The following is a 44,839-nucleotide window of genomic DNA, read 5'->3' as shown; positions in this document are numbered from 1 at the left end:
ATATTATAGATTTAAATATACGAGGTATGACTTGTGCATCGTGTGTTGGACGTGTAGAGAAGGCTTTGCTAAAAGTTGAAGGGGTAGATGATGTATCTGTTAACCTTGCTACTGAATCTGCACAAGTTCATCTGCAGAAAAATATTTCTCCTGAAATACTTATTCAGACTGTAGAAAAAGCAGGATATCAGGCAGAAATTAAAAATAATCAAAGTGAGGATGAAGAAGAGTCATTAACACAAAGAAGAGAAAAAGAAGCCAAAGTACTCCGGCGTGATTTAATAATTGCCCTAATTTGTACACTTCCTATTTTTGTTTTAGAGATGGGAACACATATTTCCACGTCTTTTCATCATTTGGTTCTTAGTTATTTAGGCCAGTCGCTGAGCTGGTATATTCAGTTTGCATTAACAACTTGTGTACTTATATTCCCAGGCCGTAGATTTTACCAAAAGGGATTACCTGCTCTATTTCGTTTAGCGCCAGATATGAACTCTTTAGTAGCTTTGGGTACGCTAGCAGCATATGGTTTCTCATGTATCGCGACATTTTTACCATGGTTACTTCCTGAAAATACAGTAAATGTTTATTTTGAAGCTGCTGCTGTGATTGTGACATTAATTTTATTAGGGCGCTATTTAGAAGCAAAAGCAAAAGGAAAAACCTCCCAAGCGATTGAACGTTTAATAGGTATACAACCTAAAACAGCACGTATTTTACAAGCAGATGAGTTACTTGAAGTAGATATTAAACAAGTGATGGCTGGAATGACAGTTGTTGTTCAGCCTGGTGAAAAAATAGCTGTAGATGGTACGGTCTTAAAGGGTCATAGTTTTGTTGATGAATCCATGATTACAGGAGAGCCTATTGCTGTCAAAAAAGATAAAGACAGTCACGTTGTTGCTGGTACAGTCAATCAACAAGGCATTTTATATATTCAGGTAAGTGCGACTGGAAATGATACGGTATTGGCACAAATTATTCGTTTGGTTGAAGAAGCTCAAGGCTCAAAGCTCCCAATTCAAACGATGGTTAATCAAGTGACCATGTGGTTTGTTCCCGTTGTTATTGTTTTGGCAGTGATTACTTTCATTGCTTGGTTGGTGTTTGGACCAAGTCCCGCTTTTTCATTCGCACTTGTAAATGCTGTAGCAGTATTAATTATTGCATGTCCATGTGCCATGGGTTTGGCAACGCCTACATCTATTATGGTAAGTACAGGGCGTGGTGCAGAAATGGGTATTTTGTTTAGAAAAGGCGAAGCATTACAAACGTTAAAAGAAGCAGAAGTTATTGCCTTTGATAAGACAGGTACGTTGACCGAGGGTAAACCCAAATTAACTGATTTAATGACCATAGATAATCAAAATAAAGCAGATATCTTGCGGTATATGGCATCGGTAGAGCAGTATTCTGAGCACCCTGTTGCACAGGCAATTGTCAATTATGCCAAAGAGCAACAAATTACCTTGCTTGAAGCAAATGAAATACAAGTTGTTGCAGGTTATGGTATTCAAGCCTTTGTGAATCAGAAACGTATTTGTATTGGTGCAGATCGTTTTATGAAAAAATTAGGTTTAGAGGTCAAAACATTTGCTGTCAAATCAGAACAACTTGCACAAGATGGGAAAACGCCTTTTTATATTGCAGTTGAGAATACGGTAGCTGCAATTGTAGCAGTAGCAGATGATATTAAACCATCTACTTATAAAGCGATTCAGTCACTTCATGAACTTGGTCTAAAGGTTGTTATGATTAGTGGTGACAATTATAAAACTGCGCGTGCAATTGCGAAAAAATTAAAAATTGATGATGTGATTGCAGAAGTATTACCAGAAGGTAAGGTAAATGCGATTCAGAAACTACAAAAAGAGTATGGCAAAGTTGCCTATGTAGGAGATGGTATAAATGATGCACCTGCCTTAGCATCAGCCGATATTGGTTTAGCTGTAGGAACAGGTACAGATGTTGCGATTGAGTCTGCAGATGTTGTATTGATGTCTGGGAACTTACAAACAGTCACACATGCAATTGCATTAAGTAAAGCAACTATTCGTAATATAAAGCAAAATTTATTTTGGGCATTTATTTATAATATTGCACTTATTCCTATCGCAGCAGGGGTTTTATATCCTTTTTATCATATTTTATTGTCACCAATGATCTCGGCTTTGGCGATGGGTTTATCTTCAGTTTTTGTTTTAACCAATGCACTGCGTCTAAAACGTTTTCATTATTCGGAGTCTAAAGGCGGAGCGTAATAATTATATGAATATAGGACAAGTTTCAAAACAAACAGGATTGTCTAATAAGATGATTCGTTACTATGAGTCGATTGGGCTTTTACCTAAAGTACAACGTACAGAGGCGGGTTATCGTATTTACAATACTGTTCATATTCAAACATTGCATTTTATTTTACATGCCAAAGCATTAAACTTTTCTACCGACCAAACCAAGGCACTTTTGCAATTATGGCATAATAAAGATCGCCATAGTGGAGAAGTAAAGCATCTAGCGCTTGAACATATTGAACAGCTTAAAAATCAGATTGTGCAATTAGAGCATATGGTTGAAGTATTGCAAGAAACAGCAGCCTATTGTTCAGGAAATGAAAAATCAGATTGTCCAATTTTAAACAAAATTGAGCAAGGAGAAAAAAGTATTTGGTTTACAAAGTAGTCCAAGTTTTTTATAAAAACAATAAGACTATAGTTGAGCATATTTTTTTGTGTTTGTGTGAAATCTATGCACACCTGAGTATAAATCTATGTATATAATGATGAAACCATAGAGTGGACAGAGTGAATTATGTTTCAGCATGTTGAGCCGTATGCGGGCGACCCAATCTTAAGTTTAATGGAAAAATTCCAAAAAGATGAGCGTGATAATAAAGTTAATTTAAGTATTGGCTTATACTACAACGAAGACAGCATTGTTCCGCAATTTAATGCAGTAAAAACAGCCGCTTTAGAAATAGGTAAGAATGTAGATAAAGCAAAGCTTTACTTACCAATGTCTGGCTTAAAAAGTTATTGCGATGCCACACAATTATTGTTGTTGGGTGAAGAAAGTACGGCAAGAGCTGAAAAACGTGCTGTGACAATTCAAACATTGGGTGGGTCAGGCGCATTAAAAATTGGTGTAGATTTCCTTAAAAAATACTTTCCAAAGTCGAAAGTATGGGTAAGTCAACCGACTTGGGAAAATCATATTGCTATTTTCCAAGGCTCAGGGTTTGAAACAGCAGAGTATCCATATTTTGATGCACAGACAAATGGTGTTGCATTTGAGGAAATGTTGAATTGTTTAAAACAACTTCCTGAAAACGATATCGTACTGTTACACCCTTGTTGCCATAACCCAACAGGTGCAGACTTAGTTCCTGAGCAATGGGATCAAGTGATTGAAGTATTACTTGAACGTAAACTTATTCCTTTCTTAGACATTGCATACCAAGGCTTTGCTGAAGGTCTAGATAAAGATGCTTATCTGATTCGTGCATTAGATAAGGCAGGCGCAAAATTTATTTTAAGCAACTCTTTTTCTAAAATATTCTCTCTTTATGGCGAGCGTGTTGGTGGCTTAACAGTTGTTTCAGAAAATGCTGAAAGTGCTGAAAATGTATTTGGTCAGTTAAAAGCAACAGTACGCCGTGTTTACTCAAACCCACCAACAACTGGTGCGTTACTGGTAAATGCTGTATTAGAAAATGATACATTACGTGCTGATTGGGAAGAAGAATTAGAAGGTATGTGTGAGCGTATTGCTAAAATGCGTACCATTTTACGTGATGAGCTTGTTCAACGCCTCCCAGGTAAAAACTTTGACTACCTTGTAAAACAACGCGGTATGTTCAGTTATACGGGACTAACGGCAGAGCAAGTAGATGCATTACGTGATGATTATGCGATTTATTTACTTCGCAGTGGCCGTATGTGTGTAGCTGGTTTGAATCAGAAAAATGTTTATTATGTTGCTGAATCTATTGCAAAAGTTCTAGCTGATTAAATATACAGATAATAAAAAGGACTGCCTGTGCAGTCCTTTCTTATTTGATGATAGTGATGAAAACTACTACATCATCTCTTCGTTAAATTCACGCTTTGGTGCTTGGCGTACAGGCTTATCATCTGCTTTATAATATGGCGCAGTTGAACGTGGTAATTTTTGTCCACGTATGGCATCTGCAATTTTTTCACCAATCATAATGGTAGTTGCATTTAGATTACCTGTAATAATAATAGGCATAATGGATGCATCGACGACTCTTAAGCCTTCTAAGCCATGTACACGACCCTCGTGGTCTACAACGGCCATATCATCTGTACCCATTTTACAACTACCACATGGATGGTACGCCGTTTCAGCATGGTTACGAACAAATTCATCAAGTTGCTCATCTGTAACGACATCTTTACCCGGACTAATTTCACGACCACGGTATTCGTCTAAAGCAGGTTGATGCATAATTTCACGTGTTAGACGAATACAGTCGCGGAATTCTTGCCAATCTTGCTCTGTAGACATGTAGTTAAATAATAGGCTTGGATGATCATGTGGATTTAATGATTTGATCCGTACATGTCCACGCGATGGTGAACGCATAGAACCTACATGGGCTTGGAAGCCGTGTTCTTGTACGCCATTGCTACCATTGTAGTTAATGGCAACAGGCAAGAAGTGGTACTGAATATTTGGCCATTCGAATTCAGGGCGACTACGTATAAAACCACCGGCTTCAAACTGATTGGAAGCCCCAATACCTTCACCTAGAAATAACCATTTTGCACCAATTGCAGGTTGGTTATGCATTTGCAAAGCAGGGTAAAGGGATACGGGTTTTTTTGCTGCGTACTGTAAGTAGAGTTCTAGATGATCTTGTAAGTTTTCACCTACACCCGGTAAGTCATGTACTACAGGAATGCCAAGTTCCTCTAAGAAAGCTTTCGCTGCAACGCCTGAACGTTGTAAGATTTGTGGTGATGCAATTGTACCTGAACAAATGAGTACTTCACGACGTGCTTTTACAACGGTCGGTGTGGTGCTTTCACCTCGAAGATATTGGACACCCGTTGCGCGTTTACCTGAAAATAAAACTTTATCTGTAACCGCGTGAGTAACAATCGTAATATTCGAGCGTTTCTTTGCAGTATCTAAATATCCACGTGCTGTACTGGCACGACGGCCTTGTTTTGTTACAGTGCGATCCATTGGGCCGAAGCCTTCTTGCTGGTAGCCATTGAGGTCATCTGTACGTGGATAACCAGCTTCTACACCAGCTTCTACCATGGCATGAAATAAAACATTATTTCCAGCTTTTGGTGTAGTTACGCTAACAGGACCTTCACCACCATGGTAATCATTTGGCCCAATATCACGTGTCTCAGCTTTACGATAATAAGGTAAGCAATCTGCGTATGACCAATCTTCTAAGCCGGGAAGTTTTGCCCAGCCATCTAGATCCATGGCGTTACCACGAATGTAACACATACCATTAATTAAAGATGAACCACCTAAGCCTTTACCGCGTCCGCATTCCATACGACGGTTGTTCATATGTGGCTCAGGGTCAGTTTCATATGCCCAATTGTAGCGTCGACCTTGCAATGGGTAAGCTAATGCGGCTGGCATTTGTGTACGAAAGTCTGCACGGTAATCTGGTCCACCAGCTTCTAAAAGCAAAACAGTGGTATCTTTATCTTCTGTGAGGCGTGTTGCAAGTACATTACCTGCAGAACCGGCACCAACAATAATGTAGTCATATTCTTGATTTGCCATCATTCTATCCTTATTGTTTAGCGGTAATCGGGAAGTGGCATACATAATGAATGTATGCCTTTATGGGAGAGGAGTGTTTTAGAAAATAGAGGCGTATTCACCCATCTCAACTTGCACAGATTTAATGCGCGTATAGTTCTCCAAAGTAGAAATACCGTTTTCTCGACCAACACCAGATTGTTTATAGCCACCTACTGGCATTTCCGCAGGGGATTCTCCCCAAGTGTTAATCCAACAAATACCTGCTTCAAGTTGATGAATAATACGGTGCGCACGCGCTATATTTTCACTGACTACACCTGCTGCTAGACCAAAGTGTGTGTTATTTGCACGTGTAATAGCTTCTTCTTCTGTCTCATAAGTGAGGACACTCATCACAGGACCGAAAATTTCGTCTTTTACAATATCCATTTCATCTGAACAATCAGTGAAAATTGTTGGTTCTACAAAAGCACCCTGAGCAAGTTCGCCTGTTGTTGCACGTTGTCCACCACATAGGAGGGTAGCTCCTTGTGTCTTACCTTTTTCTAAGTAAGACAGTACTTTTTCCATGTGTGGGAAACTGACGAGAGGTCCCATATTGGTTTGTTCGTCCATAGGTTGCCCAAGACGAATATTTTTAACGCGTTTTAGAAGAGCTTGTTCAAAATCATTTTTGAGTGATTTAGGAATAAAGACACGTGTACCATTTGTACATACTTGGCCTGTACTAAAGAAGTTTGCCATCATAGCGACATCGGCTGCACGATCAAGATTTGCATCTTCACAAATAATTAGTGGTGATTTGCCACCAAGTTCCATAGTCACTTCTTTTAAAGAAGAACTTGCAGCAGTTGCCATGACTTTTTTACCTGTAGGGACAGAGCCTGTAAATGAGATTTTTTCAATGACAGGATGTTCGGCAAGCATAGCACCGACTTCCCCAAAACCTTGAACAACATTAAATACACCTGCAGGTAGGCCTGCTTCGGTATAAATTTCTGCAAGTTTAAAAGCGGTCAGTGGTGTGACTTCACTTGGTTTGAAAATCATGGCATTACCAGCTGCAAGGGCAGGTGCAGATTTCCAAAGTGCGATTTGAATAGGGTAGTTCCAAGCACCAATACCTGCGACAACACCTAAAGGCTCACGGCGTGTATAGAAAAAGCTAGAGTCACGTAGAGGAACTTGTTCACCTTGAATAGCAGTTGCTAGACCAGCGTAATACTCGAGTACATCTGTACCCGTAACAATATCTACAGTCGATGTTTCGCTATAAGCTTTACCTGTATCTAACGTTTCTAGTTTAGCAAGCTCGTCATTACGTTCACGAAGCAGATCGACAGCACGACGTAAGATACGTGAACGTTCTACTGCAGTCATTGCTGCCCAAATTTTTTGCCCTTTTTGTGCGCTCTGAACAGCTTTTTCAATGTCTTCTTGAGATGCGCTGTGAATATGTGCAATTACTTCGCCAGTTGCAGGGTTTATTGTCTCAAAGGTTTTCTCTTGTGTTGAGTTGACATATTCGCCGTGAATATAAAGTGGATGAACGGGTGCATGACTCATGATTCAATCTCCTGCAACTTAATATGTGTATTTAAATAGTTATAAGCAATATGGCGTGCTTGTTCTGCATCGAAAGTGTCTTGATAACTCATTAGACTGCCACGTAACCAAAGACCATCAATGAGTGCAGCCATACCACGTGCTGCAATATCTGCTTTTTGTTTTGGTAGTAATTTAAGAAAATAATATCTTAAATTTGAATATAGCCGTTGATCGTTTACTCTTTGTAAACGCTGTAATTCAGGGGTATGTAAACTGGCTACCCAAAACTCTAACCATAAACGCATAGCCTTCGCACTGGTCTGACTTGCATCGAAGTTTGAGTCAATAATTGCTTTAATAATTTCGGCAGGAGCTTTATCTGAATTTTCTCGGTACTGCTCTGTTTGAATTCTTAATTCATTTAGCATTGCACGCATACATGCATTAATCAGACCCTGTTTATCACCAAAGTAATGACTGACGATTCCTGTAGATAAGCCTGCTTTTGCTGCAATTTTGGCAATTGTTGTATTGGTTAGACCAAGTTCATAAATGACATCGAAAGAGGCATTGATAATCTGCTCTCGGCGCACGTGTTCAGGTTTTACTCGACTTGTATTCATATGACCCTAATGCCATTTTCATATTCAGAATATCGCTTAATTTGCATAATAATATATCATTGATTGAACGTTCAATCAATTGGTGTATAATCGACCATGAAAATGTCGTTGTCATTTTATTCACTGTATATTTTCGTTTCTATTGGGCTAAGTGATTTAAAAAACTTAGGTGGAACATTTAAGGTTGTGAGGGTTTTTCAATACAGTAGGATGTACTGTGTGCCATAATTTGTCCTTTATGCAATTGAGGCATAAAGTCGGTATAAGCCGAGTAGAGTCAGAGGAATGTTATTGTACTTAACAATCTTTTTTTAAATGATTCTATATTCTCTCATATCGTTGTTATATAGTTTTAGCTCAGCGAGCTAATGCCATTATAAATATGAAAGATTCATTCATTTCTCGCTTTTAGATGAACCATCAGGTTGATATACCTGTCCTAGATGTGTGACATCTTCGAAAAATAAAGTGCAATAACTGCATCGAATGTATAAGTACATGCTTCATGATGATGAAATATGTATTTAAAAATGAGACACAGATTTGTGCATTTAAAACTTTTTACGCGAAGTAGAAAGTTATTTTTATGAATAAAAAAGAGGATTGTATGAATCAAGATAACTCCTCCAGTACGCAGCACAAGATTGTGCCCACTGAAGATAAACTCAACCATGTTGTATTTTATGTTTCTGCGGGTCTTGTGGTGGTGTTTTCCCTGTTTACGATTTTGTTTAATGCTGAAGCGTCTAAAGCTTTAGACGTCGTATTAGATTGGGTAACATCTACGTTTGGCTGGTATTACTTTGCAATTGCTTCTTTATATATTGCTTTTGTTCTTTTTCTTGCTTGTTCCCGCTATGGTGATATTAAGTTAGGGCCTAAACATTCTAAACCTGAGTTTAGTATGGTGAGTTGGGCATCTATGCTTTTTGCTGCTGGTATCGGGATTGATTTGATGTTTTTCTCTGTTGCAGAACCGATTACACAGTATATGCAACCTCCTGTTGGACAGGGTCAAACCATTGAAGCTGCGCGTCAAGCCATTACATTTACAATTTTCCATTATGGACTAACGGGTTGGTGTATGTATGCCTTAATTGGTATTGCACTGGGCTATTTTGCTTACCGTTATAACTTACCTTTAACCGTACGCTCTGCACTTTATCCAATTTTTGGAGATAGGGTGAATGGTATGATCGGTCACCTTGTCGATATTGCTGCAATTTTAGGTGCAATTTTTGGACTTGCAACAACCTGTGGGATCGGGGTTGTACAGTTAAACTATGGTTTATCACTCATCTTTGGTGTGCATGAAGGTTTAACTGTACAATCGTGGTTGGTTGTTTTTGCGGTTTGTATTAGTATTATTTCTGCAACAACAGGTGTCGATAAAGGCGTAAAATTCCTTGCAGAATTGAATATTTACTTTGCAATCGGGTTGTTACTATTCATTTTGTTTTTGGGCGATACCAAGTTTTTATTAAATGGTATGGTATTAAACATTGGAGATTACATTAGTAAATTTCCTTCAATGACATTCGATACTTTTGCATATAACCAAGATCAAAATAAACATACTACAGAGTGGGTGCGTGATTGGACACTTTTCTTCTGGGCATGGTGGATCGCTTGGGCACCATTTGTAGGACTGTTTTTGGCACGAATTTCAAAAGGTCGTACAATTCGTGAGTTTGTTGTTGGTACGCTAATTATTCCTATCTTATTTACTATTGCATGGTTATCAGTTATGGGTAACAGTGCATTGTACCAAATCATTCATGGGAACCTTCAGTTCGCACAAGAAATTCTGGCAAAGCCTGAGCTCGGTTTTTATAAGCTATTATCTTTTTATCCATGGTTCTCATTTACTGCAGTACTTGCATTTATTACTGGATTACTTTTCTATGTAACATCAGCAGACTCTGGTGCAATTGTACTTGGAAGTTTCTGCTATCGTTTAAAAGATGTGAACAGTGATGCACCGAATTGGATTCGTATTTTTTGGTCAGTTGTGATTGGTGTGTTAACCATTGCAATGCTTATGTCAAATGGGATTAGCACATTACAAAAAGCAACGGTAATTATGGGGCTACCTTTTAGTTTTGTCATGATCTTTGTGATGATCGGTATTTTAAAATCGTTGCGGTTAGAAGATCATCGTTCTCAAAGTGCTTTGTTAAATGCTGCACCTGTGGTGGGTAATGTTGATATTCTAAACTGGAAACAACGTTTATCTCGAGTGATGCATCATCCTGGGAAAAAAGCAACATTACAGATGTTGAATGATGTATGTGATCCTGCTTTAGAAGAGGTGATGAAAGAACTAAAAGAGAAGGGTGTTCAAGTCACTTTATCTAAAACTCAAATGGAAGAAGATCTAGATAGTGAGTTATATCATATCGATCTGACGGTAGACTTACATGCCGAGCAAAACTTTGTTTACCAAATTTGGCCACAGCGTTATCATGCACCTGAATTTAGTAAACGTAGCAAATTAGGAAATACCTATTACTACCGCTTAGAAACATTCTTGTTCGAAGGTAGTCAAGGGAATGACCTTATGGGCTACGGTAAAGAGCAAGTGATTAATGATGTTCTAGATAAATATGAACGCCATTTAACATTCTTGCATTTGAATCGTGAAACGACGGTAGGTAAAACGCTCAGTTTCCCAGATCCTAAAGACCAATAATTTGAGTAGCGCCATAAGATGTTAACCTCTTATATTCACTCGTTTGCGTTATTATTTTCGCTTCTAAATCCTTTCCTCATGAGTATCTACATGGTTGGAATGATTAGAAATACAGATGCGAAAATATTTAATAAAGCATTAATACAAGGAAGCTTTATTGCTTATGCTGTTTTTGTATTTTTTGCATGGGGTGGTGAAGCGATTTTTAATAAGTACTTAAATGTACGTTTTGAATCATTTCAAATTTTTGGAGGTATCATCTTTTTGGTGATTGGTTATCGCTATGTGTTTCAGGGTGCAGATACGATTGGAGAAATTCGTGGTGCGCCTGAACACTTGGCAGGAACTGTAGCCATGCCATTTATGATAGGACCAGGTACGATTAGTGCCGCGGTTGTAATGGGAATGGATATTAAACTTTGGGGTGCGATCGCAGTTATAGCAGTAACATTGGCACTTACATCGTCTATTTTAATACTCATGAAATTTCTACATGATAATTTACGTTATAAGCATGCTAAATATGTCGATTATTACTTTGATATTGTCGGGCGTTTGTCTGCCTTACTTATAGGTACAATTGCAATTGATATGATTGTGACAGGAATTACTCGTCTCGTACAAATGGGTGGCGTACATTAATGCTAGATAAGCACTAAAAATGATTATATTGTTCTAAAAATAGAACATAAAAAACTTTTTATAATATTTTATTTAAAATAAAGAAAAAATAAAATTAATTTATCAGACATTATGGATTAAATAATAGGAATATTAAAATGAATACATTACGTTATTTTGATTTTGGATCATCAAAATCTTTTGTATTACTGGTTGCACGCATTCTTTTAATCGTTTTATTTTTGCTTTTTGGTTTGCCAAAAATAACAGGATTTAGTGGAACCGTGGCGTATATGGCATCAATGCATACACCTTTACCTACCGTTGCTGCAGCAGTTGCTGTTTTAATGGAAGTTGTAGGGTCGATTCTTATTCTCATTGGTTTTTATACGCGTCCACTTGCTGTTATTTTTGCTTTATATACTTTAGGGACAGCAATAATTGGTCATGCATATTGGTCAATGACAGGGGATGCTGTACAAATGAACATGATCAATTTTTATAAAAATGTAAGTATTATGGGTGGATTCTTATTATTGGCAATTACAGGGCCTGGTCATCTATCTTTAGATCGCCGTTAATTAAGAAAATAGAAAAAAAAGGATGGTAAATACCATCCTTTTTTATGTAGTTATACTTTGGTCTATTTGGAGTTATTCTTTAGTCTGAAATTAAGATTACTTTAAGGTTTGGTTAAAAAATAAGAATACGCTTAACTGAAGTGAACCCAGTATAAAGGCTAAGGAGAGTCGAGATGCAAGCAGGAAGTCAGCAATCTCGCATACGTGATATTTTTAATGTTACAAGCGGAAATTTTTTAGAACAATACGATTTCTTCCTTTTTGGATTATATGCAAAGTTTATTGGAGAAACCTTCTTTCATTCTGACAGTACATATGCAGCACTGATTAAGACATTTCTAGTTTTTGCAGTAAGTTTTTTTATGAGACCGATTGGTGCGTTGGTATTAGGTCCATATGTAGACCGAATTGGGCGTAGAAAAGGACTTATGGTAACGCTCACCATTATGGCATTTGGTTCTTTAATTATTGCATTTACACCAGGGTACGAGACACTTGGTATCGCAGCTTCGTTACTTATTTTAGTAGGGAGACTAGCACAAGGTTTTTCTGCTGGGGTCGAGTTAGGTGGTGTGTCTGTCTATCTTTCTGAAATCGCTGATGATCACAATAAAGGTTTTATTACCAGTTGGCAGTCTGCTAGTCAGCAAATCGCCGTCATTTTTGCAGCACTTCTTGGTTTTGGTGTGAATCAAATTTTTACCGTAGAACAAGTGTCTGCATGGGCATGGCGAATCCCGTTTATTATTGGATGCGTTATTATTCCTGCAATTTTTTATTTACGTGGAAATTTAAAAGAAACAGAAGCATTTGAAAATCGTAAAGAAAGTCCAACGACTAAGCAAATTTTTGCAACCCTACTTAGTAACTGGAAAGTTGTTATTGCAGGTATGCTTATGGTGGCAACGACAACAACTATGTTTTATTTCATTACGGTATACACGCCAACATACGGTAAAGAAGTACTACATCTGAGCACTAAACAAAGTTTAATTGCAACGATTGCAGTTGGTGTTAGTAATTTTGTGCTTTTACCTATTGGAGGCATACTGGCCGATAAGTTTGGGCGTAAAATCATGTTAATGACTATGACCATCCTTATTTTATTTTGTGCCTATCCATTGTTAAATTGGTTAACAACTGAAATTAGTTTGACACGTATGCTCATTGTTTTAGGTTGTTTTTCTCTAATGTATAGTTTTTATAATGGTGCGATGGTAGTTACATTGACTGAGATTATGCCTGCATCTGTACGTACGGCAGGTTTTTCTATTGCTTACAGTTTAGCGACCTCAGTTTTTGGTGGTTTAACGCCTGTAATTTCAACATATATCGTGCAACAGACGGGAAGTCAGAGTACACCAGCTTTTTGGCTTATGAGTTCTGCAGTACTTAGTCTAATTTCTTGTTTATACATATTTTCTGTTGCAAAGTTGCACCATAGTTCGAAATTGCTCCCAAGACAGCATTAAGATGTTTGGTTTTTAGTCAGCTGTCTTTGATTTGATGAAACAATATCCAGTTAAGTGTGTTTTTTTGGAAAAGCACTTGCTTGGTGGAAAAAATATTTATAATATACGCCACATGGAAGCGTGGCAGAGCGGTTTAATGCACCGGTCTTGAAAACCGACGAGGGTTTACGCCCTCCGTGAGTTCGAATCTCACCGCTTCCGCCAAATTCTAAAAAGCCACTGATTTTCAGTGGCTTTTTTTATTTACAATGAAAAATACTTTAATTCTAAAAAAATATCCTTAAATAACGAAAAAAACAGAGAAGTCCGTGATTTTCTATTGTATTTCTAGGTTAAGCTTTTTATCATGGCACGCCTTATTTTCGCGATTCGCTTGGGATTAAAATTTGACTGATTTTTTAACCAAACATCTGATTCATCGTGACGAAGACTTCATGGTCATTCATAAGCCAACAGGTATACTTAGCGTACCCGGTCGTGGGGATGCTCTGTATGACAGTGTACTGACTCGCTTAAAAACTCTTGAGCCCAACACGTTACTAATTCACCGTCTAGATCGAGATACATCAGGCATACTGGTATTCGCATTAACACGATTAGGTCAAAATAAAATTTCTAGACAGTTTCAAGAGCGCCAAACAGAAAAAACATATCAAGCATTGGTCGCTGGTGAACTGTATGGGCAGGGAGAGATTAATATTCCTGTCATTTACGATGAAACACGACCGCCACTGCATATTGTAGATCAATCGCATCATAAAGCAGCAATTACACACTGGAAAGTTCTAGAGCAACTTGAATTAAATGGACATCGAGTGACGCGTGTTGAATTGACACCGATTACTGGTCGTGCCCATCAATTACGTGTTCATATGCAATATTTAGGGCATCCAATTGTTGGTGATACCTTATATGCATCACTTGAGCAACAACAATGGTCTGATCGATTGTGCTTACATGCATATCAATTAGGGTTTTACCATCCGCAAACAAATGAGCAGTTACATTTTGAATGTGCTGTACCGTTTTAACATATTTTAAAAAATTGATCGTATTTCAAACTCACTTTTTTGTGGTTTTTATGCGAAAATATTTGTATTAAAACTAAAAGCAAATGTATTGTTTTTAGTATGAATTTAAAAAAGGTGAGAAAATTGCAACAGTTCGCTATTGGTCAGCGTTGGTTATCCGATACAGAAACAGAACTTGGATTGGGTGTTGTTATTGATGTAGATGAGCGTTCTGTAAGCATTTTGTTTCCTAAAAGTGATGAAACACGTGTTTATGCAAAAACAAATGCGCCATTATCTCGTATTATTTTTAATGTAAAAGATGAGTTACATGATCAAGAAGGTCTGACATGGACGGTGGAATCTGCTGAAGAGCGCTTTGGTGTAATTCGTTATCATGCTGTACGTACTCTTGAAAATGGCGAGATTGAAAAAAAGACGTTAAACGAAACGCGCTTAGGTGCACATATTCAGCTTTCAAAACCTTTAGATCGACTACTCGCAAGTCAGGTTGATGCAAAGTCTTGGTACGACTTACGTATAGAAGCTTTGCAGATGGAAGCCAACATGAAAACCAACCCATTGCGTGGTTTGATTGGTGCACGTGTTGGATTAATTCCACATCAACTTTATATTGCGCATGAAGTAGGTAAGCGTTTTGCTCCACGTGTTTTGTTAGCCGATGAAGTGGGTTTAGGCAAAACCATTGAAGCGGGTTTAATTATTCACCAGCAACTTAAAACAGCACGTGCTGAACGTATACTTATTCTTGTCCCTGATTCATTACAATATCAGTGGATGATTGAAATGCGTCGTCGTTTCAACTTGAATTTCTCTATTTTTGATTTGACACGTACTGCTGCTATTCGTGAGCATGATCCTGAGCTTAATCCATTCCAAACTGAGCAATGTATCATTGCAAGTGTTGATTTAATGGTAGATCACGAAGATTTACGTGAACAGGCATTAGAAGCAGGATTCGACCTACTTGTAGTCGATGAAGCACACCACTTAATGTGGAATGAAGAAGAAGGTGGTAACGATCGTTACGATCTGGTAGATGAATTTGCTGAACAAACTGCTGGTGTGCTTTTACTGACTGCAACACCTGAACAATTGGGTGTTGAAAGCCATTTTGCACGCTTACGCTTATTAGATCCTCAGCGTTTTAGTAGTTTAGATCGCTTTTTGGATGAAGAAGAGAAGTATCAACATACTGCGAAAATTGCAGAAGTATTAATGTCTGATACACCTCTGACTGAAGATCATTTACAAATTTTAGAAAAACTTTTGGGTCATCGCATACAAGATCAAGAAGATCAGCGTTATCAAGCCATTCAAGAGTTACTTGATCGTCATGGTACAGGGCGTATTTTATTTAGAAATACACGTGAAGCAATTCAAGGCTTTCCTGGTCGAGATTGTCAGCCTGCACCGTTGCCTGCACCACAAAACTGGTCGAAAGATGGTAAATTACGTGAGCAAATGTGGCCAGAAGAGGCACAGATAGACGGTGCTTGGATGCAACATGATCCACGTGTTGAATGGCTTATGGATATTTTGCGTAAAGACCTTAAACAGAAAAAGGTGCTTTTAATTGCAAGAAGTGGCCCTGTCGTAGAGGCTTTAGAAAACGCATTGCGTTTACATGCAGGCATTCGCACGGCAATGTTCCATGAAAGCATGAGTCTGTTAGAGCGAGATCAGGCTGCGGCATATTTTGCTGAAGAGGGCGGAGCACAAATTTTATTGTGTTCAGAAATTGGTTCTGAAGGACGTAATTTTCAATTTGCAAGCGACCTAATTTTATTCGATTTACCTGCAAATCCAGATGTACTTGAACAACGAATTGGGCGATTAGACCGTATTGGTCAAGAAAACCGTATTCAAATTCATGTGCCTTATTTGCTAGGTACTGCACAAGAAAGAATGTTCCGTTGGTATAACGAAGCATTAAATATTTTTAACCATATTTCACCAACGGCACAAACTCTACAAGAAAACTTTATTGTAGAGTTAAAAGATTGCCTACTTGAAGATAAAGGTGAAGTATTCGAGGATCTTCTATCGCGTGTTACGGTTCAGCGTCAGGCACTAGAGCAAGAGTTACAAGAAGGTCGAGATCGATTACTCGAATATAACTCATGCCGTCCTGTGGTTGCACAAAATATTGTGCAGGCTTTAGATGATTATGATGATAATTCAACTTTACCTATGTTTGTAAAAAGATTTATGTCATCAACAAATATCGATTTTGATGAACAAAGCAATGGTACAGTAATTATTAAGCCGACAGATCAAATGCAAGTTCAAGGTTTAACTCTTGAAGAAGATGGTATGACGGCAACTTTTTATCGTGATCAAGCACAAATTCGTGAAGATGCACAGTATTTGACATTAGAGCATCCATTTATTGAAAGTATGATGGAAATGATTCGTACACAATCGTTTGGAAGTACGAATGTCGCGCTACTTAAATCAAATGCGATTAAACCAGGTGCTGTATTGGTTGAGGTGTGGTTTAAAGTTGATGTGATTGCACCAAAAGCATTGAATTTACCTGCAAGTTTGCCAACACAGTTAATTCGTGTATTGCTTAGTGAGAATGGACAAGATTTATCAGGGAAAATAGCACCTGAAATATTACGTCCACATCTTAAGCATTTAGATGGTAATAGTTGCCGTCAAATTGTTAAAGCGCGTCGTGATACAGTTGAAGAGCGTTATGAACAAGCGTTAGGCCTAGCTAAAGAGAAATTGCCTGCATTTAAAATACAGGCAAAGGAAAATTATTCAAAGCAGTGGCAGTATGAGATTGATCGTTTAACTTATTTAAAAGCTTTTAATCCAAGTATTCGTCAAGATGAAATTGAACGTTTACAGAAATTACAAGCAGAAGGCTTGAGTTTACTTGATCATCTTTCTGTAGTTCCAGAAGCAATTCAAATTTTAGTAACTGTAAAAGCATAATTTTGAACAATAAAAAAAGCCCTCATATTTGAGGGCTTTTTTATTAAATCATTTTTGCTTCTTTCAACTCTAATTTCAAATATGCATAAAAGATTGGTGCTGCAATAAGGCCACCCATACCAAAAATTGCTTCGAAAATAAGCATTGCTAAGAGAACTTCCCAAGCTTTAGCATTAATTTTTGTACCAATAATTTGTGCATTAATAAAATATTCTAGTTTATGGATAAGAACTAAATATACTAAACATGCAGTTGCAACAGGTAAGGAAATGGTTAATCCTGCAATCACAATCAGTGAATTGGAAATCAGATTACCAGCAATAGGAATTAACCCAAAAATGAATGTAAGAATAGTTAATGTTTTAATAAATGGTAGGCTAACACCAAAAATAGGTAAAATAACAAAAGCAAAAATAATAAATAAAACGGTATTAATAAGAGAAATCTTAATTTGTGCAAAAACTACATTACGAAAAGATGTAGCCAAGTAACTAATACGATCGAACATGGCTGCTTTGAAAGCAGGTTCATCTTCTTTGTTACGTGTTTGCAAAGAAACCAAGATACCTATAATAAGACCAATTAACCCTGTTGCGATATTATGTAAAAGATCAGTACCTGCATGACGTAATGTTTCAATATTGTCTTTTAAAAAGTCTACAATATTATCTTTGGTATCAGAAACATCTTCAGGAATGTAACTTGGTAAATAATGTGCAATTTCTTGTTGAATACTGGCCAGTGTTTTATCGATTTGGTTGCTAAAAGCTGTAAGGCCAGAGCCTTGTAAATCATGTAATACAAAGCTGACTAGACTCGTTAGCCCTAAAATAAGAATAGAAACAATGATAACGCTAAGCACAATACTTGAAATAATTTTAGTTTTATTGCTTTTGGTGTATCGATCAATAATTGCACTCATTGAGCGAATGATTTCATAAATTAGAAATCCTGCAAAAAAACTCGAAAGTAAATGCAGGGGAATAATACAAATTAATGCAACAAGTATAAGAATGTAACTTGCAATAACACACTGGCGGTCACTGAATAGATTCATCATTTATCGGCTTTTAATTTAAAAATAATAAAAAACAATCGTTGGTTTTATATGCTTGCAAAGTTACTTATGTTGTTGTTCAAGCATACGTGCACCTTCTAAGATCATACGTATCATAAGCATGGTTTGTTCAGCTGTTCTACGACGCTCCTTTGACGATAGGTCGAGGACTTTTGCACCCATATTAAAGACCAGTTGAGTAATACCAATGGCAACAATCTCTGGATGAGCCATTTTACTGTTATGCAAGTCTTCTAAGCGGATGAGATCTTCTTGTAATTCTTGTTGAAAAAAATTCAGTTGTAGTTCCACTGCTTGTTTATAAGAGATGGAGCCTGTGTAACCTTCACGTAAAAGTAAACTTAGATAGCCTTCATCTGTATCGAGTTGCTGTAAAAAAATTTCGACAGACGAGCGAATAATACTGTCTTGCTGAGTTGCTTGTAATCTGGCTTCACGAATAATCTGTCGTAATACAAGACCTGCACGATTAATAAGTTCAATGGCCAGTTCATCAATATCTTTAAAGTGTCGATAGAAACTATTGGGTGCAATTCCTGCTTCACGCGCAATTTCGCGTAAGCTGAGAGATGCAATACTTTTTTGCGGCCCAATTAGGTTAAGTGTTGCTTGGAATAATTCTTCTTTTGTAATAGTCGCTTTTCGACCCACTGTACGTGCCGAAGTTTTTATGGGTGTAACCGATACATCAATTGGATGTGAAGTTGTTGTTGATGAGGAGGCCATACTATCCATGGTAAATGATCTTTACTTGGATTATAGCCTTATATGGATGGAATAAGGAATAGAGTAACGAAATGTTTTGATGCTCATTAAATACTATACATATATATATACATGTGTATAATAATTAAAAAGTCATAAATTAGAGATGACCTAGATGCATGTAGTACAGCGAAAAAATACAGCCTTAAATTTTTTATCTGGCAGTGTTTGTGACAGTAATTTATTAAATTTTTGGATGCAAAAATTAAATCCATTATGGTCAACACACCAGGTGTTAGGACAAATTTGCCAAAAAGAATATATTACTGCCGATACGGTTTCTTTGAAAATTCGTTGCAGCAAACGTATGAAGTTTGGTTTAGCTGGTCAGCATCATCCTGTTATTGTTGAAATTGATGGTCGTCGTTTAGAAAGAACATATAGCTTGACACAGCTAGATGATGAACATGTGAAGCTGACATTAAAAAAAGTGCCGAATGGTATTGTCAGTACATGGCTTTGTGATACCTCCAAAATTGGTGATGTTATCGAATTTGGTATGCCATATGGGGATATGTTGCCGCAGAATTATGATGATAAACAGTTAATTTTACTGGCAGCAGGTAGTGGTATTACCCCGATGTATAGCATGTTATATGCATTGGCAAAATCGGGAGAGTTAGCTAATTATCAAGTTCATTTATTGTATTGGGTTAAATATGAAGATCAGGCTGCTTTTGTAGATATCTTTGATGAGTGGTCACAGAAATATCCTCACTTTAAATATGATGTGTTTTATACACAGTCCGAAACATCAACGGCTTCACGCTTAAATGAAGAGCATGCTCAGGAGATTGAAAACCTCGATCATAAAGTTGTTTTTGCTTGTGGACCATCTGGTTTTGTTCAATTGGCAAAAGAGGTATTTCAAGATGCAAAACTCTTTGATAGTGAAGCTTTTAGTTTATCTCCTATAGAAAATACTGAAGAAGGTACGGTTCAAGTCACTTTAGCGCGTTCTAATAAAGTGTTAGAAATTCCTAAAGGGCAGTCAATTTTAGATGCACTTGAAAATGCAAATGAGAAACCAATTTCAGGCTGTCGTATGGGTATTTGTAATAAATGTGCATGCCATAAAGTTACAGGTACGACTAAAAATGTAGCAACACAAGCAGAAAATTCAGAGCCGGGAAGTTTATTGCGAATTTGTGTAAATTCAGCAAAGTCTGACCTTGTTTTAGATTTATAAAGAGAGCCATATCATGAATATGCAGGTAAAGACACAATTTTTTAAAAATCCTAAAAATCGTGAGTTAACACAAGCAGAACTAGATGCTTTGGCTCAAGAATTAGATCAGATTAAGCAAGAAGTTTTAGATGACTTAGGCGAGAAAGACGCAAAGTATATTCGAAAAGTTTATTCGGCAGTACGCTATACAGGCATCGCAGGACGTGCTCTATTATTTGCTGGATGGTTTCCGCCAGCATTTGTTTTAGGAGCAGGGTTACTGGGAGTGTCCAAGATTATTGAGAATATGGAAGTTGGTCATAATGTCATGCATGGACAATATGACTGGATGAATGATCCAAAATTTATGGGTCAAAATTACGAGTGGGACATTGTAGGTACGGCAGATAACTGGCGTCAAACACATAATTATACACATCACACCTATACCAATATTAAAGGTATGGATGACGATATTGGTTATGGGTTACTTCGTCTTTTCCCTGAGCAAAGATGGAAAAAAGGCCATTTATTGCAACCACTATACAGCCTTCCATTTTGTATGTTATTCCAATGGGGTGTAGCAATACAAAATCTTGAGTTAGGAAAGTTCTTTGTAGGACGTAAAACAAAAAAAGAGCTGTGGGATGAGTGGAAGCCTGTTCAGGATAAAGTTGCTAAACAATTGTTTAAGGACTATGTATTCTTTCCATTGATTGCTGGCCCAAGTGCGTTACCTGTATTGCTTGGTAATTTTGTTGCCAATGGAATTCGTAATGTATGGACATTTAGCGTGATTTTTTGCGGTCATTTTACGAAAGATGTTGAGGTGTTCCCAAAAACAGTATTGCAAAATGAGAGCAAAGGACACTGGTATATGCGTCAAATTCGTGGATCATCTAATTTAAAGGGTTCCGAATTATTCCATATTCTTACAGGTCACTTGAGTCATCAAATTGAACATCATCTATTTCCAGATGTTCCGGCACGTCGTTACAGAACCATGGCTCCAAAAGTGGAGGCCGTTTGTAAAAAATATGGATTAAATTATAACAATGCAAGCTTGTTTAAACAGTCTAGCCAAGTAATGGGACGTATCTTAAAATATGCTTTTCCATTTAAAAAGTAAGTATTTAAAAGCGCAGTTTAAACTGCGCTTTTTTATGAAACTGTACAATAGGTATGGCAAACTTTTTTAATGAATGACCGTATATCATTGGTAGGTTCATCAAATTCAATTTCAATATAGTCGTAATCTACATTGTCTTGCTCTTCAGATTTAATTTTTACTATGGCTGTCTGATGAAGCACTTTAATTTCTTCAATTACATTTATAAATTCACAGTCGGTATCGTTTAAAGTGAGTATAAGCTCATGGTTTATACCTTGACTAAGAATGATGAAATCAATTGGGTCATCCACATCATCGTAAAATGCTATAGTTGATAATGAGCTGTCTTCAGTGAAGCTAATATGATGAGTGTGAAAGTATTTCATATTTTAAAAAAGAGTTTATGATATTGATATTGATATTGTACCGTGAATGAGAAAAAAGAATAAAAAATTAATATGTTTTATGAGACATGAGAAAGAACAATACATAAATATAAAATTTCAATCGTAATTTAATGAAATAATAAAATGATGAAAAACAATATAAGGGTAATACAAATGATAAAAAAGAATCTGATTGCTTTGGGTTTATTTACTATAATGGGTGTAACACAGCTAAATGCTGCACAACCAAACCAGCTTTTATCTGATAAAGTCGCGCAAGCTGAATTTAAAAAAATAAGCTTGAATAAGGCATTACCTCGTTGGACCAAGCAAGAAGGGACGACATCTGCGACAAAAACAGTCAATATTGGTAATAAAAGTTATCAGATATTTAACGTATGCCAACCACATAATTGTTTTGCAGAACAATTGGTTGTAGCTTATGCACCCTCTACAAAAGAAACGTCAGCAGTTTATTCCAAGTTTAATGAAAAAATAGGAACACAACAATTAACATGGATGACGAATCAAGCTGAAATATCGATCGAAGTTAAAACTGTTCTACTTTCATCTTTAACTGGGGCTTTAGAAAACTATCCTCAGAAATTTAATTTTTAGCTCATGAAGTTGGGTCATTAGAATTTTAATGACCCATACTGAACACGTTATTTAAGTTGAATACTACCGTTTGCATTTACAGTAATTTTAGTATTTCCAGCATCAAAATTTTGTGAAGTGTCTGCATTGACTGCTGCAGCTTTTGCAAAACTTGCACGTAACATCATGGGCTGTGCAAACTGCTGATTATTATTGGTATCTATATTTAAATTAATTAGCTGATAAGTGTTTTTTCTCCAAACTTGTGTTAAAGCATTAGCACGTTCTTGGAAGCTTTTTGATGCCTCTAATACCAACTCATTTTCTACTTTTTTACGTTGTGCATCTGAAACGTTAAAGTGAATAGATGAAATTTGGAAACTTGTTTGTAGCTCACTAATTGCTAAACTCATGGCCTTAAAGTCACTACTTTTTAGTTGAATTTCTGCTCGACTACGCCATTCTTTCAACTTTTGATTTTCGTCGTAAATAGGGTAGGTACTTTGACCACCTGTTTGTGTCTGAATCTGAGCATAGTTTTTGGTAATTTGACTTGCTTTATTCATTGCTAAAGTAATTTGATTTGCTAAATCTGAAGGCTGTTTACTGCTTTTTTCAATGAAAAGTACGGCTTGCATCTGATCATTATTTACTTCTTTAGATGCATCTGTTTGTATATTAATCACATCGTAGTTTAATGGCGCGTTGTCTACAGCAAATGTTGATGTTGTTACAGCACAAAGTAACCCAGATAAAATTAAAAATCTCATAAAATAATCCTATGTATATCATCTAAAATATTACTGAGTCTTTTAGATAAGAACGATTTTTTTTGTAGCTGGTTTGTAAGATTTTTGATAAGTTTTAATAAAAATGAAATGCTAGAAAGCATATGATAAACAACAGGTTAAATATTTCTATTTATCTGTTCTGTGATTTGATGAACAATTTTCGTTTTAGCAGTGGACGAATGAAAATCTTTGATTTGAAGATTGAACTCATTCATGTTTAAACTAGAGAAGAAGTAAATAAAAATGATCGTTTTATTTAATGAAAATAAAGTTTTTAAGGGTCTTTATTTTTATATAAAAAAGCGTATCATCGCCTATCCTAGTTATAAGTTATATATCTTTATACTTAACTAGAAATCTTAAAAGCGCCGAGTCAAAAGACCACACGTCACCAGACTTATTTCTTTCAACCCTTATCAGAGATGGTAATCCGATATGAGCGTTAATTCTGTGAATCCTGCCACTAATAATTCTACTAACGAATACTACCTGACTCGCCAAAGTCAGATGGAATCGAATGTTCGTAGTTATCCACGTAAATTGCCGTTAGCAATAGCGAAAGCACAAGGTTGTTGGGTTACGGATGTTGAAGGTAAAGAATACCTTGACTGTTTAGCTGGGGCAGGAACGTTGGCTTTAGGCCATAATCATCCTGCAGTGATCCAAAGTATTCAAGATACCCTCGCAAGTGGTGTTCCATTACATACTTTAGATTTGACTACACCTTTAAAAGATAAATTTACTGAAACTTTACTTTCTCATTTACCAGGCGGTAAAGAAGAGTACTGCTTACAGTTTTGTGGCCCGTCTGGCGCAGATGCGACAGAAGCTGCAATGAAACTTGCAAAAACGTATACAGGTAGAGGCGCTGTTGTGAGCTTCTCTGGCGGCTATCATGGTATGACACATGGTTCGTTATCTGTAACAGGTAACTTAGGCGCAAAAAATGCCGTAAGCAATATGATGCCAGGTGTACAGTTCCTACCGTATCCACATGAATACCGTTGCCCACTTGGTTTAGGTGGAGAAGCGGGTGTAGACGCATTAACATACTACTTTGAACAGTTTATTGAAGACGTTGAAAGTGGCGTAACAAAGCCTGCTGCTGTTATTCTCGAAGCGATTCAGGGCGAAGGCGGTGTTGTTGTTGCACCAACAAAATGGTTACGTAAAATCCGTGAAGTGACAGAAAAGCATGGTATCGTTTTAATTCTCGATGAAGTGCAAGCTGGTTTCTCGCGTTCAGGTAAAATGTTTGCATTTGAACATGCAGGAATTGAACCAGACATTATTGTGATGTCAAAAGCGGTTGGCGGTAGTTTGCCATTGGCTGTATTAGGTATTAAACGTAAATTTGACGCATGGTCACCTGGTGCGCACACGGGAACATTCCGTGGTAACCAATTGGCAATGGGTACAGGCCTTGCATCTTTACAAGTGATTAAAGAGCAAAACTTGGCACAAAATGCACAAGAGCGTGGCGACTATATCCAAGCTGAAATTAAAAAGCTTGCACAAGAGTTTCCATGTATTGGTAACGTGCGTGGTCGTGGATTAATGATTGGCGTAGAAATCGTTGATGAACGTTTACCTGCAGACCATATGGGATCTTTCCCTACAGACTCTAAGTTGACTGCAGCAATCCAAGCAGCATGTTTCAATAATCAACTCTTGCTTGAAAAAGGTGGACGTAACGGAACAGTTATCCGTTTACTTTGCCCACTTATTATTACGCAAGAAGAAACTGAAGAACTGATTAAGCGCTTCAAAAAAGCACTTGCTGAGGCTCTTACCTCTGTAAGAGGTGCTTAACCCATGGTTGATTTTGCACAACATCGTCAATCATTGCTTTGCAATGATGCACAATCTATTGCCGACTATGAGTCGGCAATGGAAAAAGCAACTGAAGCGGTAAGTGCTTGGTTGCAAAATGATAAAATGTATACAGGTGGCAGTATTAAAGAGTTGCGTTCTGCAATTTCATTTAATGCAACCAAAGAAGGTTTAGGTGTACAAGTTGCATTGCAACGTATGATTGAACTTTTTCTCAACAAAAGTTTAAAAGTACATCATCCTCACTCTTTAGCACATTTACATTGTCCAACAATGGTGGTTAGCCAAGTTGCAGAAGTTTTAATTAATGCAACAAACCAATCTATGGATTCGTGGGATCAAAGTCCTGCGGGTTCTCTGATGGAAGTCCAGCTGATTGACTGGCTACGTCAGAAAGTAGGTTATGGCGCAGGGCAAGCAGGTGTATTTACTTCAGGTGGTACACAGTCTAACTTGATGGGCGTTTTGCTTGCGCGAGATAAGTGTATTGCAACTCACTGGAATGGTCATTCTGTACAGAGTGATGGTATTCCAAGTGACGCGATGAAGAATGTCAAAGTCATTTGTTCTGAAAATGCACACTTTTCTGTACAAAAGAATATGGCATTAATGGGTATGGGCTTTCAGTCTGTAGTCACTGTTCCTGTAAATGAAAATGCTCAGATGGATACCCAAGCGCTTGAAAAGACGATGGCCCATTTGAAGTCTGAAGGGAAAATTGTAGCTTGTGTGGTTGCAACCGCAGGTACAACTGATGCTGGTGCAATTGACCCTCTTAAAGAAATTCGTGCAATTACTGAAGCCTATGGTACATGGATGCATGTAGATGCAGCATGGGGCGGTGCACTTATTCTTTCAAATGATTATCGCCACTGGTTAGATGGATTAGAGCTTGCAGATTCTGTCACATTAGACTTCCATAAGCATTATTTCCAAACGATTAGTTGTGGCGCATTCTTATTAAAGGATGAAGCGAACTATCGTTTCATGCACTATGAAGCAGAATATTTAAACTCTGCCTATGATGAAGAACATGGCGTACCTAATCTTGTTTCTAAATCGTTGCAAACAACGCGTCGTTTTGATGCGCTGAAACTATGGATGACTGTTGAAGCTTTAGGTGAAACACTCTATGGTTCAATGATTGATCATGGTATTAAACTTTCTCGTGAAGTTGCAGATTATATTCAAGCAGACGATGAGTTAGAATTGTTGGTTCAACCACAATTTGCATCTGTGCTATTTAGATTAGTGCCGACAGGATATCCAAAAGAGTTTATCGATAGCTTAAATCAAAACGTTGCAGATGAATTATTTGCGCGTGGTGAGGCAAATGTCGGTGTAACAAAAGTGGGTGATACACAGTCTTTAAAAATGACGCTATTAAGTCCTGTTGTAACATTAGAAAATGTAAAAAGCTTGCTTGATCAAATTAAATCTGAGTCAGATCGTATTAAAGATCAAATTGTGGCAGGTACATATACACCACCAATTGATTGATAATAAAGTGAAAAAGGTCACGTAAGTGGCCTTTTTTTATGATAATATTTTGTGCGTGATTAAGGTGGATTTAATATTAAATAATTAGAATTTTGTATAAGACTATAAATTATAATTAAAGTGTCATAAAGATGTAACCAAACTGTCATTTAAAGAAACCAAAATAGATTCCAAGAGAATACGACAAGATATTGCTCAGTAGCACCAGCGATATCACTTTTAGGTTTTGAGAGATGACAATGAAATTAAGTAAGAAATATGCGGCAATCGCATTAGCAATTTCTAGCGCAGCATGTGCACTTAATGCAAATGCAGCACGTGAAACAATTCAAATCGCTGGTTCTTCAACTGTACTCCCTTATGCAAGTATTGTAGCAGAAGAGTTCGGTAACACCTTCCCACAATTTAAAACACCTGTAGTTGGTTCTGGTGGTACATCTGGTGGTTTAAAACAATTCTGCCAAGGTGTGGGCGACAATACGATTGATATCGCAAATGCATCTCGTAAAATTAAAGAATCAGAGCTTGAAACTTGTCACAAAGCTGGTGTGAAAAAAATACAAGAAATTAAAATTGGTTACGATGGTATTGTTTTTGCGTCGAATGCATCAAAGCCAGCCTTTCATCTAAAACCATATCATGTATTTACTGCGTTGGCTGCTCAATTGCCATCTAATGGGAAACTAGTACCAAACCCGTATACACATTGGAATCAAATTGATGCTGCTTTACCAAATGAGCCAATTACATTGGTCATTCCTGCATCTAATCATGGAACACGTGAAGTTTTCCAAGAAAAAATGGTTGAAGCAGGTTGTGAAACATACAGCTACTTCAAAGGATTGCCAAAAGATGCCCAGCAAAAAGCATGTTCTAACTTCCGTAAAGATGGCCGCGTTGTAGAAATTGCAGGTGATTACACAGAAACATTAGCACGTTTAAAAACTTCTCCAAATGCAGTTGGTGTATTCGGTTTAGGTTTCTATGACCAAAACAAAGATCGTTTACGTGTAGCAACGGTGAACAATGTTACTCCAAGTGAGCATACTGTACTTGATGGTACGTATCCTGTCTCTCGTCCACTTTACTTTTATGTAAAAGGAGAACATACGAAAGTAATTAAAGGATTACCTCAGTATGTAGAGTTTTTCCTAAATAAGAAAATCTCAGGAAAAAATTCAAAGCTTGATAAAGCAGGCTTAATTTCTATGTCAGATGCTGAGCGTGCTCAAATATTAGCTGACTTTAAAGCAGGAAAGTCTGTTAAGTAATTAGCTTTTAAAAAGGTGGAGTGAGGGGGCTCACTTTCACCTTTTTTTATATTTTAGAAATAAATAGCGGAGAGAAGATGAATCTGCTTCTTATAGGTGTATTACTTGCTTTTATTGCAATAGGCTATCAGCTTGGTCTGAAAAAGAGTCGTAATATAGCGGGTCAGGGAAATAATTCGGCTGTACTGCACTCAAGACCTGGTTACTATGGTTCATTGGTTGCTTTATGGTGTGGTATTCCATCATGCTTGATTTTTATATTATGGAGCTTGTTTGAGCCAATGATGTTAAGTCATATGGTTTTCAGTCAAGTACCAGCAGATGTTTTGTCTCATCTCGATCCAGCAGGAAAATCTGTTCTATTGGATCGTGTGAAAGCAATTGCATCGGGTTTTGGCGTGACTGATCAAGCACAACCGTATGAACTTGCAATAGCAAAACAATATGCAGAAGCATTGAGCATTGGAAACTACGCACAATTTGTAGTGGTTATTTCTATTGCACTGGCAGGTCTTGTTTTTGCAAATAGAAAAATAAATAAAAGTTTTCGTGCACGTAATTACGTTGAACGAATGATTAGTATTAGTCTGGCATTATGTTCTGGCGTTGCAATTTTAACGACAATCGGGATTGTAATGTCAATGCTGAGTGAAGCATTGAGATTTTTCCATTTTGTAGAGCCATCAGCCTTTTTCTTTGGACGTGAATGGAACCCTGGATTTAGTACGACAGGAAATGCTGAGGGAAGTTACGGTTTACTTCCATTGTTATGGGGTACTATTTTAGTCAGTATTATTGCGCTTTTGGTCGCGATTCCAATTGGACTATTTATTGCAATCTATCTTGCAGAGTATGCATCACCTCGTTTAAGAGCATGGGCGAAACCAACAATTGAAATTTTGGCAGGTATTCCAACAATTGTTTATGGTGTCTTTGCGTTAATGGTAGTAGGGCCATTTTTTAAAATGTTGGGAGACAGTGTCGGTTTACATATTAATGCGACCAGTGCACTTACCGCAGGCTTTGTCATGGGTGTAATGATTATTCCATTTGTATCTTCATTATCGGATGACATTATCACTCAGGTACCAAGAACTTTACGTGATGGCTCTTTAGGTTTAGGGGCAACAAAGTCTGAAACGATTCGCCAAGTGGTTCTGCCGGCAGCACTTCCCGGTATTATCGGAGCATTTTTATTGGCTGCATCTCGTGCCATTGGCGAGACAATGATTGTTGTACTCGCAGCAGGAAATAGCCCATTGCTTCAAATTAATCCATTGGAAGCAGTTTCCACAGTGACAGTAACGATTGTAAATCAGCTGACTGGAGATACTGATTTCGCAAGTCCTCAAGCGTTGGTTGCCTTTGCATTAGGTCTGACTTTATTTGTAATTACTTTGGGCTTAAATATTGTTGCACTGTATATCGTGCGTAAATATCGCGAGCAATACGAATGAGCATGAATACTATGAATACATCTACATCTGCGGAAACGCTTACAGTGAAAGAGCAAAGTGATCAAAGAAAAAAATTGATTATGCAGTCTTTGGGTAAGCGTCATAGAAAAGAGAAGCGGTTTAAGATCTTCGGATTCAGTGCAGTTTGTATTGGTTTGATGTTCGTTGCTATATTATTTGGTAGTATTTTATATAAAGGTTTACCTGCATTTTGGCAAACCAGTTTAACTGTACCAGTGTATTTCGATCCAAAAATTATTGATGCAGGTGCACCACCAGTTAAAGAAAGTAATGAATCGCCAGCGGTATTTAATGAGCGCTATGTCGATTGGCAAACAAAAATGGGCATGGTCGATTGGGATGGTATTATCGCCAAATCAGTCGTTGCACAGCATAAAGATATCCAAAGCAAGCAGGATGAGCTCAGTAGCATTTATACAAGCTCAGAAACCTATCGCTTAAGAGATATGGTTTTTGCAGACCCAAGTTTGATTGGTAAAACAGTTGAGGTAAAGCTACTTGCAGATGCGAACGTAGATGTATGGTTATCTGGAAAAATTGATCGCTCTTTACCAGATGAGCAACAGCAATTAAGCCCGGAAGTAAGATCACTTGCAGATGAGTTAAAAGCAAAAGATATTTTACAAAACACGTTCAATTTTCAGATTTTTACCAATACAGATTCGCGGAGCTCACCTGCAAGCAGTGGTTTAGCTGGTGCATTTGTTGGCTCTTTATTCATGATGCTTATTGTAATCTTTGTTTCTATTCCTATCGGTGTAGCAAGTGCAATTTATCTTGAAGAATTCGCGAAAAAAAGTGTATTAACAGATATCGTTGAAGTTAATATTAATAACCTAGCTGCTGTACCATCGATTGTATTTGGTTTACTCGGTGCAGCTATTTTTATTGGTTGGATGCATTTACCACTGTCTGCACCGTTAGTAGGTGGTCTAGTATTAAGTTTAATGACTTTACCTACAGTAATTATTACAACACGTGCATCTTTAAAAGCTGTTCCGCCTTCAATTCGTCAGGCTGCGCAAGGCTTAGGTGCATCTAAAGTACAAACAGTGTTTCATCACGTGTTGCCTTTAGCGCTACCGGGAATTTTGACGGGTGCAATTATTGGTGTAGCACAAGCATTAGGCGAAACTGCACCTTTATTATTAATTGGAATGAGTGCTTTCGTTGCAAGTGTTCCGACAACACCAGTAGATCAATCAACAGCATTACCTGTACAAATTTTCTTATGGCAAGGTAATGAGTTGCGTAATTTCTTTGAAGGAAGAACCGCAGCAGCGATTATTGTATTGTTAGCAATGATGATCGGTTTGAATGGTTTGGCTATTTGGCTAAGAAAGAAATTTGAAGTACGTTGGTAATTGGAGAGCGTCTATTATGAATACATTAAATCCAACTCGTACAGAGCAGAATCAAAAAGATATGACAACAGATCAAGCACAATCTCGTATTAGTATTGGTAGTTTTGAACAACCAAGCGTTGCGCCATCATCGAATGATGCAAAAAAGAAAATCAAATTGCGTACAGAAGATGTACACGTATATTATGGCGAAAGTGAAGCAATTAAAGGAATAGATTTAGATATCTATCAAAACGAAGTTGTTGCTTTTATTGGTCCGTCAGGCTGTGGTAAATCTACATTTCTTCGTACGCTCAACCGTATGAACGATACGATTGAAAGCTGTAAGGTAACTGGAAAAGTGATGCTGGATCAGCAAGATATTTATGATCCAAGCTTAGATGTCGTTTTACTGCGAGCTCAGGTGGGTATGGTATTTCAAAAACCAAACCCATTTCCAAAATCGATTTTCGATAATGTTGCATATGGACCAAAACTCCATGGTTTAGCACGTAATAAATACGACTTAGAAGAGATTGTTGAAAATAGCCTAAGAAAAGCAGGACTTTGGGAAGAAGTTAAAGAACGTTTAAACCAACCCGGTACAAGTTTATCGGGTGGTCAGCAACAACGTTTATGTATTGCGCGTACCATTGCAGTTAGTCCAGACGTTATTCTTATGGATGAACCTTGCTCTGCATTGGATCCGATTGCTACAGCAAAAATTGAAGAGCTTATTTCTGAGTTATCTACACAATATACAATTGCAATTGTGACACACTCAATGCAACAAGCAGCAAGGGTATCGAATCGTACAGCATATTTCCATTTAGGTGATCTAATAGAAGTAAACTCTACTGAGAAAGTGTTTACTCAACCAGACCATCAATTGACTGAAGCCTATATTACTGGTCGTTTTGGTTAAGAATCGCTTTTTTATTGTAAAGCCTCTAAGACTTAGAGGCTTTTTTAATGTAGGAAGCCAAGGTAAATTATGTTAAAACTTATTTATTTTGTACCGACCTCTCATTTAGAAATAACTAAAAATGCTATTTTTGATGCAGGTGGGGGATGTAGTGATCATTACCGAGAATGTGCTTGGCAGACCAAAGGAATTGGACAGTTTAAGCCTGCAAAAGGTGCTGAACCATTTATTGGAAACCTTGAGGAGTTAACCACATTAGAAGAATGGAGAGTAGAGATTCTGATTGATGAAACCCTTGTTGATCATATATGCAAGAGATTAGTAGAAGCACATCCATATGAAGAGCCTGCATTTGAATTAATAGCGCTATACTCACTGAAAAAATAATATATTTGCTTGCATTGGATATATTTTTTATTATAAAAAAACGATTTTTGAAAAAATACTTATGGATACTTTAGATTATCTCGTTTTCATTGGAAGGTTTCAGCCATTTCATTTGGCACATATGAAAACAGTAGAGTTGGCTTTAGAACAAAGTAAATACGTTATTATTGCTTTAGGCTCTGCACAACCAGAGCGTACCACCAAGAATCCATTTTTAGTACAAGAACGTGAGCAGATTATCTTATCTAATTTTAACGAAGAAGATTGTAAAAGGATTATATTTGTACATATTGTCGATGTATATGATGATAAAAAATGGGTCGCGTTGGTCAAGGAGAAAGTATTAGAAAAAACAGGATTAAATCAGAAAATTGGTTTGATTGGTCATTTTAAAGATAACTCGTCATATTATTTGGCACTTTTTCCAGATTGGAAATTGGTCGAGCTAGACAGTCTGGAAAATGCTTTGTCGGCAACACCTATTAGGGAAGCTTTTTATGCAGGTGAAATTCAGGAACAATATTTTCCTCATGGAACGATCAAATTTCTAAAATCTTTCATGAAAAATCCAATGTATGATACGCTTAGGACACAATTTTTTAAGGATCAGGTTGGAAAATCTAACTAAACTATGGTGTGTACTTATGATTGGGGCAGCATGTGCTTAATATAAAAAAGGCAATGATTCGATGCCTATCTATAGTTTCTTTATTTTGCTTAATAGCAAGCACGAGTATTGTAAACGCAGCAGATTTAAAATTTGCCGATGATGGGGAAGTCGGATTTTTCATTAAAAAATTGGGAATGAAAGTCATTGATGCCGATTTTCAACAAGTTGAATCTAATATTCGATTTGATCCAAATCATTTAGATCAAACACAAATTCACTTTGTCATTCAGGTAGATAGCATAGACCTAAGTAATAGTACCTTGCATGATATGCTACTGAGTGAAGATTTATTTGATGTTGCTAAATATAAAGAAATAACATTTGATAGTACACAAATACAGTCTCTAGGAAGCAACAAATACAATGTTTTTGGTAACTTGACGATTAAGGGTAAAACCAGACAAGTTGTATTCTATACCACTATTGAACCTGATAGTGACGGAACATTCGACTTTAAAGCTGCTACACAAATACAGACAAAGAATTTTGCAATGCAGTCTAAATTTGGTTCTTTAACCGATCATGTTGATATCTTTGTAGATGGTTCATTGGTTAAAAAATAAAGTCAGTATGAGAGTACTGACTTTTACTTTATATTGATTGCAGTGTTTTTAAATCTTCTAAAACCTGTTCTGCATGGCCAGCAGCTTTAACTTTTCTATAGCTTTTTACAAGCTTTCCTTGATGAAAAATAAAGGTTGATCGCTCAATACCAAAGACTTTCTTACCATACATATTTTTTTCTTTAATCACATCAAAATGCTTACATAGAATTTCTTCTTTGTCGCTAATAAGGTCGATCGTGAGATTTTGCTTTGTAGTAAAGTTCTGATGTGTTTTTACAGAGTCACGAGATACTCCAATGATCTGAGTATTTAGTGCATTGAATTGATCTTTTAAACAAGAAAATCCAACAGCTTGTGTTGTACATCCAGGTGTCGAATCCTTAGGGTAAAAATAAATAATTAGCCATTCATGTAGGTATTCAGATAGGTTGATATGGCCAGAAGTTGTTGCAAATTCTTGGTTAGGTAAATCTATTTGTTCTGACATAAAAAAGTTATCTCCGAAAAGTAAACTAGCCACATAAAGTGGCTAGTTTTTGTATGTAACGATATTATTTAGAAGCTGCTTGAGCCTGTTGTTTCATCGCTTCTTCAGTAAGTGCTTTAAGTTTAGCAGTTAACTGAGGACCAAAACAGTTTTGGATTTCTTTGTTTTGTTGTTGGATGAAAGGTAGAGTGCTTGGGCTCTTTTTCTGGTTCACTGTGCTAATAATTTGCCATTCTTGAGCTTTTGTAATTTTACCTTCTGCTTCTACTTGGCATTGGCAGAATTTATCTGCTTCAGAAGCAGTTAGTTTACCCGCTTTGCTTGCACTTTCTTTACAGTTACTTACAAGTGCTGCATGTACGTTTGTACTTTTAGATGGATCTTGAGCAGCATGCGAAGCTGTTGCTGTAAAAGCAACTGAAGCAAATAATGTTGAGAGAATTAATTTTGATTTTAACAAATTCATATAATTTACCTTTTTATGAAACATAGCGTGTAGGGTCATCAACTTTCGCTTCGAGAAATCCTTCTTTACGTAAGCGACAACTATCACACTTACCACAAGCACGTCCTTGTTCATCTGCTTGATAGCAAGAAACAGTTTGACTGTAGTCTACACCATGTTCGATGCCTAAACGTATAATATTCCCTTTGGATAAATGTAACAGAGGTGTTTCAATTTTAAGTGGTTTCCCTTCAACACCTGCTTTTGTTGCTAAAGCAGCCAAATGTGCGAAAGCTTCAACAAACTCAGGTCTGCAATCTGGATAGCCAGAATAATCTACAGCATTAACACCAATTACAATGGCTTCTGCTTGGAAAACTTCTGCTGCTGCTAAGGCATAAGACAAAAATATCGTGTTTCTTGCAGGAACATAGGTAATTGGAATACCTGATTGTGCTTCTTCTGGCACATCAATACTATGGTCTGTGAGAGCAGAACCACCAAGATTTCCAAGATCAATATTAATAATACGATGAGGGATATTGGCTTTTTCAGTTAAGTGTTTTGCTGCTTCAAGTTCTGTAGAAGAACGTTGACCATATTGGAAGCTTAGTGCAATACAGTCATAATTGGATTGCGCCCAAGCTAAACAGGTTGTTGAGTCTAATCCACCAGACAATAAAACGATAGCACGAGGGCGCATGTATTTTCTCCAAAGTATATGTAGGGTTGAATTAACGTCCTGTTTCGTCTTGCCAAAGTAGCTTATGTAGCTGTAGTTGGAAGCGGACAGGAAGTCGGTCTTCTAAAATCCATTGAGCGAGATTTCTTGCAAAAGCAGGAAGTTTGGCATTGGCTTTTTCTACTGCAAATGCAGGTGAGAACCAGACGGTATTGACCTTCTTCTCAAGTTGATACTTTCTAACTTGTTCTTTTGACCATTCATAATCTTCACGGTTACAAATAACGAACTTGATTTGGTCTTTTGCAGTTAAATATTCAAAATTTTCAATTAAATTACGATGTGATTCACCAGATGTTGGTGTTTTTAAATCTAGAACTTTAGATACCCGTGCATCTACTTGTGCGACACTGAGTGCACCACTTGTTTCGAGTGAAACTTCAAACCCTAAATGACATAATTCATTTAGTAATGGAATACAATTTGGTTGAGCCAGTGGTTCTCCACCTGTTACACAGATGTAAGGGGTATGATGAGACTTGGCTTCTTCAATAATACTTTCTAAGGATTGTCTTTTTCCACCTTCAAATGAATAGGTGGTGTCACAATATGTGCAACGTAGAGGACAACCTGTTAGACGAATAAATACGGTGGGTAATCCTGCTGTATCTGCTTCACCTTGCAATGAGTAAAAAATCTCTGTGATACGTAGTCCAGATGAAGGATCCGTAACAGGAATTGTTGTTGAGCGAAGGGGAGAGTTCATAGCAAAATCAACCATATTAAAAAAGAAAAATCTCCACAACCTATTGGTTGTAGAGACTCAATAGATACGAAAATTAGTCGGCGCGAAGTAAATCATTTAAGCTAGTTTTTGCACGAGTTTGTGCATCTACTTTTTTCACAATGATTGCTGCATATAGGCTATATTTGCCATCTTTAGATGGAAGACTGCCCGGAACAACCACAGAACCTGCTGGTACACGGCCGTAATGAATTTCGCCAGTTTCACGATCATAGATACGTGTTGACTGACCAATATATACGCCCATAGAAATAACAGAACCTTCTTCAACAATAACACCTTCAACAATTTCTGAACGTGCACCGATGAAGCAGTTATCTTCAATGATGGTTGGGTTTGCTTGTAATGGCTCTAATACACCACCAATACCAACACCACCTGATAAGTGTACATTTTTACCGATTTGAGCACATGAGCCAACAGTTGCCCATGTATCTACCATCGTGTTTTCGTCTACATATGCACCAATGTTTACGTAAGAAGGCATAAGTACAACATTTTTTGCTTGGAAGCTACCACGACGTGCAACAGCTGGTGGTACAACACGAACACCTGCTTCTTTAAATTGTGCTTCCGTCCAACCTGCAAATTTAGTGTCTACTTTATCAAAGAATGCAAGATCACCTGCTTCAACAGGTTTGTTGTCATTTAACTTAAATGATAGTAGAACAGCTTTCTTTAACCATTGATGAACAGTCCATTCCCCATTAATTTTTTCAGCAACGCGTAATGAACCATTGTCTAAACCTTTAAGTGCCTCATCAACAGCATGACGAACTTCTGCAGGGCAATCTGCAGCTGTAAAATTCGCACGATTCTCAAAAGCTTGTTCAATTATCGTTGAAAGTTCAGACATAATATTCTTCCAAATCTTGTTTAATTTAAAAACTATCTTAATTTTACACTAAAAACAGTCCGTGGTGGACTGTAAATTTTATCATACCTCATGAAAGAGGCTTTTTTGATTGTGCGTTTATATTTAGAAAAGTCAATTCATTAGTTAGAAAAAATTGAATATTTTCATAAAATAGGCGTTTAAACCTATCTACTACAAAATGTAAATATTTAAACTTAAACAACCAAGATTTTAAGCATATTGCACGATACAATAGAGTAAACCTCAAAAAGCTGATGTTTAGTACTTCTTAGAAAAATTAAATAATAGTGATGATGAAAGTTGAATATTGAGTATAGTGTGAATAAATTCCTTTTTTGTATCGTTGTATGTAGTGCTCTAAATATGACTAATTTATTTGCCGATGAACAAGTTATTCAGGGCGGAGAATCTACTGCTGTACAATATATTCCAAGCGCATTAAGTGCAGATGTTGGTCTAAATGGTCTAGGTATTGCAATAAATTGGGATTTAGGTAGCCATACAAATCTTATTTTAGGCTATGAACATGGTATCGGAGATTTAAATTGGCAGAACCATGTCAATATTTCAGAAAATAAATATCAGGTTCATCAACATCATTATGCTAACACTTATATAAATGCGATTTATTACCCATGGGGTAGAAGCGAAAAAACGATTATTCAGTCGACCTATATTACAGGTGGTGCAGGGTATATTCGTAAAAGCTATTCTTTAAATATTGATAATCGGAATGTGCCAGTATCTTATCGCCACTCGATATCTCCTTACGTGGGTCTGGGTATAAGGGCACTACTTACGCCGCATTGGGGGGCTTTTGGTGAAATAGGAGCATATTATTTGGGGCAACCCCATGTAGATACCGATCAGAGTTATATAGCGAATCAATTAAAAAATGAGCATCAATATCAGTGGTTACCTGTTGCAAAGATCGGAATCATTTATAAATTTTAATATTAAAAAAGCACCTAGAAAGGTGCTTTTTTATTTAAGATGTTTATCGCAATCTAGACAGCCAGTCTCCAACCATCTGTACGATTTGAACTAAAATGAGTAAAGCAATAATTGTTGCAATCATGATAAAGGTATCAAATCTTTGATAGCCATACGAATAGGCAAGATCTCCAATTCCACCACCACCAACTACACCAGCCATTGCGGTTGCACCAATTAAACTAATATTGGCACTGGTTAAGTTAAGAATGAGTGAACTACGTGCTTCAGGCAAAATAAACTTGAAAATGATTTGCGCTGGAGAAGCTCCCATTGCTTGTGCAGACTCAATAATTCCTTCATTCACTTCAAGTAATGAGATTTCGATTAGTCTTCCCATATATGGGCCAATATATGCAACTAAGGGTACAATTGCAGCAGCAGTACCGATCGTTTTACCAGTAATAAACTTTGTAATTGGAATGATTGCAATCATTAAAATGACAAAAGGTAAGGAGCGTAGTCCATTGACGATAGGATTCAAAATTTGATAAATAAAGCGATTAGGCAATATTCCTGTTGGTCGTGTAACCAAGAGGGTAATTGCTTGTAGAAAGCCCCAAATTGCACCAAAAAAGAATGCAATAATGACCATATAAATGGTTTGCTGGAGCGCAGATACAAAGTCATCTACAGAGACAATACTATTCCAAAAAGGGTGTGTAATTTGCGTTAACCATGCAACAAAAGCATCTCTCATTTTTGCTCTCCTGCTTGTGACGCAACAGAAACACCATATTTTTCTAAATGATGAATTGCCCCTTCAACTGCTGAAGGTTCTCCAAGAATTTGAACGAACATTTGACCAATTACTGTACCATCAATTTCAGTCATAGAAGCAAATAAAATATTTAAACTAACATCAAATGCTTTAATCATGGATTGAATTACAGGTTCCTGTGCAGATTTTCCTAAAAACTGTAGACGATATATGCTGTGGTGATGCTGGTTTTCTAGCTGTTTTAGAATGTTGGTCGGTAAATGTTGCTGTAATACGGTTTGTATAAATGTTTGTGTGGTTGGGTGTTTAGGCTGGCTAAATAGCTCAACTGTAGAACCTTGTTCGATAACATGACCTGCCTCCATCACTGCAATATGGTCACAAACTTTCTCAATAACATCCATTTCATGGGTGACCATAACAATAGTAATGTTTTGTTCTTTATTAATTTTTTTTAGTAGATCTAGAACAGATTGAGTCGTTTGTGGGTCTAAAGCAGATGTTGCTTCATCGCAAAGTAAGATTTTAGGATGATTAGCAAGTGCACGCGCAATGCCTACACGTTGTTTTTGACCACCTGAAAGTTCATCGGGGTAAGCATTTTTTTTGTGTTCGAGATCGATAAACTGCAACAGTTCGTTTAAACGCTTTTCACGTTCTGTTTTGCTATAGCCAAGTAAACGCATAGGCATTTCAATATTTTCTGCAACGGTTTTTGTTTGCAGTAAATTAAAATGTTGGAAAATCATACCAATATTAGCGCGTTCTTGACGCAATGATTTTGCATCTAAAGCGGTAAAATCTTTTTGGTTAATAATGATCTGACCTTCGCTTGGACGTTCAAGTAAATTAATTAAGCGGATTAATGTACTTTTTCCTGCACCACTATAACCAATGATCCCGAATATACTCCCTTCAGGAATTTCGAGATTAATTTGTTTAAGCGCATGAACAGTTTGTCCTTTCAGCTTATAGTGCTTTGAGATGTTTTTAAATTGAATCATTTGGTTAAAAACTATGCTAAAAATAAAAACAGGTAAAGTAGAAATACCTTACCTGTTTTAGTGGAATATGATTACTGCTGATTTTCAGTTAAATAGCTAATTGGTTTACTAACGTCAATTTTAGTACCACCAAAGCGTTCAGCAATGAATTTTTTCACTTCTTCACTATGATAGATCGGTGCAAGTTTTTGCAGGGTCGGATCATCTTTTTTCGCTTCAGAAGTTACAAGTAAATTAATATTTAATTTTGTAGATTGGTTAACAGGTTCGTAAAATAAAGCATCTTTAAGTACGTTTAGTCCACCTTCCATTGCCAATGTATTGCCTAGAGCAATAGCATCTACATCGCCCATTACGCGTACAGCAGTTGCCATTGGAATTGGCTTAAGCTGTAAGTTTTTTGGGTTAGCTGTAATATCTTTCAGGTCGCCATGGATTGGATCGAATCCTTCTTTAAGCTGAATAAGACCTGCAGCTTTTAATAAAGAGAGTGAACGTGCTTCATTTGAGGTATCGTTTGGAATAGCAATAGTTGCGTTATTCGGAATTTGATCTATTTTCTTGTATTTGCTTGAGTAGATTCCCATTGGTTCAATGTACGTTGTCGCAATAGGAACAAGCTTTTCTTTACTTTGCGTATTATAAGCAACAAGGTAGTTGTAAGACTGAAATGCATTTACGTCAATTTCACCTCCAGCCGTTGCTTTATTCATTGCAACGTAGTCAGGCATATTTTTTACGTCAAGCTTGATACCAGCGTCTTTTGTTGCAGGAAGTGTCGCGATATAACGCCATACATCTGTATCTGAACCATCTGAACCTAGAACAATTGTTTTTAATTCTTTGCCATCTGCTGTTTTATTTTCAGCTTGGTCTGATGGAGTTTTACTGCAACCTGCAGCAAGAGTAAGACCTGCACCTAATAATACAACACCCAATAATTTTTTCATGAGGGGTAATAATCCTGATAAAAATGTTTGTAAGTACAAAAATAATGACTGAGTAAAGCAAGCTATTTCTTTAATATTTTGTTCATGTCTGTATCTCAATAGTTTGAGTATATTAGACAATGAATATCTAGCATCCTAGATGAATATCAATAAATAACAAGTATAGTGCGAAATCAGTATAAAGTTGCCGTTATCATACCAAGAAATCTTCATGCAATATAGAGATGATTGTACTTTGCGTTGTACAAGTTAAGCAAATCTATTCCTTTTGAGGAGCATTTCTGTGTGTTAAAAATTTCTTAATAAGGCGGAGTATAAAGTGTTTGTTATATAAGTCAAAACAATAAAATTCACAATACTTATGAATTTTTTTCATTTAGATAGGCAGTTTGCGAGAATAGCTTTCTTGTGAAAGCTATTCTTTTATTACAAATTACTGAATATTATTTTCACGTGCGATTGCACGATATCCGATATCGGTACGATATTGCATACCATCGAATGTGACCTGACCACATACTTCAAGTGCATTAACTTGTGCTTCTAAAACAGTATCACCTAATGCAGTCACACAAAGAACACGGCCACCTGCGGTTACTACATGACCATCTGCTGTGGTTGATGTACCTGCATGGAATATTTTTGTTCCTTCTGGAGATTGGCCTAAACCTGAGATAACATCACCTTTACGTGCTGTTTCGGGATAACCTTCCGAAGCAAGAACAATACCAATTGATTTACGCTCATCCCACTGAGCTTCACTTGGTAAGTTTCCTTCAACACCTGCAAGAATAAGGTCTACAAGAGAAGACTGTAAACGCATCATAATTGGTTGTGTTTCAGGGTCACCAAAACGACAGTTAAATTCGATGACACGTGGTTGCCCTTGTTCATCAATCATGAGTCCTGCGTATAAGAAGCCTGTGTATGTATGACCATCTTTTGCCATACCTTCAACAGTTGGACGCATAATTTCATTCATTACACGCTCAAAAATTTCAGGTGTAACGACTGGAGCAGGGGAGTAAGCACCCATACCACCTGTGTTTGGCCCTTGATCACCCTCAAAAATACGTTTGTGATCTTGTGATGTTGCCATTGGTAAGATATTTTTACCATCGACCATACAGATGAAACTTGCTTCTTCGCCTGCTAAGAATTGTTCAATAACAACACGACTACCTGCGTCGCCAAATTTGTTACTAGAAAGCATATCATCAATTGCTGCAAAAGCTTCGTCATTGTTCATTGCCACAATTACACCTTTGCCTGCTGCAAGCCCATCTGCTTTAATTACAATAGGCGCACCATGTTTTTCTACATATGCTTTTGCAGGAGCAATTTCTGTAAATACTTCATAAAATGCAGTTGGGATGTTGTGTTTTTTTAGAAAATCTTTTGCAAATGCTTTTGATCCTTCCAATTGAGCTGCGTACTGAGTAGGTCCCCAAATTTTTAAGCCAGCATCTTGTACAGCATTGACAACACCGTTAACAAGTGGTGCTTCAGGACCAACCACAACGAGATCAACATTATTTGCTTTTGCAAAATCAATAATTGCGTTGTTGTTTAAAATATCTAGTTGTATATTTTTGCATTTTGACTCTGTTGCAGTACCCGCATTGCCAGGTGCTACAAATACTTGACTGACTTGGCTATCTTGAGCAATTTTCCATGCAAGTGCATGCTCACGTCCGCCACTACCTAAAACTAAAATATTCATAGATGAATCTCCATAAATGAAACATCCTCAATGTATGAATATGAGGATGTTTCTCTTAAGTATGAGTGTTAATTGTTGTTATTAATGACGGAAGTGGCGCATACCAGTAAATACCATTGCAATACCAGCTTCGTCTGCAGCTGCAATAACTTCTTCATCACGCATAGAACCACCCGGTTGAATGATGCATTTAATACCTGCTTTAGCAGCATTATCAATACCATCACGGAATGGGAAGAAAGCATCTGATGCCATAACAGCACCTTCAACCACAAGACCTGCATGCTCTGCTTTAATTGCTGCAATACGTGCCGAGTTCACGCGACTCATTTGACCTGCACCTACGCCAATCGTTTGACGATTTTTTGCATAAACAATTGCGTTTGATTTCACGTATTTTGCAACTTTCCATGCAAAGATCAGATCTTCAATTTCTTGTTCTGACGGTGCACGCTTTGTAACAACTTTAAGCTCATCTGCTGTAATCATGCCTAAATCTTGATCTTGAACAAGCAAGCCACCGTTTACACGCTTATAGTCTAACTGTTGCACGCGCGCATCGATTGCAGGAAGTTCGCCACATGTAAGTACGCGGACATTTTTCTTCGCACCTGTAACATCTAATACGCCATCTGCAATACTTGGTGCAATAATCACTTCAACGAATTGACGTGAAACAATTGCTTTTGCAGTGTCTACATCTAACTCACGGTTAAATGCAATAATACCGCCAAATGCTGACTCTGGATCAGTTGCATAAGCAAGATCGTATGCTGCTTGAATACCATCTAATGAAACAGCCACACCACAAGGGTTTGCGTGCTTAACAATAACACATGCTGGTTTAACAAAAGATTTCACGCACTCTAGTGCAGCATCTGTATCTGCGATGTTGTTGTACGAAAGCGCTTTACCTTGCAATTGTTTAGATGTAGATACTGAAGCTTCAGTTGCTGTTGACTCTACATAAAATGCTGCTGCTTGATGTGGGTTTTCGCCATAGCGTAAATCTTGTGCTTTATTAAGTTGTGTATTAAAGGTACGAGGGAACGTATCTGCTGTTTCACCCTCATTTTTACCAACACGTGCACCAAGATATGACGCAATCATACCGTCATATTGAGCTGTATGTTCAAATGCTTTTACAGCTAAGTCAAAGCGAGTTGCTTGTGATAAAGCACCTGAGGTTTTGAGTTCGTTTACGACATCAGTGTAGTCTGAAGCATTTACAATAATACCTACAGAAGCATGGTTTTTCGCTGCTGCACGTACCATAGTTGGGCCACCAATATCGATGTTTTCTATAGCATCTTCAAGCGAGCAATTTGGCTTAGCCACAGTTGCTGCAAATGGGTAGAGATTCACAACGACAAAATCGATAGCAGCAATATTGTGTGCTTGCATAACATCTTCATCGATACCACGGCGTGCTAAAATTCCACCATGAATTTTAGGATGTAGTGTTTTTACACGGCCATCCATCATTTCAGGGAAACCTGTATGTTCAGAAACCTCAACAACAGCGATGTTGTTTTCTTTTAATAGTTTATACGTTCCACCCGTAGATAAAATTTCAATCCCTAAATTGGAAAGATTTTGTGCAAATTCAACAATACCGGTTTTGTCGGAAACGGAAATTAAAGCGCGTTTGATTGTCATGATATATTTAGTCTTTGAAGTTAGAAAACAAAAGGCAAAAAAAATGCCCACGAAGACGTGAGCATTTTATCATTTATTCACTCATTAAACCGTGAGCTTTTAACTTTTTACGTAAAGTACCACGGTTTAGTCCTAAAATTTCCGCTGCACGTGTTTGGTTGCCACGGGTGTATTCGAGAACTACAGACAAAAGAGGTTTCTCCATTTCTGCTAGCACCATGTCATACACCTGAGATGGTTGCTCACCTTGCAAAGATGCAAAATAGTGACGAACCGCGCGGTCCACATGGATGCGAAGCGCTACATCAGATTGTGCAGTAAAAATAGGAGATTTGCTATTCATGCGTTTTAATCCGAAATTAATCTAAACCACTTCGGGTGGGAGAGTGGTTATATTTAAAGGGGTAAAGTATAAGAATCACACAAGGTGATGTACTTATAAAATTCAATACAGCTTGGCATATTCTACTCGTTTTGGTTGAAAAATAAGCGTAACAAATATTTAGAATTTGTTACAGCAAGAATTTTCAGAAACAAAAAAAATACTCAATGCGCAATAAAAAATGCACATTTAGAAATTTCTTTAGTTATGGGAATTATACGAGATATATGTTTGGTCAAGCATTAGTGGCGCGTATAATAACACTCTCGACAGAAAAGTGAGTAAATATGAGGCAATTTTTTTTATTTTTTTAATCGTTTTTTTGAATTAAATTTAATTTTTTATTGTTTTTGTTTTTGTATAAAAATAAAAGATATTATTTGATTGATATTATATAGCGAGATATGTTTAAGAATGATGAAAAAAATTATTTAGATAAAGTAATAGCATCAGATTTCATCGACTGCTTAATTTCTAAAGAATGAACATTGTTGTAAGAAAAGGGAACATCAAGTCTAAAATCTACTCTTTGTTTTTTTAGCAATACATTTTTATGTCTAAAATAGTAGGGTAAATACATTTCTGGAGAGAATTGGAAAGGTTTAATTCTTGTCTTTGTTAAATGCACGTTCAGCTCAATTTGTGGTAACTGTTGTACATCTGGACTCAGATTTTGAATGAATCCTGTAACTGTTGTGACATAAGGCGAGCTTTCTTCAACCTTTAAGACTTGAATTTGAACCATATCTTGCGTGGTTGATGAACATGATTTTTTTGCGCAGTTATTTGCTGTGATAGATTTCCAAAATGGAAATTGATGTAAAACCTTTGTATTGTGTGTGAGAATATTAAAAAGAAGAATGAGAATAAGTACACTACCGAGTGCAATCAGCAATAGAGATGCCCATTTAGGTCGTCTTTTATGTGGTGTACGCGATGTTGTCGCCCGAATATTTACTTCA

General features: G+C 37.1%; 41 protein-coding genes and 1 tRNA gene (1 of these 42 running past the window's edge). 23 read left to right on the top strand and 19 right to left on the bottom strand.

Going from position 1 to position 44,839, the window contains the following annotated elements; all coding sequences use genetic code 11:
- From I2F23_RS04450 to I2F23_RS04440, 3 genes are all read left to right on the top strand, one after another.
- The coding region (locus I2F23_RS04450) for a heavy metal translocating P-type ATPase (protein ID WP_213014659.1) at window positions 1–2,261 on the top strand (2,261 nt) is incomplete at its 5' end.
- A gap of 7 nt (window positions 2,262–2,268) precedes the next feature.
- Window positions 2,269–2,682, top strand: coding sequence for a Cu(I)-responsive transcriptional regulator (gene cueR / locus I2F23_RS04445; RefSeq protein WP_195771354.1), 414 nt, complete (start codon window positions 2,269–2,271; stop codon window positions 2,680–2,682).
- A 129-nt stretch (window positions 2,683–2,811) separates the two neighbouring features.
- On the top strand, window positions 2,812–4,011 hold the full coding sequence (locus I2F23_RS04440; RefSeq protein WP_195771353.1) for an amino acid aminotransferase: 1,200 nt from the start codon (window positions 2,812–2,814) through the stop codon (window positions 4,009–4,011).
- 66 nt (window positions 4,012–4,077) lie between these two features.
- Here I2F23_RS04440 and betA read toward each other — a convergent pair whose 3' ends face one another.
- The 3 genes from betA to betI form a co-directional block, all read right to left on the bottom strand.
- Window positions 4,078–5,781, bottom strand: coding sequence for a choline dehydrogenase (betA, locus tag I2F23_RS04435; RefSeq protein WP_195771352.1), 1,704 nt, complete (start codon window positions 5,779–5,781; stop codon window positions 4,078–4,080).
- A gap of 78 nt (window positions 5,782–5,859) precedes the next feature.
- Complete coding sequence (betB, locus tag I2F23_RS04430) at window positions 5,860–7,329, bottom strand: betaine-aldehyde dehydrogenase (RefSeq protein WP_195771351.1); 1,470 nt, start codon at window positions 7,327–7,329, stop codon at window positions 5,860–5,862.
- Window positions 7,326–7,934, bottom strand: coding sequence for a transcriptional regulator BetI (gene betI, locus I2F23_RS04425; protein ID WP_195771350.1), 609 nt, complete (start codon window positions 7,932–7,934; stop codon window positions 7,326–7,328). Before betI ends, betB begins: the two co-directional genes overlap by 4 nt.
- A gap of 607 nt (window positions 7,935–8,541) precedes the next feature.
- On the opposite strand from betI, the gene betT reads away from it, so the two are divergent.
- The 7 genes from betT (at window position 8,542) to rapA (ending at window position 17,280) form a co-directional block, all read left to right on the top strand.
- Window positions 8,542–10,626 carry a choline BCCT transporter BetT gene (gene betT, locus I2F23_RS04420; RefSeq protein ID WP_195771349.1) on the top strand — a complete coding sequence of 695 codons (2,085 nt, stop codon included), beginning with the start codon at window positions 8,542–8,544 and terminating at the stop codon, window positions 10,624–10,626.
- Between the two features lie 18 nt (window positions 10,627–10,644).
- Window positions 10,645–11,268 (top strand): MarC family protein, encoded by a 624-nt coding sequence (locus tag I2F23_RS04415; protein ID WP_195771348.1) that lies wholly within the window; start codon window positions 10,645–10,647, stop codon window positions 11,266–11,268.
- Window positions 11,269–11,405: 137 nt separating this feature from the next.
- Complete coding sequence (locus I2F23_RS04410) at window positions 11,406–11,828, top strand: DoxX family protein (RefSeq protein WP_195771347.1); 423 nt, start codon at window positions 11,406–11,408, stop codon at window positions 11,826–11,828.
- A 173-nt stretch (window positions 11,829–12,001) separates the two neighbouring features.
- Window positions 12,002–13,300, top strand: a complete 1,299-nt coding sequence (gene tcuC / locus I2F23_RS04405; RefSeq protein WP_195771346.1) for an MFS transporter — start codon at window positions 12,002–12,004, stop codon at window positions 13,298–13,300.
- Window positions 13,301–13,414: 114 nt separating this feature from the next.
- Window positions 13,415–13,504 (top strand) — tRNA-Ser (locus tag I2F23_RS04400).
- Between the two features lie 230 nt (window positions 13,505–13,734).
- Window positions 13,735–14,331, top strand: a complete 597-nt coding sequence (locus I2F23_RS04395; protein WP_195771362.1) for an RluA family pseudouridine synthase — start codon at window positions 13,735–13,737, stop codon at window positions 14,329–14,331.
- A gap of 114 nt (window positions 14,332–14,445) precedes the next feature.
- Complete coding sequence (gene rapA, locus I2F23_RS04390) at window positions 14,446–17,280, top strand: RNA polymerase-associated protein RapA (protein ID WP_195771361.1); 2,835 nt, start codon at window positions 14,446–14,448, stop codon at window positions 17,278–17,280.
- A gap of 43 nt (window positions 17,281–17,323) precedes the next feature.
- Here the strand turns inward: rapA and I2F23_RS04385 are convergent, their stop codons facing one another.
- Together I2F23_RS04385 and fabR are read right to left on the bottom strand one after the other, a co-directional pair.
- Window positions 17,324–18,337 carry an AI-2E family transporter gene (locus I2F23_RS04385; protein WP_195771360.1) on the bottom strand — a complete coding sequence of 338 codons (1,014 nt, stop codon included), beginning with the start codon at window positions 18,335–18,337 and terminating at the stop codon, window positions 17,324–17,326.
- Between the two features lie 63 nt (window positions 18,338–18,400).
- A complete protein-coding gene (fabR, locus tag I2F23_RS04380; RefSeq protein WP_195771345.1) occupies window positions 18,401–19,093 on the bottom strand; it encodes an HTH-type transcriptional repressor FabR in 693 nt (230 codons plus the stop codon).
- Between the two features lie 145 nt (window positions 19,094–19,238).
- Between fabR and I2F23_RS04375 the strand changes: the two genes are divergently transcribed.
- Both I2F23_RS04375 and I2F23_RS04370 read left to right on the top strand, forming a co-directional pair.
- Entirely contained in the window at window positions 19,239–20,312 is a 1,074-nt protein-coding gene (locus I2F23_RS04375; protein WP_195771344.1) for a flavin reductase family protein, read from the top strand.
- A 13-nt stretch (window positions 20,313–20,325) separates the two neighbouring features.
- Window positions 20,326–21,420: a fatty acid desaturase family protein gene (locus I2F23_RS04370; protein WP_195771343.1), complete on the top strand. Its 1,095-nt coding sequence runs from the start codon at window positions 20,326–20,328 to the stop codon at window positions 21,418–21,420.
- A 32-nt stretch (window positions 21,421–21,452) separates the two neighbouring features.
- Here the strand turns inward: I2F23_RS04370 and I2F23_RS04365 are convergent, their stop codons facing one another.
- Window positions 21,453–21,713, bottom strand: a complete 261-nt coding sequence (locus tag I2F23_RS04365; RefSeq protein ID WP_195771342.1) for a hypothetical protein — start codon at window positions 21,711–21,713, stop codon at window positions 21,453–21,455.
- A 249-nt stretch (window positions 21,714–21,962) separates the two neighbouring features.
- Here I2F23_RS04365 and I2F23_RS04360 point away from each other — a divergent pair, with 249 nt between their 5' ends.
- The gene (locus I2F23_RS04360; protein ID WP_195771341.1) at window positions 21,963–22,406 is read left to right on the top strand and encodes an Ivy family c-type lysozyme inhibitor; all 444 of its coding nucleotides are present in this window, start codon (window positions 21,963–21,965) and stop codon (window positions 22,404–22,406) included.
- Between the two features lie 47 nt (window positions 22,407–22,453).
- On the opposite strand, the gene I2F23_RS04355 is transcribed toward I2F23_RS04360, so the two are convergent.
- Window positions 22,454–23,155 carry an SIMPL domain-containing protein gene (locus tag I2F23_RS04355; RefSeq protein WP_195771340.1) on the bottom strand — a complete coding sequence of 234 codons (702 nt, stop codon included), beginning with the start codon at window positions 23,153–23,155 and terminating at the stop codon, window positions 22,454–22,456.
- Window positions 23,156–23,611: 456 nt separating this feature from the next.
- Here I2F23_RS04355 and I2F23_RS04350 point away from each other — a divergent pair, with 456 nt between their 5' ends.
- The 9 genes from I2F23_RS04350 to I2F23_RS04310 all read left to right on the top strand — a co-directional run bounded on the left by I2F23_RS04350 (window position 23,612) and on the right by I2F23_RS04310 (window position 33,146).
- Window positions 23,612–24,988 carry a diaminobutyrate--2-oxoglutarate transaminase gene (locus tag I2F23_RS04350; RefSeq protein ID WP_195771339.1) on the top strand — a complete coding sequence of 459 codons (1,377 nt, stop codon included), beginning with the start codon at window positions 23,612–23,614 and terminating at the stop codon, window positions 24,986–24,988.
- A 3-nt stretch (window positions 24,989–24,991) separates the two neighbouring features.
- Window positions 24,992–26,509, top strand: coding sequence for a pyridoxal phosphate-dependent decarboxylase family protein (locus I2F23_RS04345; protein ID WP_195771338.1), 1,518 nt, complete (start codon window positions 24,992–24,994; stop codon window positions 26,507–26,509).
- Between the two features lie 239 nt (window positions 26,510–26,748).
- On the top strand, window positions 26,749–27,780 hold the full coding sequence (locus tag I2F23_RS04340) for a PstS family phosphate ABC transporter substrate-binding protein (protein ID WP_195771337.1): 1,032 nt from the start codon (window positions 26,749–26,751) through the stop codon (window positions 27,778–27,780).
- Between the two features lie 77 nt (window positions 27,781–27,857).
- Window positions 27,858–29,237 (top strand): phosphate ABC transporter permease subunit PstC, encoded by a 1,380-nt coding sequence (pstC, locus tag I2F23_RS04335; protein WP_195771336.1) that lies wholly within the window; start codon window positions 27,858–27,860, stop codon window positions 29,235–29,237.
- A 2-nt stretch (window positions 29,238–29,239) separates the two neighbouring features.
- Window positions 29,240–30,622 (top strand): phosphate ABC transporter permease PstA, encoded by a 1,383-nt coding sequence (pstA, locus tag I2F23_RS04330; protein WP_195771335.1) that lies wholly within the window; start codon window positions 29,240–29,242, stop codon window positions 30,620–30,622.
- A 16-nt stretch (window positions 30,623–30,638) separates the two neighbouring features.
- Entirely contained in the window at window positions 30,639–31,526 is an 888-nt protein-coding gene (gene pstB / locus I2F23_RS04325; protein ID WP_213014657.1) for a phosphate ABC transporter ATP-binding protein PstB, read from the top strand.
- A gap of 69 nt (window positions 31,527–31,595) precedes the next feature.
- Window positions 31,596–31,913, top strand: coding sequence for an NGG1p interacting factor NIF3 (locus tag I2F23_RS04320; RefSeq protein WP_195771334.1), 318 nt, complete (start codon window positions 31,596–31,598; stop codon window positions 31,911–31,913).
- A 61-nt stretch (window positions 31,914–31,974) separates the two neighbouring features.
- Window positions 31,975–32,541 carry a nicotinate-nicotinamide nucleotide adenylyltransferase gene (locus I2F23_RS04315; RefSeq protein WP_195771333.1) on the top strand — a complete coding sequence of 189 codons (567 nt, stop codon included), beginning with the start codon at window positions 31,975–31,977 and terminating at the stop codon, window positions 32,539–32,541.
- A gap of 32 nt (window positions 32,542–32,573) precedes the next feature.
- Window positions 32,574–33,146: a YceI family protein gene (locus tag I2F23_RS04310; RefSeq protein ID WP_195771332.1), complete on the top strand. Its 573-nt coding sequence runs from the start codon at window positions 32,574–32,576 to the stop codon at window positions 33,144–33,146.
- Between the two features lie 28 nt (window positions 33,147–33,174).
- On the opposite strand, the gene I2F23_RS04305 is transcribed toward I2F23_RS04310, so the two are convergent.
- The 5 genes from I2F23_RS04305 to dapD form a co-directional block, all read right to left on the bottom strand.
- Window positions 33,175–33,636, bottom strand: coding sequence for a peroxiredoxin (locus I2F23_RS04305; protein ID WP_195771331.1), 462 nt, complete (start codon window positions 33,634–33,636; stop codon window positions 33,175–33,177).
- A gap of 64 nt (window positions 33,637–33,700) precedes the next feature.
- Complete coding sequence (locus I2F23_RS04300; RefSeq protein ID WP_195771330.1) at window positions 33,701–34,102, bottom strand: hypothetical protein; 402 nt, start codon at window positions 34,100–34,102, stop codon at window positions 33,701–33,703.
- Window positions 34,103–34,115: 13 nt separating this feature from the next.
- Entirely contained in the window at window positions 34,116–34,784 is a 669-nt protein-coding gene (gene queC / locus I2F23_RS04295) for a 7-cyano-7-deazaguanine synthase QueC (protein WP_195771329.1), read from the bottom strand.
- A gap of 31 nt (window positions 34,785–34,815) precedes the next feature.
- Window positions 34,816–35,529 carry a 7-carboxy-7-deazaguanine synthase QueE gene (gene queE, locus I2F23_RS04290; protein ID WP_195771328.1) on the bottom strand — a complete coding sequence of 238 codons (714 nt, stop codon included), beginning with the start codon at window positions 35,527–35,529 and terminating at the stop codon, window positions 34,816–34,818.
- Between the two features lie 73 nt (window positions 35,530–35,602).
- Window positions 35,603–36,424: a 2,3,4,5-tetrahydropyridine-2,6-dicarboxylate N-succinyltransferase gene (gene dapD / locus I2F23_RS04285; RefSeq protein WP_195771327.1), complete on the bottom strand. Its 822-nt coding sequence runs from the start codon at window positions 36,422–36,424 to the stop codon at window positions 35,603–35,605.
- Between the two features lie 384 nt (window positions 36,425–36,808).
- Here dapD and I2F23_RS04280 point away from each other — a divergent pair, with 384 nt between their 5' ends.
- Window positions 36,809–37,399, top strand: coding sequence for a hypothetical protein (locus I2F23_RS04280; protein WP_195771326.1), 591 nt, complete (start codon window positions 36,809–36,811; stop codon window positions 37,397–37,399).
- Between the two features lie 43 nt (window positions 37,400–37,442).
- Here I2F23_RS04280 and I2F23_RS04275 read toward each other — a convergent pair whose 3' ends face one another.
- From I2F23_RS04275 to I2F23_RS04245, 7 genes are all read right to left on the bottom strand, one after another.
- A complete protein-coding gene (locus tag I2F23_RS04275; RefSeq protein WP_195771325.1) occupies window positions 37,443–38,138 on the bottom strand; it encodes a methionine ABC transporter permease in 696 nt (231 codons plus the stop codon).
- The gene (locus I2F23_RS04270; protein WP_195771324.1) at window positions 38,135–39,163 is read right to left on the bottom strand and encodes a methionine ABC transporter ATP-binding protein; all 1,029 of its coding nucleotides are present in this window, start codon (window positions 39,161–39,163) and stop codon (window positions 38,135–38,137) included. The genes I2F23_RS04275 and I2F23_RS04270 overlap by 4 nt, the downstream gene beginning before the upstream one ends.
- 71 nt (window positions 39,164–39,234) lie before the next feature.
- Complete coding sequence (locus I2F23_RS04265; RefSeq protein ID WP_195771323.1) at window positions 39,235–40,113, bottom strand: MetQ/NlpA family ABC transporter substrate-binding protein; 879 nt, start codon at window positions 40,111–40,113, stop codon at window positions 39,235–39,237.
- A 433-nt stretch (window positions 40,114–40,546) separates the two neighbouring features.
- Window positions 40,547–41,836, bottom strand: a complete 1,290-nt coding sequence (purD, locus tag I2F23_RS04260) for a phosphoribosylamine--glycine ligase (RefSeq protein ID WP_195771322.1) — start codon at window positions 41,834–41,836, stop codon at window positions 40,547–40,549.
- 81 nt (window positions 41,837–41,917) lie between these two features.
- Window positions 41,918–43,495, bottom strand: coding sequence for a bifunctional phosphoribosylaminoimidazolecarboxamide formyltransferase/IMP cyclohydrolase (purH, locus tag I2F23_RS04255; protein WP_195771321.1), 1,578 nt, complete (start codon window positions 43,493–43,495; stop codon window positions 41,918–41,920).
- Window positions 43,496–43,568: 73 nt separating this feature from the next.
- Window positions 43,569–43,838, bottom strand: a complete 270-nt coding sequence (gene fis, locus I2F23_RS04250) for a DNA-binding transcriptional regulator Fis (RefSeq protein WP_005014868.1) — start codon at window positions 43,836–43,838, stop codon at window positions 43,569–43,571.
- A 466-nt stretch (window positions 43,839–44,304) separates the two neighbouring features.
- Window positions 44,305–44,839 carry the 3' portion of an MJ0042-type zinc finger domain-containing protein gene (locus I2F23_RS04245; RefSeq protein ID WP_195771320.1) on the bottom strand. The gene runs 275 nt beyond the window's last position, so 535 of the gene's 810 nt are visible here — the last part of the coding sequence; its start codon lies beyond the right edge, outside the window; it ends in the stop codon at window positions 44,305–44,307.

Source organism: Acinetobacter pollinis (genome assembly GCF_015627175.1).
In the GTDB taxonomy this organism is placed as follows: domain Bacteria; phylum Pseudomonadota; class Gammaproteobacteria; order Pseudomonadales; family Moraxellaceae; genus Acinetobacter; species Acinetobacter pollinis.
This window is presented reverse-complemented; position numbering and strand designations above follow the sequence as displayed.

Excerpts from the sequence above, each read along its gene's own strand:
- cueR (WP_195771354.1), top strand. The coding sequence starts at position 2,269 with ATGAATATAGGACAAGTTTCAAAACAAACAGGATTGTCTAATAAGATG.
- I2F23_RS04440 (WP_195771353.1), top strand. The coding sequence starts at position 2,812 with ATGTTTCAGCATGTTGAGCCGTATGCGGGCGACCCAATCTTAAGTTTA.
- betA (WP_195771352.1), bottom strand. The coding sequence starts at position 5,781 with ATGGCAAATCAAGAATATGACTACATTATTGTTGGTGCCGGTTCTGCA.
- betB (WP_195771351.1), bottom strand. The coding sequence starts at position 7,329 with ATGAGTCATGCACCCGTTCATCCACTTTATATTCACGGCGAATATGTC.
- betI (WP_195771350.1), bottom strand. The coding sequence starts at position 7,934 with ATGAATACAAGTCGAGTAAAACCTGAACACGTGCGCCGAGAGCAGATT.
- betT (WP_195771349.1), top strand. The coding sequence starts at position 8,542 with ATGAATCAAGATAACTCCTCCAGTACGCAGCACAAGATTGTGCCCACT.
- I2F23_RS04415 (WP_195771348.1), top strand. The coding sequence starts at position 10,645 with ATGTTAACCTCTTATATTCACTCGTTTGCGTTATTATTTTCGCTTCTA.
- I2F23_RS04410 (WP_195771347.1), top strand. The coding sequence starts at position 11,406 with ATGAATACATTACGTTATTTTGATTTTGGATCATCAAAATCTTTTGTA.
- tcuC (WP_195771346.1), top strand. The coding sequence starts at position 12,002 with ATGCAAGCAGGAAGTCAGCAATCTCGCATACGTGATATTTTTAATGTT.
- I2F23_RS04395 (WP_195771362.1), top strand. The coding sequence starts at position 13,735 with ATGGTCATTCATAAGCCAACAGGTATACTTAGCGTACCCGGTCGTGGG.
- I2F23_RS04385 (WP_195771360.1), bottom strand. The coding sequence starts at position 18,337 with ATGAATCTATTCAGTGACCGCCAGTGTGTTATTGCAAGTTACATTCTT.
- fabR (WP_195771345.1), bottom strand. The coding sequence starts at position 19,093 with ATGGATAGTATGGCCTCCTCATCAACAACAACTTCACATCCAATTGAT.
- I2F23_RS04375 (WP_195771344.1), top strand. The coding sequence starts at position 19,239 with ATGCATGTAGTACAGCGAAAAAATACAGCCTTAAATTTTTTATCTGGC.
- I2F23_RS04370 (WP_195771343.1), top strand. The coding sequence starts at position 20,326 with ATGAATATGCAGGTAAAGACACAATTTTTTAAAAATCCTAAAAATCGT.
- I2F23_RS04360 (WP_195771341.1), top strand. The coding sequence starts at position 21,963 with ATGATAAAAAAGAATCTGATTGCTTTGGGTTTATTTACTATAATGGGT.
- I2F23_RS04355 (WP_195771340.1), bottom strand. The coding sequence starts at position 23,155 with ATGAGATTTTTAATTTTATCTGGGTTACTTTGTGCTGTAACAACATCA.
- I2F23_RS04350 (WP_195771339.1), top strand. The coding sequence starts at position 23,612 with ATGAGCGTTAATTCTGTGAATCCTGCCACTAATAATTCTACTAACGAA.
- I2F23_RS04345 (WP_195771338.1), top strand. The coding sequence starts at position 24,992 with ATGGTTGATTTTGCACAACATCGTCAATCATTGCTTTGCAATGATGCA.
- I2F23_RS04340 (WP_195771337.1), top strand. The coding sequence starts at position 26,749 with ATGAAATTAAGTAAGAAATATGCGGCAATCGCATTAGCAATTTCTAGC.
- pstC (WP_195771336.1), top strand. The coding sequence starts at position 27,858 with ATGAATCTGCTTCTTATAGGTGTATTACTTGCTTTTATTGCAATAGGC.
- pstA (WP_195771335.1), top strand. The coding sequence starts at position 29,240 with ATGAATACTATGAATACATCTACATCTGCGGAAACGCTTACAGTGAAA.
- pstB (WP_213014657.1), top strand. The coding sequence starts at position 30,639 with ATGAATACATTAAATCCAACTCGTACAGAGCAGAATCAAAAAGATATG.
- I2F23_RS04320 (WP_195771334.1), top strand. The coding sequence starts at position 31,596 with ATGTTAAAACTTATTTATTTTGTACCGACCTCTCATTTAGAAATAACT.
- I2F23_RS04315 (WP_195771333.1), top strand. The coding sequence starts at position 31,975 with ATGGATACTTTAGATTATCTCGTTTTCATTGGAAGGTTTCAGCCATTT.
- I2F23_RS04305 (WP_195771331.1), bottom strand. The coding sequence starts at position 33,636 with ATGTCAGAACAAATAGATTTACCTAACCAAGAATTTGCAACAACTTCT.
- I2F23_RS04300 (WP_195771330.1), bottom strand. The coding sequence starts at position 34,102 with ATGAATTTGTTAAAATCAAAATTAATTCTCTCAACATTATTTGCTTCA.
- queC (WP_195771329.1), bottom strand. The coding sequence starts at position 34,784 with ATGCGCCCTCGTGCTATCGTTTTATTGTCTGGTGGATTAGACTCAACA.
- queE (WP_195771328.1), bottom strand. The coding sequence starts at position 35,529 with ATGAACTCTCCCCTTCGCTCAACAACAATTCCTGTTACGGATCCTTCA.
- dapD (WP_195771327.1), bottom strand. The coding sequence starts at position 36,424 with ATGTCTGAACTTTCAACGATAATTGAACAAGCTTTTGAGAATCGTGCG.
- I2F23_RS04280 (WP_195771326.1), top strand. The coding sequence starts at position 36,809 with ATGACTAATTTATTTGCCGATGAACAAGTTATTCAGGGCGGAGAATCT.
- I2F23_RS04275 (WP_195771325.1), bottom strand. The coding sequence starts at position 38,138 with ATGAGAGATGCTTTTGTTGCATGGTTAACGCAAATTACACACCCTTTT.
- I2F23_RS04270 (WP_195771324.1), bottom strand. The coding sequence starts at position 39,163 with ATGATTCAATTTAAAAACATCTCAAAGCACTATAAGCTGAAAGGACAA.
- I2F23_RS04265 (WP_195771323.1), bottom strand. The coding sequence starts at position 40,113 with ATGAAAAAATTATTGGGTGTTGTATTATTAGGTGCAGGTCTTACTCTT.
- purD (WP_195771322.1), bottom strand. The coding sequence starts at position 41,836 with ATGAATATTTTAGTTTTAGGTAGTGGCGGACGTGAGCATGCACTTGCA.
- purH (WP_195771321.1), bottom strand. The coding sequence starts at position 43,495 with ATGACAATCAAACGCGCTTTAATTTCCGTTTCCGACAAAACCGGTATT.
- fis (WP_005014868.1), bottom strand. The coding sequence starts at position 43,838 with ATGAATAGCAAATCTCCTATTTTTACTGCACAATCTGATGTAGCGCTT.